Annotated in this window: 51 protein-coding genes, 1 tRNA gene and 6 pseudogenes (1 of these 58 running past the window's edge); 29 read left to right on the top strand and 29 right to left on the bottom strand. The window is 61.2% G+C overall.

The window, feature by feature from the left end; translation table 11 throughout:
- The 5 genes and pseudogenes from B2A78_RS21935 to B2A78_RS21915 form a co-directional block, all read right to left on the bottom strand.
- Positions 1-241 (bottom strand): annotated as a pseudogene (locus B2A78_RS21935) (IS630 family transposase); it reaches 793 nt to the left of the window's first position.
- A 134-nt stretch (positions 242-375) separates the two neighbouring features.
- A complete protein-coding gene (locus B2A78_RS21930; protein ID WP_077732186.1) occupies positions 376-1740 on the bottom strand; it encodes a metallopeptidase TldD-related protein in 1365 nt (454 codons plus the stop codon).
- On the bottom strand, positions 1737-3209 hold the full coding sequence (locus B2A78_RS21925) for a TldD/PmbA family protein (RefSeq protein ID WP_077732185.1): 1473 nt from the start codon (positions 3207-3209) through the stop codon (positions 1737-1739). Before B2A78_RS21925 ends, B2A78_RS21930 begins: the two co-directional genes overlap by 4 nt.
- A gap of 705 nt (positions 3210-3914) precedes the next feature.
- Positions 3915-4817 carry a haloalkane dehalogenase gene (locus B2A78_RS21920; protein ID WP_077732195.1) on the bottom strand — a complete coding sequence of 301 codons (903 nt, stop codon included), beginning with the start codon at positions 4815-4817 and terminating at the stop codon, positions 3915-3917.
- Between the two features lie 38 nt (positions 4818-4855).
- The gene (locus B2A78_RS21915) at positions 4856-5311 is read right to left on the bottom strand and encodes a 2,4'-dihydroxyacetophenone dioxygenase family protein (protein ID WP_143735278.1); all 456 of its coding nucleotides are present in this window, start codon (positions 5309-5311) and stop codon (positions 4856-4858) included.
- 77 nt (positions 5312-5388) lie between these two features.
- Between B2A78_RS21915 and B2A78_RS21910 the strand changes: the two genes are divergently transcribed.
- Together B2A78_RS21910 and B2A78_RS21905 are read left to right on the top strand one after the other, a co-directional pair.
- Complete coding sequence (locus B2A78_RS21910; RefSeq protein ID WP_240502633.1) at positions 5389-6849, top strand: PLP-dependent aminotransferase family protein; 1461 nt, start codon at positions 5389-5391, stop codon at positions 6847-6849.
- 130 nt (positions 6850-6979) lie between these two features.
- Complete coding sequence (locus tag B2A78_RS21905) at positions 6980-7582, top strand: alpha/beta fold hydrolase (RefSeq protein WP_168175520.1); 603 nt, start codon at positions 6980-6982, stop codon at positions 7580-7582.
- Positions 7583-8227: 645 nt separating this feature from the next.
- On the opposite strand, the gene B2A78_RS21895 is transcribed toward B2A78_RS21905, so the two are convergent.
- Complete coding sequence (locus B2A78_RS21895) at positions 8228-8698, bottom strand: hypothetical protein (protein WP_077732181.1); 471 nt, start codon at positions 8696-8698, stop codon at positions 8228-8230.
- A 395-nt stretch (positions 8699-9093) separates the two neighbouring features.
- Here B2A78_RS21895 and B2A78_RS21890 point away from each other — a divergent pair, with 395 nt between their 5' ends.
- Positions 9094-9942, top strand: a complete 849-nt coding sequence (locus B2A78_RS21890) for a class I SAM-dependent methyltransferase (protein ID WP_077732180.1) — start codon at positions 9094-9096, stop codon at positions 9940-9942.
- A 169-nt stretch (positions 9943-10111) separates the two neighbouring features.
- On the opposite strand, the gene B2A78_RS21885 is transcribed toward B2A78_RS21890, so the two are convergent.
- The 3 genes from B2A78_RS21885 to B2A78_RS21875 all read right to left on the bottom strand — a co-directional run bounded on the left by B2A78_RS21885 (position 10112) and on the right by B2A78_RS21875 (position 11891).
- Positions 10112-10747, bottom strand: a complete 636-nt coding sequence (locus B2A78_RS21885; RefSeq protein WP_077732179.1) for a ParA family protein — start codon at positions 10745-10747, stop codon at positions 10112-10114.
- 88 nt (positions 10748-10835) lie between these two features.
- A tRNA-Leu gene (locus B2A78_RS21880) sits at positions 10836-10909 on the bottom strand.
- Positions 10910-10964: 55 nt separating this feature from the next.
- On the bottom strand, positions 10965-11891 hold the full coding sequence (locus B2A78_RS21875) for a site-specific integrase (RefSeq protein ID WP_077732178.1): 927 nt from the start codon (positions 11889-11891) through the stop codon (positions 10965-10967).
- A gap of 327 nt (positions 11892-12218) precedes the next feature.
- Between B2A78_RS21875 and B2A78_RS21870 the strand changes: the two genes are divergently transcribed.
- The 13 genes and pseudogenes from B2A78_RS21870 to B2A78_RS25860 all read left to right on the top strand — a co-directional run bounded on the left by B2A78_RS21870 (position 12219) and on the right by B2A78_RS25860 (position 22772).
- The gene (locus tag B2A78_RS21870) at positions 12219-12506 is read left to right on the top strand and encodes an RAQPRD family integrative conjugative element protein (protein ID WP_077732177.1); all 288 of its coding nucleotides are present in this window, start codon (positions 12219-12221) and stop codon (positions 12504-12506) included.
- 42 nt (positions 12507-12548) lie between these two features.
- Positions 12549-12914 (top strand): TIGR03745 family integrating conjugative element membrane protein, encoded by a 366-nt coding sequence (locus B2A78_RS21865; protein WP_077732176.1) that lies wholly within the window; start codon positions 12549-12551, stop codon positions 12912-12914.
- A complete protein-coding gene (locus B2A78_RS21860; RefSeq protein WP_077732175.1) occupies positions 12914-13318 on the top strand; it encodes a TIGR03750 family conjugal transfer protein in 405 nt (134 codons plus the stop codon). The genes B2A78_RS21865 and B2A78_RS21860 overlap by 1 nt, the downstream gene beginning before the upstream one ends.
- Positions 13319-13325: 7 nt before the next feature.
- Complete coding sequence (locus B2A78_RS21855) at positions 13326-13994, top strand: PFL_4703 family integrating conjugative element protein (protein ID WP_240502632.1); 669 nt, start codon at positions 13326-13328, stop codon at positions 13992-13994.
- On the top strand, positions 13991-14947 hold the full coding sequence (locus tag B2A78_RS21850) for a TIGR03749 family integrating conjugative element protein (RefSeq protein ID WP_077732174.1): 957 nt from the start codon (positions 13991-13993) through the stop codon (positions 14945-14947). The genes B2A78_RS21855 and B2A78_RS21850 overlap by 4 nt, the downstream gene beginning before the upstream one ends.
- The gene (locus B2A78_RS21845; RefSeq protein ID WP_205780868.1) at positions 14934-15989 is read left to right on the top strand and encodes a TIGR03752 family integrating conjugative element protein; all 1056 of its coding nucleotides are present in this window, start codon (positions 14934-14936) and stop codon (positions 15987-15989) included. Before B2A78_RS21850 ends, B2A78_RS21845 begins: the two co-directional genes overlap by 14 nt.
- Positions 15990-16000: 11 nt before the next feature.
- Positions 16001-16372: a hypothetical protein gene (locus B2A78_RS26440; RefSeq protein ID WP_205780867.1), complete on the top strand. Its 372-nt coding sequence runs from the start codon at positions 16001-16003 to the stop codon at positions 16370-16372.
- Complete coding sequence (locus B2A78_RS21840; RefSeq protein ID WP_077732173.1) at positions 16320-16730, top strand: TIGR03751 family conjugal transfer lipoprotein; 411 nt, start codon at positions 16320-16322, stop codon at positions 16728-16730. Before B2A78_RS26440 ends, B2A78_RS21840 begins: the two co-directional genes overlap by 53 nt.
- Positions 16730-19183, top strand: a pseudogene (locus B2A78_RS21835) (conjugative transfer ATPase). The gene B2A78_RS21840 and the pseudogene B2A78_RS21835 overlap by 1 nt, the downstream one beginning before the upstream one ends.
- Entirely contained in the window at positions 19180-19527 is a 348-nt protein-coding gene (locus B2A78_RS26430; protein WP_205780864.1) for a hypothetical protein, read from the top strand. The pseudogene B2A78_RS21835 and the gene B2A78_RS26430 overlap by 4 nt, the downstream one beginning before the upstream one ends.
- Positions 19528-19970: 443 nt before the next feature.
- Positions 19971-21020, top strand: a complete 1050-nt coding sequence (locus B2A78_RS21825) for a TIGR03756 family integrating conjugative element protein (protein WP_077732171.1) — start codon at positions 19971-19973, stop codon at positions 21018-21020.
- A 13-nt stretch (positions 21021-21033) separates the two neighbouring features.
- A complete protein-coding gene (locus tag B2A78_RS21820; RefSeq protein WP_077732170.1) occupies positions 21034-22398 on the top strand; it encodes an integrating conjugative element protein in 1365 nt (454 codons plus the stop codon).
- Entirely contained in the window at positions 22395-22772 is a 378-nt protein-coding gene (locus tag B2A78_RS25860) for a hypothetical protein (RefSeq protein WP_143735276.1), read from the top strand. The genes B2A78_RS21820 and B2A78_RS25860 overlap by 4 nt, the downstream gene beginning before the upstream one ends.
- A gap of 236 nt (positions 22773-23008) precedes the next feature.
- Here B2A78_RS25860 and B2A78_RS21810 read toward each other — a convergent pair whose 3' ends face one another.
- The 3 genes from B2A78_RS21810 to B2A78_RS26205 form a co-directional block, all read right to left on the bottom strand.
- Positions 23009-23536 carry an RES family NAD+ phosphorylase gene (locus tag B2A78_RS21810; protein ID WP_077732168.1) on the bottom strand — a complete coding sequence of 176 codons (528 nt, stop codon included), beginning with the start codon at positions 23534-23536 and terminating at the stop codon, positions 23009-23011.
- An 8-nt stretch (positions 23537-23544) separates the two neighbouring features.
- Positions 23545-23889 carry a helix-turn-helix transcriptional regulator gene (locus B2A78_RS21805; protein ID WP_086132883.1) on the bottom strand — a complete coding sequence of 115 codons (345 nt, stop codon included), beginning with the start codon at positions 23887-23889 and terminating at the stop codon, positions 23545-23547.
- Positions 23890-23972: 83 nt separating this feature from the next.
- Positions 23973-24146 carry a hypothetical protein gene (locus tag B2A78_RS26205; protein WP_168175519.1) on the bottom strand — a complete coding sequence of 58 codons (174 nt, stop codon included), beginning with the start codon at positions 24144-24146 and terminating at the stop codon, positions 23973-23975.
- A gap of 264 nt (positions 24147-24410) precedes the next feature.
- Between B2A78_RS26205 and B2A78_RS21800 the strand changes: the two genes are divergently transcribed.
- From B2A78_RS21800 to B2A78_RS21785, 4 genes are read left to right on the top strand one after another with little or no spacing between them, the layout of a single operon-like run.
- Complete coding sequence (locus tag B2A78_RS21800) at positions 24411-24656, top strand: hypothetical protein (protein WP_077732166.1); 246 nt, start codon at positions 24411-24413, stop codon at positions 24654-24656.
- Positions 24657-24716: 60 nt separating this feature from the next.
- Positions 24717-25316 carry an Ivy family c-type lysozyme inhibitor gene (locus B2A78_RS21795; RefSeq protein WP_077732165.1) on the top strand — a complete coding sequence of 200 codons (600 nt, stop codon included), beginning with the start codon at positions 24717-24719 and terminating at the stop codon, positions 25314-25316.
- Positions 25313-26206 (top strand): DUF3262 family protein, encoded by an 894-nt coding sequence (locus B2A78_RS21790; protein WP_077732164.1) that lies wholly within the window; start codon positions 25313-25315, stop codon positions 26204-26206. The genes B2A78_RS21795 and B2A78_RS21790 overlap by 4 nt, the downstream gene beginning before the upstream one ends.
- Positions 26207-26217: 11 nt before the next feature.
- Entirely contained in the window at positions 26218-27771 is a 1554-nt protein-coding gene (locus B2A78_RS21785; RefSeq protein WP_077732163.1) for a conjugal transfer protein TraG N-terminal domain-containing protein, read from the top strand.
- Positions 27772-27876: 105 nt separating this feature from the next.
- On the opposite strand, the gene B2A78_RS21780 is transcribed toward B2A78_RS21785, so the two are convergent.
- The 5 genes and pseudogenes from B2A78_RS21780 to B2A78_RS21760 form a co-directional block, all read right to left on the bottom strand.
- Positions 27877-28272: a hypothetical protein gene (locus B2A78_RS21780; protein ID WP_077732162.1), complete on the bottom strand. Its 396-nt coding sequence runs from the start codon at positions 28270-28272 to the stop codon at positions 27877-27879.
- 90 nt (positions 28273-28362) lie between these two features.
- Positions 28363-28566: a hypothetical protein gene (locus B2A78_RS21775; RefSeq protein ID WP_077732161.1), complete on the bottom strand. Its 204-nt coding sequence runs from the start codon at positions 28564-28566 to the stop codon at positions 28363-28365.
- Between the two features lie 31 nt (positions 28567-28597).
- A pseudogene (locus B2A78_RS26770) lies at positions 28598-28738 on the bottom strand (transposase); the annotation flags it as partial.
- Between the two features lie 18 nt (positions 28739-28756).
- Positions 28757-29038 (bottom strand): annotated as a pseudogene (locus tag B2A78_RS26765) (transposase); the annotation flags it as partial.
- A gap of 533 nt (positions 29039-29571) precedes the next feature.
- Entirely contained in the window at positions 29572-31488 is a 1917-nt protein-coding gene (locus B2A78_RS21760) for a sigma 54-interacting transcriptional regulator (protein ID WP_077732159.1), read from the bottom strand.
- Positions 31489-31916: 428 nt separating this feature from the next.
- Here B2A78_RS21760 and B2A78_RS21755 point away from each other — a divergent pair, with 428 nt between their 5' ends.
- From B2A78_RS21755 to B2A78_RS21725, 8 genes and pseudogenes are all read left to right on the top strand, one after another.
- Positions 31917-33116 (top strand): beta-propeller fold lactonase family protein, encoded by a 1200-nt coding sequence (locus B2A78_RS21755; RefSeq protein ID WP_240502631.1) that lies wholly within the window; start codon positions 31917-31919, stop codon positions 33114-33116.
- Between the two features lie 112 nt (positions 33117-33228).
- Positions 33229-33774, top strand: a complete 546-nt coding sequence (locus tag B2A78_RS21750; protein ID WP_077732158.1) for a cytochrome P460 family protein — start codon at positions 33229-33231, stop codon at positions 33772-33774.
- A 36-nt stretch (positions 33775-33810) separates the two neighbouring features.
- A pseudogene (locus B2A78_RS26760) lies at positions 33811-33977 on the top strand (mononuclear molybdenum enzyme YedY); the annotation flags it as partial.
- The gene (locus B2A78_RS26420) at positions 33977-34141 is read left to right on the top strand and encodes a hypothetical protein (protein ID WP_205780863.1); all 165 of its coding nucleotides are present in this window, start codon (positions 33977-33979) and stop codon (positions 34139-34141) included. The pseudogene B2A78_RS26760 and the gene B2A78_RS26420, both read left to right, overlap by 1 nt.
- On the top strand, positions 34138-34485 hold the full coding sequence (locus B2A78_RS26415) for a ferric reductase-like transmembrane domain-containing protein (protein WP_077732157.1): 348 nt from the start codon (positions 34138-34140) through the stop codon (positions 34483-34485). Before B2A78_RS26420 ends, B2A78_RS26415 begins: the two co-directional genes overlap by 4 nt.
- A 597-nt stretch (positions 34486-35082) precedes the next feature.
- Positions 35083-35850: a spondin domain-containing protein gene (locus B2A78_RS21735; protein ID WP_168175518.1), complete on the top strand. Its 768-nt coding sequence runs from the start codon at positions 35083-35085 to the stop codon at positions 35848-35850.
- Between the two features lie 67 nt (positions 35851-35917).
- Complete coding sequence (locus B2A78_RS21730) at positions 35918-37558, top strand: CRTAC1 family protein (RefSeq protein ID WP_143735272.1); 1641 nt, start codon at positions 35918-35920, stop codon at positions 37556-37558.
- Between the two features lie 32 nt (positions 37559-37590).
- Entirely contained in the window at positions 37591-37917 is a 327-nt protein-coding gene (locus B2A78_RS21725) for a hypothetical protein (RefSeq protein ID WP_077732154.1), read from the top strand.
- A gap of 161 nt (positions 37918-38078) precedes the next feature.
- Here the strand turns inward: B2A78_RS21725 and B2A78_RS21720 are convergent, their stop codons facing one another.
- The 10 genes from B2A78_RS21720 to B2A78_RS21675 form a co-directional block, all read right to left on the bottom strand.
- Positions 38079-38828: a transposase gene (locus B2A78_RS21720; protein ID WP_240502630.1), complete on the bottom strand. Its 750-nt coding sequence runs from the start codon at positions 38826-38828 to the stop codon at positions 38079-38081.
- A gap of 122 nt (positions 38829-38950) precedes the next feature.
- Positions 38951-40651: a c-type cytochrome gene (locus B2A78_RS21715; RefSeq protein WP_168175517.1), complete on the bottom strand. Its 1701-nt coding sequence runs from the start codon at positions 40649-40651 to the stop codon at positions 38951-38953.
- Positions 40651-41262, bottom strand: coding sequence for an SCO family protein (locus tag B2A78_RS21710; RefSeq protein ID WP_077732152.1), 612 nt, complete (start codon positions 41260-41262; stop codon positions 40651-40653). The genes B2A78_RS21715 and B2A78_RS21710 overlap by 1 nt, the downstream gene beginning before the upstream one ends.
- 13 nt (positions 41263-41275) lie before the next feature.
- The gene (locus tag B2A78_RS21705; protein ID WP_077732151.1) at positions 41276-43507 is read right to left on the bottom strand and encodes an Ig-like domain-containing protein; all 2232 of its coding nucleotides are present in this window, start codon (positions 43505-43507) and stop codon (positions 41276-41278) included.
- 5 nt (positions 43508-43512) lie between these two features.
- Positions 43513-44016, bottom strand: coding sequence for a hypothetical protein (locus B2A78_RS21700; protein ID WP_077732150.1), 504 nt, complete (start codon positions 44014-44016; stop codon positions 43513-43515).
- 24 nt (positions 44017-44040) lie between these two features.
- Positions 44041-45924 (bottom strand): Ig-like domain-containing protein, encoded by a 1884-nt coding sequence (locus tag B2A78_RS21695; RefSeq protein ID WP_077732149.1) that lies wholly within the window; start codon positions 45922-45924, stop codon positions 44041-44043.
- A 16-nt stretch (positions 45925-45940) separates the two neighbouring features.
- Complete coding sequence (locus B2A78_RS21690) at positions 45941-47254, bottom strand: multicopper oxidase domain-containing protein (RefSeq protein WP_077732148.1); 1314 nt, start codon at positions 47252-47254, stop codon at positions 45941-45943.
- Positions 47255-47270: 16 nt separating this feature from the next.
- Positions 47271-48494, bottom strand: coding sequence for a multicopper oxidase domain-containing protein (locus tag B2A78_RS21685; protein WP_168175516.1), 1224 nt, complete (start codon positions 48492-48494; stop codon positions 47271-47273).
- Between the two features lie 66 nt (positions 48495-48560).
- Positions 48561-53558 (bottom strand): hypothetical protein, encoded by a 4998-nt coding sequence (locus tag B2A78_RS21680; RefSeq protein ID WP_077732146.1) that lies wholly within the window; start codon positions 53556-53558, stop codon positions 48561-48563.
- A 367-nt stretch (positions 53559-53925) separates the two neighbouring features.
- Entirely contained in the window at positions 53926-54312 is a 387-nt protein-coding gene (locus B2A78_RS21675; protein ID WP_168175515.1) for a response regulator, read from the bottom strand.
- Positions 54313-54513: 201 nt separating this feature from the next.
- On the opposite strand from B2A78_RS21675, the gene B2A78_RS21670 reads away from it, so the two are divergent.
- Positions 54514-55173, top strand: coding sequence for a response regulator transcription factor (locus tag B2A78_RS21670; RefSeq protein ID WP_077732144.1), 660 nt, complete (start codon positions 54514-54516; stop codon positions 55171-55173).
- 67 nt (positions 55174-55240) lie between these two features.
- Here B2A78_RS21670 and B2A78_RS21665 read toward each other — a convergent pair whose 3' ends face one another.
- Together B2A78_RS21665 and B2A78_RS21660 are read right to left on the bottom strand one after the other, a co-directional pair.
- Positions 55241-56458, bottom strand: coding sequence for a PAS domain-containing sensor histidine kinase (locus tag B2A78_RS21665; protein WP_168175514.1), 1218 nt, complete (start codon positions 56456-56458; stop codon positions 55241-55243).
- 315 nt (positions 56459-56773) lie between these two features.
- Positions 56774-57671: pseudogene (locus B2A78_RS21660) on the bottom strand (IS66 family transposase); the annotation flags it as partial.

Below are 57671 nucleotides of genomic sequence, written 5' to 3'. Positions count from 1 at the left end.
GCATTTCGTCCGGGGTCACCTTCGGGGGTCGACCGGGAATCGATTTGGCCAGCAAGGCATTTTGTCCACCGCTGGCAAAGTCCGACAGCCAGCGAAATACCGTTCGGATATTGACGCCAAAGGCGGCGGCAACACTGGCCACGGTCTCGCCTTTGCCGACCGCTTTAACCGCCTGCTGGCGCATGACTTGGAGCGAGAGATTGTCGATCGATCGCCCGTCAGAGTCTCTTTTGCATCTCATGGCCGTAGCCTAACACGAATATGGCATTCTTTATTTTACGGTTAGTATAAGCCGTACATGGCCGTCCCCTTTAGCCGAAAACCAATCGCCGGGGGCTCCCTGAGAATGCCTGGAACGGGCCCTGTGCCGATTATTTAAAGCGTGAAGCGAAAGGTGCCGACGAGCGCGCCGGGTATCTTGCTGCCGCCGAGTGCACGACAGTGATAGGTATCGATGGCGGGATGGATCGGGCTTTCCCGGGTCAGCGCCTCGAGCGCCGAGCCAAACAATCGATACAAACTGTCGTCAAACCGCAGATCATTGATGGGTGCCGCGATTTCGCCGTTCTCGACCCAGAAACAGGCGTAGCGGGTCATGCCGGTCACCCGGGCGGCCTGGACATCGCTCCAGTTGAGGTAATGCAGATTGCCCACGTAAAGACCGGTACCCAGGCAGTTCAGGACCTCGGTCTCAGGCAGGTTGCCGGCCATCAGTTCCGGCGCGCGCAAATGCTCTCCGAACCAGCCGCTCGGATCGGCCGCATTGGACGGCACGCCATATTGTTTTGCGGAACGGGAACTCACCAGCAGGTTTTTCAACTGCCCCTTCTCGATGAGCATCAACTCCACCGGCGGAAGCTCGCCCAGGCTGTTGAAGCGCGGCGTGAGCGCCAAGCAGAAGTTTTCTTTCAAGGTGAACTGTTCGGACAGACCGACCTCATCCTGGATCAGTCGCTTGAGAGGACAGTTACCATCCCGGTACGCCCGGTAACTGAGCGCGCCCCATGAGAACATGGCGATCAGTTCGGCGACGGCGGCCGGCGCGAAGTACACCCGATACTCGCCAGGCGCAATCGGGCGGGCAGGGCGTTTCAAGAAGGCAAGCCGGGCCTTGTCGGCAGCCAGGACGGCCTGGAACCGGTCCTCATCCCATGCCGGCCCCCAGAAACGACCTTTGACGGCCTTGTTATCTCCGGACGCGTTGGTCGTGAACAGGGAATAATCCACCCATAGGGATGCGGTCGAAAACCAGTGGTTCAACCCCGCCGAATTGCGGACCGCGCGGACCTGCGGGCCCGCGGCCAAGAGTCCGGTAAAGTCCGTCCCTTGGGTGACGCGGGCGATGGCCTTGACCGCAGCGGCGGCGTCCGGCTCTGTCCCGGAATGTTCGTGTTCGCTGGTTCCATGGTCTTGCAGGGGCACCGCGAAAGGGTCTTCCGGGAGTGTTCGAGCTTCCCGCCGTGCCCGCTCCAACCAGGAACGCAGAAGCGCCCGATCGTGATCGAGGTGGCCGCTGAGGTCAAACGTGAAAGTCACCTGACGGCCAGCCCACTGAAAAGTGAGTGCCAGGTTTCTCTGCAAGACGGCCGTGGCTTGCCGCACGTTGGAATCGTTGAACCGCACATAGGTTTGATCTTCGGCGCTGAGTTGGAGGCTGAGCGCTTCTCCGGCCTTCAAGTCGGAAAAGGCCGTATCCGCGAGATCGTCGAACAGCCGCCGGGTTTCCGGAAGAAAGCTCACGAGCCACCTCCGAACACGTCGATGCCCGCAAACAGACAGGGCGGGGCGGCATGGCCGACGCGGATGAGCTGATTGGGTTCGCCTTTCCCGCAATACGGCGTTCCGAAGAGCTCCCGCTCGTCGCGACAACCGACCTGCTTCAGTGCATTCCAAAAAGGCACCGTCATCCCCCGGTAATTGGGATTTTTGAGGACGTCGCTCAACCGGCCTTGTTCGATCCTGCGTGCATATTCGCAGCCAAACTGGAATTTGTTGCGGTAGTCGTCGATGGACCAGGATCGATTGGATTGCATGTAAACGCCTCGCTCCACGGAGGCGATCATCTCGGCCAGGGAACTGGTGCCCGGTTCCAGGTTGATGTTCGCCATGCGGTCGATCGGCGCCCGATTCCAGCCGGCCGAACGGAAATTGGCGACGCCGGCAATGCCGAGTCGAGACTGACTTTCCAAACTGCCGAGCCCCCGCAGCAACACGCCGTCCCGGATCAGATATTCCCGTGTCGCGGGGTTGCCGCAGTCATCGAAGGCGTAAGAGGCAAACTCACCCGCGACGGTGGGGTCGAAGGTGACGTTCAGCAGGGGCGAGCCATAGCGCAGCCGGCCGAAATCGTCCGGCTTCACGAAGCTCCAGCCGGCATAGTTGCGCTCGTCGCCGAGGATGCGGTCGAGTTCCAGCGGATGGCCGATCGATTCGTGGATCTGCAGCAGCATCTGGTCCGGCGCCAGGATCAGGTCCAGGGTCTCATCGGGACAATTTTCGGCGTCCAGCAATTCGAGCGCCTCGCGGCCCGCCCGCTCGCACTCGGCGTGGAGGGCCGAAAAATCGAAGAATTCCAACCCCGCCTGACGGCAGCGGGCGGCCGGGCCGTTCAATGAACGCTGCTGGGTCTCGGTACCGTCCTGAGCGGTGGCCGCGCAATGACTGGAAACCAGCCACCACTGCTGTTCGATATCCGCGCCGCTGGATGAGACGTAGTGCACCGTGCTTTCCACCAAGGTGGCTTCGGCGGCCGTGCTGACGATCTTGTCGGAGACTTTGAGAGACCGGCTGGCGCGGATCAGTTGATCGGTCAATTCGGCGAGCGTCAGACGGTCAAAACCCAATCGCCGGGTGCTGACAAAGCGTCCGTGAGCCGGAGGCCGGTGCCCTTCGGTGAATGGGAACAAGGCATGGGGCGCGCAGATCCGGGCCAGATACGCGGCCCGCCGGGCGGCCTGGACCAAGCCCTGTTGCGAGAGATCGCTGGTGCCGGCATAGGCGATATGGCCGTCCACCCGTGCTTCCGCCATGACGCCCCGCTCCAGGGTGATGGCGTTGTCTTCCGGGAGGTGGTTGCGGACGGTACGCCGATAGGTCTGCTCCTGGACGAAACGCAGGCCAATCCAATCAGCCTCGGCCTGGACCCAGGCGAGTGCCCGGTGAATATCGAACGCGGGGAGTTCGGGATAAAAGTTGACCGGGAGGCTCATGCTTCGCTGATCGAGTAGACAATATCAAGGGTATTGTGGGACCGGGAGGTCAATGGCTGTCCGGCGGGTGCAAGCGTCCCCACCCGGTGCCTCCAGAATCCCGGTAGTCCCTGGTGTCCTGATCGTCGACGGGTTTCTTGCTGTAATCGCTGAACTTATACGCCTGACACCTGTTCTGCCCGCCCTGCTCAAAGGGAGCCTGATGCGCTGAAAGCCCAATGAGCATAGAGCGTTTTCCATCCCGGTGTACGGATTCGTTCCCGGAGGGGAGAACGTAGGTCGGCAATCCCTTCCCAATCGCAAACGGTCGCTTTAGTCGCGACCCTTCCGACAAAGCCCTTCGCCGAGCCGATACGTCGGCAAGGGATTGCCGACCTACATATCCGAATCCCTTACACCGATCCGGAAAACGCTCTAAGCTCGGGAGACTGTCGACGAGGCATCTTATCATGACCGGTCAACCTGAACGAATGCCTCGGCACATCCCAGTGAGCAAGAGACGCCTCCAGCGAGATTTAACGGGGCACAAGCAATCGATCATGCAGTCAAATCAACGGCGCCATATTTCGGGCCCCATCCTCTGCGTTCTGGCCGATTACCAGGTCCGCCGCTGGGATGCCTATCACATAGCCTTGGTCATGCTGGGCACCTTGTTCCTGGTGGAGCAGAAGATGGAAGGCCGCCCACACTGGCCGATGCTCTCCGTCATACGCGCGGGGCCGGCAAAGCGCGGAGCCGTGCGACGAACCGCGCCAGCGCCGCGCCGATTTCGTGGGGTGAATCTTCCTGCAGGTAATGGATGCCCGGCACGGTGATTTCGGTCTGGTTCGGCCACTGCCGGCAGAATCGGCGTGCGCGCGCTCCCAGCAATGCGCCCGGTTCCGCGTTGATGAACAGCTTGGGAATATCGCTGGCCGCGAGCCAGGCCCCGTAGGTTTCGACCACTTCGGCGACGTCCCGCGGCTCGCCATCGATAGGCAACTCGCGGGCCCATGCCAACGTCGGCCGCCGGGATTCCGGCGTGCGGAAAGGGGCACGGTAGGCCTCCATTTCTTCCTTGGTCAAACTCCGCAGGACGCTTTTCGGCAACACGGTCTCGACGAAGAAGTTTTCCTCCGCGATCATCCTGACGCCCTCGTCCGAGCGGAGGGCGCGGAAGATCCGCTCCCGCGGCGGAGGGAAATCGGCCCACAGCCTCGGTTGCACGAGGGCTTCCATGTAGGCGATCCCCTGCACGCGGTCCGGGTGGCGGCGGGCCCAATGGAAGCCCAGGGCTGAGCCCCAGTCGTGGACCACCAGCATCACCCGAGCACCGATGCCCACCGCCTCGAACCAGGCATCCAGATAGTTGGCGTGATCGAAGAACCGATAGCTCGACGCAGCCGAACGGCCCGACTGGCCCATGCCCACCAGATCCGGAGCGAGGCAGCGGCCGAGGTTCTGGACGTGAGGGATGATGTTGCGCCAGAGGTAGGACCAGGTCGGGTTGCCATGCAGGAAGACGATGGGGTCGCCTTTGCCGACATCGACGTAGCTCATCTCGGTATCCAGGACCGATACGCGCTTCCGGGGATGATGATCGACCGCGGAAATCTCGGATGGGAACATGATCGGCACTCCTGTTCTCGAGAACGTTACCACCGCGATCAACGACATAGATCGAGCGGGACGAAGCCCTGCTCGGAGCAGGCGCGGTGGTATTCCTCGGCATTGGTGGCGGCCGTTTCCCGGCGCAGGACGGAGCCGTCCAAGTCGAGGTACTCGACCGCGCCGCGCACGAAAAACAGACTCACGAAGGGGGCATCGCCCTCGGCAGTCCAGGTGTCGACATGACCGGCCGGCTCGTACTCGTAATCGCCGGGACCCAGCAGTCGTCCCTCCGGATCGAGGCGCCGGCATCCGCTGAGGAGGTAGCCGTGAACCTCGCCCTGATGCCGATGCAGGGGGATGCGTGCTCCCGGCTCCAGGCGCAGCAGCGTGACCCATTCGCCGCGCTCGGGAAACAGGGCCAGCAGCTTCTTGGAAATACCGTGGCCCACTGAAATCCACGGCAGCTGATGGTTGCCCGCGGCTGCCGGGATGAACGGTTCGGTTGCTAACATAAGATGCTCCTTTGCCAAATAGTGACTGACGGTACGGACACAATAAGGCGGCGAGTAATAGCGGAAAAGGACCACAAATGACAAAAATCATGGAGCCACTTTTCGAATTACCCATCACCCTGCCGCGCAAGGGTTCCCGAGAACTGCTGCGCTCCGTGTATTGCCAGCTGCGGGAGGCGATCCTCGACGGACGGCTCCAGTCCGGTACGCGACTGCCTTCGACCCGGGCATTTGCCGCAGCGATCGGTGTGTCGCGCAATACCGCGGTAGCGGCGTACGAGCTATTGTTGAGCGAGGGCTATCTGACCGTTCGGTCGGGTTCCGGTACCTATGTGGCCGACATCTCGCCGCGCCCGGCTCATCATCTGTCCAGCGAACCCGGGGCGGACGGCCGTTTGAACGAAGCCTGGCGCCGGGCTCAGCCGGTGCTGCCTGCGGGCGTCGAATCCTGCCATTTCGACTTCAGGCTCGGGCTGCCCGACAAATCGGCGTTTTCCTTTCCGGTCTGGCGGCGCCTGTCCGCCAGGGCACTGAGAGCCTGGTCGAAGACGCCGGCAGTCTACGACCACCCGCAGGGCTGGCCGGCGCTGCGCGCGGCGATCGCCAAACACGTCTCCTTCGCCCGGGCGGTTTCCTGTTCGCCGGAACAAATCGTGGTCACGGCGGGCGCCCAGCAGGCATTTGACCTGCTGGCCCGCATCCTGGTCACGCCGGGCCGAACCGTGGTCGCGGTCGAAGAACCGGGCTATCCGCCGCTGCGGGATGCCTTTACCGCCGCTGGTGCCAGAATCGCCGCCATCCCGGTTGATGAGGAAGGGCTGAGGATCGATTGCCTGCCGGCCGATGCCGGGGTGATCTGCGTCACACCCTCCCACCAGTTTCCCCTGGGCATCACCTTGTCCGCGAAGCGCCGAGTTGCCCTGCTCGAATTCGCGCAGGAAAGGGGCGCCGTAGTGGTGGAAGACGATTACGACGGCGAGTTTCGCCTGGGTGGCCGGCCATTGGATGCATTGCAGACGCTCGACCGAAGCGGCTCGGTTTGCTATGTCGGGACCTTCTCCAAGAGCCTGTTCCCGGAGCTGCGCCTCGGGTTCGTGGTGGCTCCGCCCTGGGCGCGGGATGTACTCGTCGCCGCCAAGGCGTGCGCGGACTGGCATTGTCCGACGCCGTCTCAGGACACCCTGGCGGCCTTCATCGACGAGGGCCATCTGGCTCGCCATGTGCGCAAGATGGGCAAGATCTACGCAGAGCGGCGCGCGGTGCTGCTTCATGCCTTGTCGCAGCACGGCGGCGATCGGTTGCAGCCAATAGGGGATGCGGTGGGCCTGCACCTGGCGGTGAAGCTGAGCCGGGAGATTCCGGCCACCGAATTGGTCAGGGAAGCGGCGGCGGATGGCATCCGCCTTTATGCCCTCGAGCGATACTCGGTCGAAAAGCCGGCACCTAACGGCGTGGTTTTAGGCTACGGAATGATCCGGTCGGACCGGATCGGTGCCGCAATTGAGCGACTGGCGCGGATCATGAGCCGCTTCGAATGACTGCTTTTGGCCATCTCGTTTTCGAAGCGGGGAAACCACCGACCGAAATGGTCTTGCTAGGTCCCGCCAGCCGCTCGTCACAAGTTTTCGCATATAGGCACTCGACGCCATCCATGACGAGGGCCGTAGTGTGCCAACGCGCCCGGTGCGCGGCGTCGACGATCTTCGGCTGTGGCTTGATGCCGTACTCGACGGGCTAGGCTTGACCAATGGCATCCCAATGGCGGGGCAATCGTACGGCTGCTACGCTTCAGCCGAGTACGCACTGCATGCACCTCAACGGGTGAGTAAGCTCGTTTGGATCGCACCCGTCATGATTGGCGCGCCCATCCCGCAGGAGTTCGTTGCACGCCTGATGTCCGTTGCAGATGGGCGGCGGGAGTCCCTTGAGGAGTATTGTCGCTGGATCATGCCAAGCATCGCGGTCAAGTATCCCGAGGAGTTTGATCGGAGAATTGACGAAATACTACTCGTGCGGGAGAGCTACGGCACGATGTTCCCTCCAGTGCGGGCGGCAGTGATGTCCGACGAGGATTTACAGCGAATTGAGGTACCGACGCTCGATATCCTTGGCGAGTGCGACGGAGCAACGGCCGACCCTCACGAAGCAATCGAGCGCGTCGAGTCGCTCATGCCGCATGTCGAGACGATACTCGTTCCCAGAGCGGGGCATGACATCGTGGCTGCGGAGACCGAACTCGTGACTGAGCGGCTGCTCAAGTTCCTCCAGTAGCAGTTGGCTAATCTCCAGCGGACAGGTGAGTTCGGATGGTACCTAACTATTCATTCATGCCGACGCCGCTTCGCGGCGCGGCTTAATTCAGGGCGGTTATGCCGTAAGACGACCTCGTGCTAAGCGATCGGGCGAATAGCGGCTCCTAATCCTGTATGCTTTTCGATTCTGAACAAAGCCGCCATTGGCGAAAGGCCGGTATTGGTCAGCGTGAATGGCCGATTAGACCGAAAACCACCCACTCGAAAACAAACTTCCGGAGCTCGTTCTTGGCCGTCATTCAATATTGAAACAGCAAAGCGTCGAGGTAAAGGATCGGAAAAACACCGGCGAGTCCGAGACGGACCAGGCTGCCGCCGAACGTTCGGGTTCTGGACGGACTTCGGTGCTCGCGGATTCACGGGCAGCCCCAAACGAGGCGCTGCCCGTGACGTTTTTGCCGAGTGGCGGCGAGGCGTCATCCGGTTTATCCAGTCGGATCATCGACCGGTGCCGCCACTTTACAGCGCGCGACTACGGGCCTGAATCTCGATTGTCTCGCCGAACCGCGGATGGCCTCGGGTCGAGACTCAGCGGCTCGAACGCGGCCTCCGACAACAACCGCTCGATGCCGGAACGCCTATCGCCGCTCGGACGCAAGCCAGCCTAAAAATAAACCATCGAAGCCGTGCAGGCGACATCGATGTATTTGGAAGGATTGACCACCCCCTCAAAGGGCGTGGGGATGAACGGCGTGTTCACCGTGGTCAGGATAAGCTGGCTCTTGAAGGTGACCGGCGACTCTCCCAACGAGACGGATGGAATCACCACGGACGCATGTTTAATGTGGAGGTCCGGTATGTGTTCCAACACCACCTCCCAAAGATCGCCAATCAGGGTTGACTCGGTGACGATGTCCGATTCCTGAAAGCGATAGCTTTTTTCGCCCAATTGCAGATTGAGGGTCGTTTGCGTTGGGAGAATGCCAACTTCTGCCTGGCTGCCCACCACCAGGGTAAGGCTGACGTGCCGGCCGGTGCACTCGTAGAAGTTGGGCGTTTGCGCGGCGTCTGCGACGGTCTGCAGCCCCAGTCCGAGCCCAATGGCTCCCAATAGGGACTTGTTCAGGTGCTTCATGCGAATATCCTCCTAAGTTGATGAGAGATGGCGGTTTGAATCGCCGACCGTAAATGTCACCGGCCAAACCGTAAGATCTGCCTCAAATCGAGGCGGTTGCTATGATGAGGCGATAAGCCCATTCAGTCTGTTAATTAATTCACACGCTGGATACGGCCAGCGCTCTTCAAGATTTCGGTCCGTCGACGGTTCACGGCGATGACCGCCAATTGTCGGCCTCAGCAGTCATTCAGTCTGAAAAATACCAGCCCCCACGAACGACTGCTTTAGGCCGTCTGTGTCCAGAAAACCACCCTGTCGTAGGACATGTAGTACTATCAGTATTCGCTTATCTACTGAGATGGGCGATTGAACTCGCTTTTTGTCCTTTCGTTGTATTTTCTAGAGAGTGATCTATGGCAGGTTATGAAGGTGATGTCGTCACCCCTTACGATCAGGATCTCGGACCCGTGCTTTTCGAGCACTATGGAGCCGACACCGCACGACGCGTAGCGGAAAGATCAGTCCGTGACGTGCTCGAAATCGCCGCGGGCACGGGAATCGTGACCCGGCACTTGTGTAATGAGCTTGCCAAGGACGTGCGATTGACCGCGATCGATATCAGCGATTCCATGATGGAGGCCGCCCGCAAAAAGTTTCTCCCTCACGAGCAGGTCGCGTTCCAAGTCGCGGATGCCACGGCGCTGCCGTTCGACGATGAGGCGTTCGATGCGGTGGTCTGCCAGTTTGGGGTCATGTTCTTCGATAAAGAGGCGGGGTTTCGCGAGGCATACCGGACATTGAGGCGCGGAGGGCGGTACTTGCTCCGCGTCTGGGACTCGGAGCATTACAATCCATTCGCCAGCTTGAGCTTTGAGGTGCTGAAACAATTCTTTCCGTCGGATACACCTCGTTTCCTCTTCGATCCCGTTGCCTGCCATCAAATCGATCCGATCAAAGAAAAGCTGATTCGCGCCGGCTTTGATCGAATCGTCATCTCGGTCGAGCGAAAGGAACACGATATTCTGGACGTGGCGGCGTTCGCGCGGGCACTTGTGTTCACTCCGGTTATCACAGAAATACGAGATCGCGGCGGTGTCGATCCCGAGGAGATCTCCGAGGCGTTGACGGAGGCGCTGATAAAAGAATATGGCTCAAATCCCACGCGCTATCCGATGCAAGCCATACTGTTCGAAGCGGAAAAGCCGATTGCATCGCCATTTTTGCGAAACCTTTTGGGACATCCAAGTCACCAAAAGGAGTAAAAAAATTGGCGACGAGTATTGCCTTCGGCGGCCCGCGTTCGACCGGTCCCGACCCAATAGTGGGATCGGGACCTGGATCCACAATGACTTGACACGGTGTCGGTTGCCTTATGTTTGATCTCCACCTGCGCTAGCCGCGCAGACTCCGATCAAACATCCGACCCTACGGCTACGCGGAGGCAGGGATCAGCGGTTCGAGCCCGAGGGCGGCGGCGAAACGCCGGGCATCGCGCGAGCGGTCCAGGCGGTAAAGGACACCGCGCAAGGGACCGATGGGGGCGCCGAGGAACGCCATGGGCCGTAGCCGTTCCAGCATGGTGACGGTGCCGCGGACGAACTCGCGGGCCGAGAGGATTTCCGGCGGAATAGGGGAGAGGAGGATATCGGCGGCGGCGACCGCGGCGTCCTGGAGAGGACCGACCGCGCCCTGGGTGTCGATCAGGATGATATCGTACTGGGCAAACGGCGGACGGCCGAGGAGGTGCTTGAGACGCACCCGCCCATCGACGGCATCGCGGATCCAGTCGCGGAGCTTGCCGTCCGGATCGTCGGAATAGACGAGATCGAGGCGGTCGAGGGTGGTCTGGCTGACCACGTCCTCGCAGGCCGCCTCGACCATCAGCCGGGTGAGACCGCCCGGAGCGCGGTATCGGAGCGGAAAAAAGCTGGAGAGGGTCGGTTGGGGATCGGCGTCGACGAGGAGGGCGGTCTGGCCGAGATCGGCGAGATAGGCGCCGAGATTGGCGGTCAGCGTGGTCTTGCCGACGCCGCCCTTGGTGCTGGTGATGGTGATACAGATGGCCATGGCGCCCTTCTCCGGCATGTTACCCGGGGATGGAGTCCCGGGGACGATGATGAACCGAAGAAACAGAGCGCTCGCGCCTGTAAGGCGTTGGAGCCGGTGATAGGATTTGAACCTACGACCCGCACATTACGAATGTGTCAATGGTCCCTTTTGACTTCCGGCTAGTATCAAAACCTTGACCAGATCTGTTTAGTACTTGCAAGATGTGGCAAATCCCCTAATCCAGGCGCAGCCTGGTCAGCACGGATCGCAGTTGCCCCATTTCCGGCTCGACATACTCCAAGGTCGTTCGCAGGCGGGTATGACCCAGGAGATATTGAAACGACTTAAGGTCCGGTTGCTGGCCTTGGGCGAGTTTCGTCGCCATCGTATGGCGCAGACGTCGCGATGTAATGCGTGCGCCCAAGGTCTCGGATAGGCGCCGAAAAAAACCGCTTACCTGATCTGTCGTTAATTCCTGGCCTTTGTACTCCCGGTTGAAGAGTTGAATGCGAAATACCTGGTGGTGAAGCGTTACTGCGTTTGGATTGACTCTGAGCGTTCGGTTGCGAAGATACAGTAAATCGTCCACACAGTCTGGCGGGATCGGGATGATCCACTCGCGTTTCGTCTTGCTGCCTTCGACTGCCAACAGCATGGTCTTGTGTGTGAAGTCGATGTGGTTCCAACGTAGGGCAGTCAATTGCCGGGCACGCATGCCGGTAAAGAAAAGAAGGCGAACAACGATAACCCAAAACCAGCCCGGTTTGATCGGCTCGTCGGGTTCTTGCAGCAAACGGATGGCTCGGCGCGTTACCTCATCGGGCACTGTCTTTTTGCGCTTCTTCCAGGCTCCAAGCTGTTTGACGTATTGAAACGGGTTATGCTCGATCCATCCCGAGCGAACCGCAAAGGAGAATGCGATTCTGAGGTATGTAAGATAACTGTTCCACGTCACCACAGTGACCCGCTGAAGGACAGTGTCCCGCCACGCGATGACGAGATTCTTGTCAATCTTGCTTAATTCATCGACGCCTGTATCCCGCTTGAATACGCGGGCGGTGATGCGGTAGTTGCGGATCGATCCCGGGCTCAAGACGACTTCCCGGCAATAGGCTTCCACCAAAGCGGACAATGTAGTAGGCGCTTCAGTCTCCTCGCGCATGGAGTTCCTCCCATTTACGGCAATTCGCTAGCCTTGGTGCGGCATTTGCCCAATGGCTGCGTACATTTAGGTTGAGTAGATGGTCGCGGACCCGTTGGCGCCGTGGACGCAGTCTGGGTCGGACGGACGGCTTTGCAGCCCAAGTCTTCGATGTTGCGGGAATGAGGTTAATCCCGCCAATTCATTTCATTTTAATCGGGTTCGACGGGAGGTTCGACTGATGGTCAAGCCATCCGTAAAACCCTTTTTAGAGCATACAAGGGTTTTTGTTCGCACTTTGCGTGCCGCCTTGGGCACACTCGCCGCCGAGCAACTCGGAGACCCTCTATGCGTAATGCGCTGCTGGCGCTTTTCTGTTGTTTCACGACTGCCGCCCGTGCCGATGACGACGGCGAGCGGGCCGCGCTCGCCCGCCTGATCCATGAGTTGGACGCCCTGGCGCCCCTGATCGCCGAAGCCGAAACCCAAGCCAATCCGGAGTCGCGGGTCAGATTCCATTATGGCTGGCTTCGCCAGGACATCGAGCACGTCAAACTCGGCATCCGTGAACACATCGAAGCACCATGCACGACGCCGAGAGAGTTTCCACCGCTCAAGGGCGATTACCGGCGCTGAGCCGGTGAATCATGTCACGGTGATCGCTATCGGAAAAAGCTCATGACGCATGTGAAACGCACCCTCAAACACACCGTTCGGCGAGCACGATCGGTCATGCTTGCCTCCTTGATCCTGGCGGACACCGCCTTCGCCGCGCTGCCGACGCCCGTGCCGCCGACGACTTCACCGGCCGCGGGCGACTGGCTCAACCTCATCAAGGGCTACATCAAGGATGGCGGGATCGTCATCGGATTGTTCCTGGCGGTGGCCGGCTTTCTCTGGCTCTCCTGGCATGTTCTCGCCGATCTCAATCAGGTTCGGCAGGGCCGAAAAGAGTGGGGCGAACTGGGCCTCGGAGCGGTGGCCGGCGCCGCCATTTTCCTGTTCGTGTCTTATCTGCTGGGTGAAGCCGCGGGTGTCATCTGATGGCCGGCTCATCTGAGACACCCGATATTCTCGGGGATCGGCTCAACGAGGAGCCGGTCATCTTCCGGGGGTATGCCGATTCGGAGTTGGGTACGGCCATCAAGCTGGCGGCGGCCTTGCTGTTTCCGCCGAGCGTGGTCATCGGCCTGATCCTGGGGCGTCTCGCGATGGCCCTCGGGGTCGCCATGATCGGCGCGATCGCCTTCGTCTATTTCGGGGCGGGGCTCTATCAGCGGCTGAAACGTGGCCGCCCGCACTTCTATCTTCAACAGCGGGTGCATCTTTTCCTGGCGGACCTCGGTTTCGTCCGCTGTCAGTTCAATTTCCGGGGAGAGTCCGCCCGGTTTCGGTTTCCGGACGGCTCGTACCAAATGAGCCTTGGCCGCGACGCCCTCCGCGATTGAAACGGACATGGGACTGCGTTACCGCGCCGAAAACGAGAACCTTAGGTCCCATATCAACACGCTGCGCGCAGTGATCGCAGGGCTGTTCGTCGTCATCCTTGTCCTTTGGCACGGCTGGGAGGACGCGAAGAAGGACGCGCGCCTCTTCCTTCCGCCGGACCTCCGATCGGGTGGCATGATCCATCGGGACGATCCGAGGCCGGAGCATATCTACGGCTTCGCCCGATACATCTTTCAGCTGCTCAATTACTGGCCGCGAAACGGCGAGGAGGACTATGGCCTCGTGCTCTTCAAAGCTCAGAACTATCTGACACCCGCCTGCCAGGACGAACTGAGGAGCGATCTCGAGGCCCGCGCCAAACGTGGCGAACTGACGGACCGAAAACGCGCCATCCACGACGTGCCGGGCCATACTTACGAGGAATCCAGCGTCGAGGTCAAGGGGAATGGCGTCTGGATCGCGCGGATCGACTTCCGGATCGAGGAGCATGTTCGTGGGATGCCGGTGAAGACGGTCGACATCCGCTACCCCATCCGGGTGGTGGCATACGACGTCAGCCCCGAGGTCAACCCGTTTGGCCTGGCCCTTGATTGTTTCGCGAGTCCGCCCGAACGAATCGAGGGCAGCGAGACGTCACGGCCGGCCTTACCCCCGATATTCAAACTCGGCTCATGAATCCGCATCTCGTCGTTCTGTCCACCCTTCTGCTGTTGACCGTCGCGACCCGTGCGGAGGAGCCGGTCGGCGCGTCTGCCGACACGGAGGGGGAGAGCGGTGTCCACGCGCTCTCCGCATCGGCTTCGGTGCCGGAAACCGCGTTCACCAACCCGGGTTCCGACATCCCGCCGGGCCTCGGGCTCGACGTCGAGCCCGAGGCAGCACCCGGCGCGCTTCCGGTCGAGCGGCTGGCCTGGCACAAACTGCCGCTCCAGATCACCCTCCCGGTCGGGCAGGAGCGCCTGGTGTCGTTTCCGGTCGCGGTGCGGGCGGGGCTGCCGCCGACACTGACCCCCGATGTCCTTAGGACCCAGATCCTCAATGACGGGACCATCTATTGGACGGCGCTCAAGCCGTTCGGACCGCAACGAGTGCGGATCGAGGCCTTGGGCACGGGCAACACCTACCTCCTGGATCTCTCGGCCTCGGACCGGATAGCCGATACCCGCCCCATCGAAGTGTCGATTCCGGAAGGGAAGCCCTCCGCCGCGCCGGTGGATGCGGCAGCGACGGACGTTGCCGAAAACCGGTCCGCCGGGACGGACTACGTCACCCTGACCCGGATGGCGGCGCAGCATCTCTACGCCCCAGAGCGCCTGCTGAAGGTGCCGAAGGGCGTCCACCGCACGCCGGTCGGCCGTGAATCGCGCATCGACCTGATCCGGGGCGGCCGGGTCGAGGCGACACCGCTCATCGCCTGGCGCTCGGGCGGCACGTACATCACCGCGGTCAAGCTCCGAAACCGAACGTTCGAGGACGTGATCCTCGATCCGAGGACGCTCCGGGGCGCCTGGCTCGCCTGCACCTTCCAACACGCGAGGCTCTACCGCAAAGGCGACGAACGGGACGTGACGGCCGCCTATCTCGTGTCCAGCCGGCCGTTCGAGGACGCGCTCGATGGGCGGCAATAAGCTCCTGCCGATTCTCGGCACGTTCGCGCTGGCGCTTGCGCTCTTCGCGGGACTCCGCTCGTGCAGCAAAAAGGCGGCGACAGCCGAGTCCGAGCTTCCGGTCGCCGAGGTCCCGAAGGCGCCCGCGCCGGATGCCGATTCTCCGGCGGACACCATCCGCGCGCTAACCGCCCAGGTCGCCTCGGCCAAGTCCGAGATGGCGCAGCTTCGGCGCGAAAACGCGGAACTCCTGAAACAGCGCAACGACATCGCGACCCAGGTCACGAACGAGGTCACGGCGGCGGTTCGCCGGGACCAGGCCGCACAGCGCAACGATGAGTACACCCGCCTGCCATCCCGCCTCGACGATCTCTCTAACCGGCTCGGACTGGTCGCGCCGCCGGGCTCGTCCGATCCGTCGGACGGTGCGGCGGTCGACCTCGATCCGGCCACCCTGAACGCCGCGGTGGTGTGGGTCGATCCGCTCGGGTCCAGCCTGGTCAAACGGGCTGGCGACGCCGTATCCCGGACCGCCACCGCGACCGCCGAGGCGGCCCGTTCGGGCGGAAGCCTGCTGCACGGCGTCGGCGAAACCCCCCTCCTGGACCATGCCGGGCTCGGCGGGGGTGCCGCCCATCCCGCCGCTGCGCCGGAACCGGCCTACACGGTGCCGCGGAACGCCACCCTGATCGGCTCCACCGGCATGACCGCGCTGATCGGGCGGATTCCGATCAAAGGCCAGGTGGAGGACCCGTATCCCTTCAAGGTGATCGTGGGCTCCGACAACCTCGCCGCCAACGGGCTCGAGATTCCGGGCGTCGACGGCATGATCTTTTCCGGGACCGCGATCGGCGACTGGGCGCTCTCGTGTGTCCGGGGCACCGTGCATTCGATCACGTTCGTGTTCGACGACGGCACGATCCGCACCCTGAGTTCCGATGATCAGAGTCTGCAGCGGAAAGAGCAGCAGAGCGCTCAGGCCCAGGGCGCGCCGCCCCCGCCACCGGCAGCGCCACCGAGCCTCTCGGCTGGATCTCGGACCGGCGCGGCATCCCCTGCGTAACCGGGGCGCGCGTGACCAACGCCGCGCAATATCTGGGCGGGCGCATTCTGGCGAAGGGCGTCGAGGCGGCGGGTCGGGCCTACGCCCGCTCTAAGACCACGATCGGGGTAACGCCGCTCGGCGGCTACACCAGCACGGTCACGGGCAGCCCGGAGCAGTACGCCGCCGGTGAGGTAGTCTCGGAAGGCGCCAACGAGGTGGCCCGCTGGATCGCCGAGCGGCAGAGCCAATCCTTCGATGCCGTGTTCGTCGACACCGGCGTCGAACTCGCGGTCCACGTGGACCGGGAGCTCCCCATCGATTACGAACCCAAGGGCAGGAAACTCGACTATGCGCACGCTACCCCAGCCGTTCACGCGGGCCGTGACCACGATCTCGATTAGCCTCCTGGTCGGCTGCGCCACCGGCAGCAAGGACACCCTTCTGCCGCAGGGGGGACCCACCATGCGGGAGGTTTACGATGCCCATTTCGAAAAAACCCGGCAGCGCCGAACGGAAGGCGCCCGACGGGAGCGGGGTGCGCGCGGTCCCGGCGATGCCGCCCTGAACCTGGACGGCTGGACCCGCGGGGCCCACACCGAGATCCAGCACCTGTTCCCGCGCCTGCCGAATCCGGACCTTGTCCTGTACGTGTTCCCGCACCTCTCGCCCCAGGGCCATCCGGTGCCGGGCTATGCCACCAGTTTTCCGATGTACGAGACGGTAGAATACGCCCTGCCTGGCGAAGCGGAGGGGTGGTGATGACGCTGTTTTCGTTTTTATCCAAACCCCGAGCCATCGAACCCGCGCCACGCGGGCCGTTCGACCGGACCACGCCGCCCACCGAGGCGGACGTCAGGCGGCGCTACGAGCGGCCGAGCAGTTTCACCAACCATCTGCCCTGGCTCGACTACGATCCCGAACACCAGGTCTTTTTGCTCGACGACGGCCGCAACGTCGGCGCCTTGTTCGAGATCCGGCCCGCCGGCGTCGAGGCGCGCCCGGAGGCGTGGCTGGCCGAGTTCCGCGACAAGATCCAGCAGGTGCTCACGGGCTCGGTCGCGGAGCAACAAGACCCTTGGGTCTTCCAGCTCTTCGTCCATGACGAGTACCGGCTCGATGGCCTGGCCGACCAGGTGGAGGCCTACGCGCGGATCGAAATTCGCGACTTGGCCTATACCCGCCACTGGCTGGCCGTGCTGCGCGACCACTGCGCCAACATCGCGCGGCCCGGCGGACTATTCCATGACGATCAGGTCACGGGTGGGCCGTGGCAAGGGAATTGACGGAAGGTCCACGCGTGCTTGTTCAGGCGGCGCAGCGCCACCCAATCTCTCAAGGGACCGGATGATCTCGGTCCGATCCGGGAGCTGAACGAGGCCGCGGTCCGGCTCACCGCCGGACTTGAATCGACGGGGGTGGGCGTCCGCCGGCTCGGCGGGCGGGACCTTTACGAGTGGATGCTGCGCTGGTTCAATCCGCGCCCGGCGGTAACGGCGGGCGACGTGGAGGCCTTGCTCGCGCTTGCGCCCTATCCCGGCGACGATCACGAGGACCGGCCCTACGGCTACGATTTCGGCGAAGCCTTGGTTCTGGGACTTCCGCGTTATCATCCCGAGAAAGGCCTCTGGTGGTTCGACGGCCTGCCGCACCGCGCCATCACCATTCAACAGCTGACCGATCCGCCGACGATCGGTCAGTTCTTCGCGGAACGGCGCATCGGCCGGCATCTGTACGCGGTGTTTGACCGGCTGCCGCCAGGCGTTGTGATGGCGATCACGGTCGAGTTCCAGGCTCAGGACGATGTCCGCGAACGCCTGGTTCGGGTGGAACGCGCCGCGATCGGCGACTACGCCGAGGCCCAGCTCGCCGGCGAGGACGCCAAGGCCGCGCAATTCCAGATCGCGCAGGGGAACAAGCTGTTCCCGACCCAGATCACGTTTTACCTTCGCGGCGAAGACGAGGAGGATCTCCGCCGAAAGCAGAACCAGCTGCATTCCCTGCTCCTCACCAATCATCTCCGGCCCATCGACGAGCGCCAGGACCTCTGCGCCCTGGACACGTACCTCCGGTGCCTCCCCATGGGCTACGACCACCGCTTCGACCGGAAACGCGCTCGCCGATCGCGCTTCATGTTCGCGCGCCATCTGTCGAACCTGGTGCCGCTCTACGGCCGCTCGACCGGTACCGGCCACCCCGGCATTCTGGTCTACAACCGGGGCGGCGAGCCCCTGACGTTCGACCCCATCGTCGACCGGAAATCGAACGCCCACGCCCTGATCCTGGGGCCGACCGGCGCCGGCAAGTCCTCGCTCCTGGTGTATCTCCTGCTGCACATCATGGCGGTGCACCGGCCGAGGCTGTTCATCATCGACGGGGCGAGTTCGTTCCGGCTGTTCGGGCAGTATCTCGAAGCCCAGGGGCTCTCGGTGAACTACGTCCAGGTACGGCCGAAAAGCGACGTGAGCCTGCCGCCCTTCGCCGAGAACGGAAAGCTGCTCGATCCCAAGCACCGGCGACGCCTAGACCTGGATTTGGCCGGCCCCGAAGACCTGGACGACGCCGACGACACGGCGAGCAAGGATCGCGACTTTCTGGGCGAGGCCGAAATCGCGGCGCGCCTCATGATTACCGGCGGCGACGCCAAGGAAGAAGCGCGCCTGACGCGCGCCGACCGGCTCCTGATCCGGGAGGCCATCGTCGAGGCGGCGCGGCAAGCGGTTGCCGCGCAACGCCAGCCGCTCACCGAGGACGTCGCGCACGGTCTCCGCCATCTGCCGGGCCTTGCCGAACTTGATCCGCCGCGGCGTGCCCGGGTACTCGAAATGGCCGATGCCTTGAGCCTCTTCTGTACCGAGGGAAGCCTCGAAGCCAAGCTGTTCAATCGGCCGGGGCAGCTCTGGCCGGAAGCCGACGTCACCGTGTTCGAGATGGGCGTCCTCGCGCAGGAAGGCTACGAGGATAAGCTGACGGTTGCCTACATCTCGCTGATGAATCACATCCATGCCCTGGTCGAGCAGCATCAGTACGAGGGCCGGCCGACGCTGGTGCTCACCGACGAGGCGCACATCGTCACCACCAATCCGCTGTTGGCGCCTTACGTGGTCAAGATCTCGAAGATGTGGCGGCGCTATGGCGCCTGGCTGTGGCTCGCCACCCAAAACCTCCAGGACTTTCCCGATGCGGCCCGGCGGATGCTCAACATGATGGAATGATGGAATGGTGGCTGTGCCTCTCCATGCCGCCCGAGGAGGCCGAGCAGATCGCGAGGTTCCGGGAGCTCAGCGCCGAGGAACGGGCGCTGCTGCTCGCCGCGACCAAGGAGCCCGGCAAGTACACCGAGGGCGTAGTCCTGAGCCGGGCGCTGAAGGCCTTGTTCCGGAACGTTCCGCCGCCCATCGCGCTGGCCCTCGCCATGACCGAGAAGGACGAGAAGGCCGAACGGGCGGCGCTCATGACACAACAGGGCTGCACCGAGCCGGAAGCGGCGCTGAAGGTCGCCGAACGCATCGCTCGGAAGCGCAGTAGCGTATTCACGAAGGAGGCCTCGCCATCATGACGCATCGCCAATCCCTGTGGGCCTCGATGGTCGTGCTGTGCCTCTCCGCACCCCCGGTTCCGGCCGATATCGGGCCGGCCGCCGTGGAAATTTTCACCGATCCGGCGTTTCCAGCCTCCGGCGCTCACGCGCTTCGGCCCCAAGGGGTTCCCATCGACATTTTCGATCTTTCCGCCCCACGCCGGATCGAGGCGGTCCTCTCGGCAGGACTCCCCGCGAACGAGGCGGCGGCCTTGGCGGATCGCCCGGCAGCGGCTCGAAGGGCAGGGCAGTGGGCTTGCGGCGCCGTTGCAGGCGGCCTACGAAGGCCATGCCCGAGCACTGAGCTACGGCCTCACGCGTTATCCCGCGATCGTGTTCGACCGGGGTAGGGCGGTCGTCTATGGCACCGCCGATCTCGGCGAGGCGCTGCGGTACTACCGGACCTGGAAGGAAGGTACGCCATGATCAAGCGTTTGACGCTGAGCTTTCTCGTTCTGGCGCTGACGGCTGACCTTCGGGCCGAACCCATCAACACCGGCACGATTCTATCCAGCGCCTTGAACTTTTCCTGCATCAAGTTCCAGGTGATCGGGGTATGCCTCTGGCTGGTGTGCACGCCCTTCGGCTGCGAGATCGAAACCTCGGCCAAGTACGGCCACTACAATCCCGATCTGGTGGTCAGCGCCCACAACGGTATCGCCAACAATCCCTGGACCGAGATGAAGGCCCTTCTGGCTGGGATTCAAACCACCGGCGCGGGCGCGGTGCTTTCGGCCATGGGCGGCCAATTGCCGAACCTTCTGGGCGGCGGCACGACGACCGAATGCGGCATCGCCGGCCGGCCGGCTCGCGAGCACCCGGCGCACAAGAACCTGATCTTCAAGGACTCCGACGCCATCGGCCATCCGGCCGCGGGCTTTTTCCTGTGCCCCTCGGCGTCGACGCCGTTTCAGCCCTATCTCGTCTCGGCCCTGGATGCCTTGTCCTGGCGTTGGGCGATTCCCGAATTCATTTATCCCCAGTCGCTCATTCCCGGGCTGCGGGAGATCGGCGACTGGCCCTTGAATACCTGGGGTGCGGTTTATCCCAGAGGCGGCTTCGTGACCCAGGCCGAAGACCCCAAGGCGGCCGCGGTCGTGGCGCAGCGCGCCGGAGACGTGGTGACGCGGACGGGTCAGCCGCATGTCTACATCGCGCTCGAGAGCGACAAGCGGAAAGAAAAGAAAAAGTACATGGTGTGGTATCCGCCGTCCCTGAAAGAGGGAGACGCCAAGACCGGCACCTGGCAGATGCTGACGCCCAAACGCGCCGGAAGCTGCGAAGTGTTCGGCAGCAACGACCTCATGAGTTTTTCGGGCTGGGCGGGCAGCAAGGTCGCAGCCGATGGAAATTATGCCTTCACGCTGTGGCGTCCCTACAAGTGCTGCAAGGTGAAAGGCAGCTTCATCGGCAGCATCGACATCATGTCCTATCCGTCCGACAGCTCGACCACGCCAACCCGAACCCCGTAGGAGACGACGATCCATGGTTCGCGCACTCCGCCGTCCTCTCATTCTGTTCGTCGCCCTGTCACTCACCGCGCAATCATCCGCCGTGCCGCTGTCACCCGCCCGATCGAGCCGCTGGTACTACGAGATCGGCGGGGCCGAGGCGATCACTGTCGCGGCGAACCCCTACGCCCACTCGATTACCCTCGGCGGTTCGCTCGATCTTCGACGGGCGTTTTCGTGTGGAAACTTCGATCCGGTACTCGGTGTCTCCAACATCCTGAACAATGTCAGCCAAGGGGTCGAGAACATGATCGGCTCCATGGTCAACGCCGCGACCAACGCGATCGCTTCCTTGCCCGCCCTGATCCTGCAACGGGCCAATCCGGGGCTCTACGACTTGTTCCAGAACGCTCTGCTCCAGGCCGAGGCGACGATCTCCCTCGCCACCAAGAGCTGCGAGCAAATGGAGGCCGAGATCGCCCGCGGCCGGAATCCCTTCGAAGAGTGGATCACCCTGGCCAAGGGTTACGACTGGAAGGTGCAAATGGGAACCGGCGGTCTGAATTCGTCCTCGGTGGACGTCAAAACCGCGAAGGATACGGTGGAGACGAATGCCGGCAAGAACGGCGTTCCCTGGATCGGCGGTCAGCGCGCGGGCGGGGCGGGGCAGGCGCCGATCCGGGTCACCGCCGACACGGTGCGGGCCGGCTACAACATCAAGCTGGGCCGCCCGGTGACCGACACCAGCGCGGTGGTGAGCGCCTCGCCGCCGCCGCTTGCCAAGGTCTGGCCGAGTCCGGACGAGGCGGTCGCCTACGCCCGGTATGTCCTCGGCGACGTGGCCGTCCGGACCGACAGGGACACGGCCCGAACCGCGACCCCCGGCCACGGCCTTGCCCCCAAGATCGAGCAGGAGACCCGGGAACTCCTCGAAGACCTGATGAAGATCGTCGCGGGCACGACGGCGCCGGAGGCGGATACGCTGGCCAGGCTCTCGCCGCCGGGAACACTGCTGACGCGCGAGGTCATCGACGGCATACGCCGTCTATCGACGCCTCAGGAACAGGGGATGGCGGTTCACAAACTGGCGAACGAAGCCGCCGTCGCCCGAAATCTCGAAAAGGCGCTTCTCTTGCGGCGCCTGATTTTGTCCGGGCGGATGGAGCCGAACATCTACGCCTCCCCGGCGCATGCCGATATTGAACGCATGCTCGCGGCCCTGGATAAGGACATCGACGCCATGTTGTTCGAGACGCGGATCCGCCGGGAGCTGTTCGCGCAGACTTCCGCGACCTTGATCGAGCTTCGCGAAGGGCGGGGCGAATCGGGTAGCGATACGCTGGCGCCCGCCGCCCATGACCGGAAGCCGATCGAGCCGGGCGGCGCGGTACTCAAATGAGTGCGCGGCGCTTACTGTCCACGCTCGGGTTGGGTCTCGCGCTGCTGGCCGCCCTGATGATGCTGGTCGGCCTGGTCCTGGGGTTTTGGGCGTATCAAGCGGGCCTGCCGGCGGTCGAGCGCGCGCTCGATGCGGCGAAGCCGTATCTCGCCGCCTGGCGATTGCTGGTGTTTCTGATCCTGATCGGCGGTTGGCCTCGGTGGATCGATGTCGCGGCGCGGCGGCGACGCTGGCCGGAAACGAAACGGCGGACGGCAATGGCGCTCCGCTGGCGAGCCGCAGCCTGGCTCCTCGTTATCGAGGCGCTGTTTGTTCAGAACGTCGGCGGGGAGTTTGCCCGCAACTGGCTCTTGCCGGCAGAGGAGGGGCCTTGAGGGATGGTGCCAGGCGCCGCTGACCCGTGTCGTATTCCAGGTCCAGCACATAGGCCGAGCGGGCATTGGCATCGGCCTTGAAAATCGGCGCGAACCGCAGTCCGCGCCATTGCTGCACGTTGTCGTGCTCGTGCCCACCCAGGACCAGATCGATTTCAATCGACAATAAAACCGGGCGCCTGCTCTTCAACGGAAGTCTGGTTTTGTCTGTTGTGCGTCCAGGCAGCAGGCCGACATTACTCGATCGAAAAAGAACCATCCGGCGTCACGGACGAAATGAAGCCCGGATTTGCGGAAAGTTTTTCCAGGAAGACCACCAGTACCCAGTTTTCCGGGCGATCGAGAAAGGCCAGTGAAGGAACGAAAATGGCTTCGGCCGGCGTGAGTTTTCTGACAAACTCAGCCGTGGCCCGAGCTACGGACTTGTCGATAAAACACTGTGGGGCGTCGGTGATCGATAAGACGGCGAGCACTTCGGGATGGGTCAGATCCAACGTCGCGTGGAAGGCGAGATCGAAGCGGTAAACCTGGCGGCGCTTGACCTGCCGCGCTAACGCAGGCGAACGGTCTTCGGTGATATGGCGGGCCATTTCCGCCAGTGCCACATGTTTATGGCGAGCCAAATATAGCGTCGGCTCCCCTTGGATATTCCAGCGATTATCGCGAGCGAGTCCCGCTCGGCTGAAGTCCAGCGGATCCAGCGGTCCTTGCGGCAGGTGGCGATAGGCGGTGCCTTGCCAGGCTTTGAGATGCGATTGGATCAAGGGGCGGGTTAATAGCCGAGTCCTTCGACGTCTGCGGCGAGTGCCGCGATGACGGTGTCGTATTCCCGCAAGCTCATCAGGTCAAGGGCGGTTCGCCCTTGGAATTCCGGCAGCGGGGTCGCGAGGAAGGTCTCGACGCCTTCAGGCGTGTAAACCAGGCTGGCGAGTTCGCTGATCTCCCGGATCTTGGCGAGATCCTTGATCGCGTCCGGGTTCCGCACGCCATCCTGCTTTTCCCAGCGCTCTAAGGTCTTGGCGCTCACCCGCAATATCCGGCCCATCGCCTCACGGGAGAGATGCAGGGACTGGCGGATCTTTTGCGGATTGATCTTGATGTCTCGTACGGCGTTCATCAGCGTCGCGATACGGGGTAGTAGGATGAGTAGCCACTACTCTAGGCAATGTCTAGACATTTGTCCAGATAAAAAATTAGACCTCATGCAACCGGCATTTCGCCTGACAGGACGGAAAACAGCCCAAGGCACTGCCAGGCGATCATGCTGTCTTGGTGGATCTTGGCGAGGTTGCACGTCGATTCCGGGATACCCGCCAGCCCCTCGGGACAGTAGCTCGCCGGCGACTGCGAGAAGCTGCGGGGTTTTAAGCCCATGTCGAGCTACTGCGATGCTCGGGGAGCCTCTCTGCGCTCTATACCATGTCGCCCTGGAAGTATTGCCAACTTACGGGGGAGCTTCAAGTCCGAGATCACGCGTCTCCAAGCTAAAGCCATCAAAAAACCCTTTCAAAACCAAACAAGGGTTTTCGTTTGATTTCCGTCTATTGACTTGGGCAGACTCGCCGCCAGGCGCGTTGACTTCTAGCTGATTCGTAACGTCCTCCGCGCGCTTTTCTGTTCTTTTTGTGAGGAGCGACCGTGGCTTTACTGTTTGCGCTCTTATTCATCTTTGCCCTGAGCCAATTGGGCAGCATCTCCCGACGCAGCAAGCGTCTGCTCGAACTGTGCGAGAACCTCAGGCGTTCGAACGAAGAGCTCTGCCGGCAACTCCAGACCTTAGGCGATCGCGTGGCGAGGATCGAAGGCACGATGGGCCTCGGGCACACTGCTTCCTTAACCGCGGACGAATCGGACGTCGCGCCGGACGTTCAGTCAGATGTGTGAGTGGTCTCACTGCCTCGACGTTCGATTCCGATAGCCGACTCAATTTCAAGGAGAAGCACTATGGTTTGCCCCAAATGCGGCGCATCGAATCCGAACACGGAACGCTACTGCGAACAATGCGGGAATCCGCTGATCGAGGCCATGGCGAGTGCGGGCCGGCGACGGCCGCTGGTGATATTGGCGGTGCTGGGGCTGCTGACGGCTGGAGGGGTTTATGCGGACGAGCGGGTTAACCTTCAACCGAGCGATCGAGAGTTGGAACGCGTGGAATCCTGCTCCGATGGCGGAACCCTTCGGATCGCGGGCGATCCGGCTTACAGCGGCCATCCGTGGCATCTGGTCGCGACCGTTCCGGAAATCCGCGAGCGGCACTTCGCCGTGACCCGCGCCGAAGAAAAGTGGGTTCAGGACATGAGTGGTCCGGCTTACTACGTCCGCCGATATGAGCGAAATGGACAGCGCGTACTCGTATGGGACCTTTGTAAGTCCCACGAGTGCAACGAATACGCGTTGTACGCGGCCTTCGATCTTGGTTCGAAGACGTATGTCATTGAACTCAACGAGAAGGGAAGAGGCCGTCGACTCGGGACATCCATTTCGGTTGCCGAGGCGGCCATCGCCTGCGCCAAGGCAGAGGATGCCAAAAGGAAATCGCAATGAATGCGCGGGCATGGCTATTCGTCGTGCTAGCCGCGGTGTCAGCGTGGGCAATCGCCGATATGTATCAAGCTTTCCTCGCGTCCCTCGCGCAACGCGAATCGAGTGGAGATCCGACGAAAACAAATGAATCGGGGCACCTCGGCCTGTATCAGATGAGCGAAGCCGCTCTCATCGAAGCCGGCTATTACCGGCCCGACGGCACCACCACAAACGACTGGAGCGGCCAATGGACGGGCAAGGACGGTATCTACAGCAAAAACGACTACTTGAACAGTTCCACGGCGCAGAACAACGCGGTCCAGGCTTATCATCACAAGCTTTGGAGCTATATCGAGGCTGAAGGCCTCGACCAGATGATCTCCCAGACGGCGAACGGTGCCCCGGTAACTCCTTCGGGTCTTCTCGTCGGCGCCCATCTCATCGGCGCCCATGGCCTTGCGAAGTGCCTCTCGTCCGGAACGGGCTGCGCCGACGGCAACGGCACCAAGGCGATGAGCTACATGACGATGCTCGGCGGCTATGACGTAGCCTCGATCACCGGCATCGTGGGGACCGGGTCCGGCGGTTCAGTCGGCTCTGGCAACGGCGGTGCCGGCGGGGGAGGCGGGGTTGGTTCAGGAAGCGGACATGCCGGTAATCCGCTCGCGGGTTACACGCCGCCGTCGAGCAACGAAGCCTTCTACCGCGGCGCCGGGATTGCGATGTCACAAATGCGACAGGTAATCCTCGAAACGCTATCCGTCATCTTGCTGCGCTGGCTCGCCTGGATCGCGCTTGCCCAATACTCGAACTGGCGGAACGGCGTCATCACCGTCATGCAGATGCAAAACAGCATCGTCCGCGCGGCGGCATTGGTATCCCTGATGCTGGTTGTCTTCCTTGCAGTATAGGAGGAGGGCTTATGAGCGTTGGGTCGTATCTTGAATTGTATCTCGCTGCACTTGGCTGGCATTTCTACGAGACGCTTTGGAGTTCGCTGCTCAATATCGGGCTGCTTTATATCCCTTTCATTGCAATGGCGGTCAGGGCCTGGATCGAAAGCTACGAAGCCGCCGGGGCCGAGGGCGCGGAACGGAACATCCGTGCCGCCGAAGTCTCGATCGCGACGATGTTTACGGTGGTCATGCTCGCGGGTTCGCCCTTCATTCCGCTTCAACCCTCGGGGCTCGTCTATACTCGGCCGTGCTCAAACGATGCGCCGAAGGGCGGCGCCTCCAACACGACCTACGACAGCGTGTTTACCGCTCTTGGCATCTCCGGGATTACCGGTCACGTGCCGGTGTGGTGGTATGGCGTCATGGCGGCCGCGGGCGGAGTGGTTAACGCCGCGGTCGCCGCGATTCCCTGCCAGAAGGACTTCCGGCTGTACCAATACAAGCTTGAAAACAGCCGGATCAAAGACCCGCAACTTCGGCGGGAGCTTCAACTTTTCACGCACGACTGCTGGTATCCCGCCCGGATGAGGCTCTTCGATAGCAAGCAGCCGCTGCCGAGCGGATACGACCCGTCGGACATCGACTGGCCGGGTTCGCAATTCTTCTTGGACACAAGTGGCTACTACGGAGTGAACAACATTAACCTTGCGACAAGGGCGAGCGAGGAAATACCGGGCTTTCCCTTCGATCCGCAACGGGATACGGAGTACGACACCGAGCATTATCCGGCGCCGCAGTGGGGCCGGCCCGAGTGCAAGGACTGCTGGGAGGCACAGACTTACGGGATCAGAGACCGGTTGATCCAAGAGATCGAAGTGGAGGCGTGGGCGCAAACCCAGGGGTGGGTGACCCAACTCATGAATGCGTTCGGCTGGGACGCCAGAAAGACCGAAGACGCTGCCCTTCGGTCAATGTGGACCATCGAGGACGGCAGGTTGAGCATGCCGGTGACAGCGGGTCTTGGGGATGCCGCCGGCGGACGATTGGCTAGAGCAGGCGCGACCGTTGGAGGGTGGTGGGAATCGGTCTTCTTTCAGTCGAAGATGTACGCCATTCGCGAAGCGGCGCCTGTCGGCCAGGCGGTTCTTCTGATGCTGATCTTTGCGCTGATGCCGTTCGTCCTGTTATTCGGCGAGTTTTCCGTCGGCACGCTCCTGACTTTGACGATTACTCTCTTTGCCGTGCGGTTCCTGACATTCCTGTGGGCGGCGGCCGTCTGGCTCGATAATACGCTCCAACAAGCACTCAACCCCACCGGCTGGTTCGACTTTGCTGCCGATAAGATGGACTACACCGTGAGCGAAGTGGTGATCGATCTCGTTACCGGCACGATGTTCACGATCGTGCCGGTCTTATGGGTAGGCATGTTGGGTTGGGCTGGATATCACGCGGGCGTTGGACTCAATTCCTTCCTAGAGGGAACAAACTCTAGTGCGGCCGCCACCGGCAGCGGCTTTGGAAACGCGCTCAGCCTTGTGAAGAACCGGTTTCGCGAGCTAAAACCCCCTAACAAGAAGTGATCGTTCACCCCAAGTACTTCTAAGTTCAAAGTAAACCGGGACTGGAATCAGCGTGATTTCAGGCCCATTTTTTGGCAGAAATTCGGCCAGCCACGACCGAGTTATTCAACTTTTTCCTTGCCGCAGGTCCCAATCGTAAATACCACCAGGTTGGCAGCCGTTGTCGCACTTGCCTGTAGCGTAGTTATAAATCCCGCCCATGCTATATTCAGACTCATCCCGTTTGTCAAAAGAAACATCTTCTTCAGCATCGTCCAGTGAGCCAAAAACCAGTTGCAGCAGCATCCAGCCACACGCGACGGCCACCGCGCGGACAAACACCGTTGGAGCAAACGTGAGGCGCATTGCCCGAACGGGAATGGTCCAGCGGCCCCACAGCTCTCGCGTGATGACCACATCGGTCGTTACCGTCCGCCAGAATTCGGCCGGACGCTGCCGCGTCAGGCCGTAGGCAGCCACAGTGATCCAAAAAAGGCCAATGGTGAGTAGGATGGTGTTCATCGGCATTCCTCCATGCCGGGGATCAGCGGACGTATAGACATAAAAATCGCACGGCAGTGCCGATGGCGCAAGTTCCAGCGTGAGAGACACCTACAAGCCGTCGATCTCGCTCAATTCATCAAGATGTTGGCCGATAATCGGCCGGCCAATCAGATCAATGGCGTGCTTGGCATTTCGTCCGCCGCATTCAAGCGCGGGCTCCGTGTCATCTGTGAGGTTGGCTGCTGCCGGATCGATTGCTCGCTCGGGCGGAATCATTACCGGGTAATGGATTGGGGTATCTTCAACGGTCATCGGCGTAGATCTCCTTCAGGCAGGCATTCTAGGCTTCCAATTCCTCCATCCGAGTTATCAAGGATGTGTCCATATCTCCATATTTCGCGCGCCACTTGTAGAACGTCGCCGAACTGACCCCCAACTCCCGGCACAACTCCGGCACCGCTAGCCGGCCTTCTACACGCTTCAACGCTTTCGATCCGGCCTGGGCCTGGCGCAGAAGTTCTCGGAGATCGTGGACGACCGCTTCGAAACAGCCCGCCGCAAGCCAACGCTGGGTCTGCTGATAGACGGCTTCCCAGGGCGGCAGGTCATGCGGTAACAGCCGCCAGGGCGCACCGGCCCGCACCAACCAGCGCAGACCATTGAAGATCTCACGCAGATCGTGCTGGCGTTGGGGCGCGTCCGCCTTCATCAAGATTAAATAAGGCACGACGAACATCCATTCGTCGTCCGACACATCGCTAGGATAAGGTTTACGAGTCATCATGCTCGTAATAACCACTTCTCCAGCAAAAAGTTCATAACACGCTCTAACCCTAAGCCACCGGCTTTCAGCCGGTGATTATTCGAGGCGAGTGGTCAGGAGCTCCTGGATGAAAGGGGATACTCGTTCCAACACCACATTTTCGCTAACGAATCTGCGAAGCAGGCTAAGTCCTTGCTCATCGGCGAACTGGAGTCCGGAAAGGTCAAGGTGCACATGCTCATATGCCGCGCGAGATTCACTCACCGCTGCTTCCAGCGCTGGGTTCCACGGCCCGATTAGCCTACCTTCCACGATCAGGCGAACACGGGTCCTGGAGTCTGCTTGGGCGGTGATTCGAAGCATGAACGCTGCATTTTGTGAGTGATCACGAGGAGAGTAGCGAATGTCGTGCCATTTCTTCGCCAAGACGCCGTCCGGCTAGGAACACTTTGGTTAGATGGCCGTGGCACCGGCGATGCAACCGCAAAGCCGCGATTCGTGCGGCGCAATGGGCTTGGTAAATCGTCCTCAACTATTCGAGGAGCCCGCGATAGTTAACGGCGCTCCTGGGTCAAACCGAGCTTTTTCATGCGGTACCGAAGGGTGCTGGGATGTAGGTCAAGAATGTGGGCGGCGCCATTGGGGCCCTCGATTACCCACCCAACCTTTTCAAGCACTGCCAGAATATGTTGCCGTTCGACCGCTTCCAGAGTGGCGCCGCTGGTCACGGCAAACCCTGCGTCAGGGGCAGGGTCGGTAGATCCCGGCAGCATTTCCGCGTCGATTTCTAGGAGTGGCCCATCCGCCAGAATAATGGCGCGCTCGATCACATTCTCCAGTTCGCGAATATTGCCCGGCCAGCGATAAGACTGCAGTCTTTGCAGGGATTTGCTACTGATACCCTCGATTTTCTTACCTATCCGGGGTGCAAACTTCTCGATCAAGAAACGCAGCAGCAGTGGAATGTCCTCTGTTCGCTCTCGAAGGGGCGGCGTGAATACGGGAAACACATTCAGTCGATAATACAGATCGTCGCGGAATGTCTTGTCGGCGACCGCCTTCAGCAGATCGCGGTTGGTTGCGGCGATCACCCTGACATCGACCTTGATCGGCGCTTTCCCGCCTACCCGGTCGAACTCCTGCTCCTGAAGGACTCGCAGCAATTTGACCTGGACTTCCAGCGGGATTTCGCCGATTTCATCCAGAAAAATGGTGCCGCCGTCGGCGAGTTCGAATCGCCCGATGCGCCTGGCGATGGCGCCGGTGAAGGCGCCCTTTTCGTGGCCGAACAACTCGCTCTCCACGAGGCCCGTCGGCAAGGCCGCGCAATTGACTTTGACTAAGGGCTTGTCGCGCCGATGGCTGGCGGAATGAATCGCGCGGGCGATCAGTTCCTTCCCCGTACCCGATTCGCCCTGGATCAGCACCGACGCGTCCGTAGGCGCCACGCGGCGGACGTTGGACAACACCGACTGAATCGCCGCGCTTCTCCCGACGATCTCCTCGAAGTTGTGGTCCGATTTGATTTCCTCCTGCAGATACAGGTTCTGCGCCTTCAGCTGGGCCTGTTCCCGCTCCATCAATACGCGATCGGTGATGTCCAGGAACATGGTACGGGTAAACTGTCCACTGGGGTCCGGCCGCGACCACCACTGAATCCAGATTGGCTGATTGTTGTCCCGACGGCGGAGTTCGAGCACCACGCCGCTGGTATCCGTTCCCCGGCCGATCGACGCGAAGGCCTCTTTCACCCGGCGCTGGGCTTCCGGGGTATTAGGCACGAACGACATACCCAGGGTGCCGGGTACTTGCTCGGGCGTGATGCCGAGTATGCGCATGGCGGTTCGGTTCGCCCGGATGAATCTGGACTGCAAATCTTCGTGGACATAGGCGATCGGCGCTTCATCGAACAGATCGCGGAAACGTTCCTCGCTCTGGCGAAGCTGCTTCAGCAGCCTTATGCGGTCCAGCTCCGCCGCGGCTCTGGCCGCGAAGATCTGGAACGTGAATAACAGCCGTGGTTCCGGCAGCATGGGCCGGTGATCGAAGATCGCCAGATGGCCAAGAATGCCGCCGTCAGCGTCCCGGAGCGGCACACCGAGGTAGCTCTCGACTCCCTCCTCCTTCGGAAACCGTTGCGAGACCCCTGCGGGGTAATGGCATAGCCCACCGCGAAGCACGTCCTCGCAAGGCGTGCCTGCCAGCTCCCATTCTTGGGTTTCGATCCATCGGCCGTTCTTCCAGAATGCCAACGAGCGGACCCGAGTCTCGGAATCGGCGAATTCCGCGACGAAGGCATTGGTGACTCCGGTGGCGAGGCAGAGGTTCCGCACCAGCGCGCGGAAGAACGCCTCCCCCGTGGCATGAGCGGTCCCTTCCACGATGGCGCGCAACGCCGCCAGTTCCAACGCATCGGTCGGTCCTGGCGGTTCTGAGGGGGAGAGTGTCGTAGGCGTGGAATTCTTCGGCATCTCGGTAGATTCCGGAAGTAAGGCCCCTGTCATTTCCCAAGGGAGGTACGACCCCAGCTCGATGCGCAGCACCTAAGCCGAGCGACCCAATCTACCTCGCGTAGTACCCGGCTTCAAGGGCCAGTCGATGCCGAAGGCCCAATCATCGCCCGACGGCATCCGGAGCATGCGGATCGCATGTCGATTGGCGAATGAAGACCGCGGTAGCCACCATATCTTGCGACCCCCACCAGATGTTGCGGCTTTCTCTGGAGATCTGCGGCGGTCCTGACCGGTAGCCCTTCTTATCCAGTGCTTTGATTTCTGCGGCTTACACGGGTTAACAGAGGTCGGCACGATTCTTGTGAAGGAAAAAGGGCGATATCCGTTCATCATCCCGATGACGGGAAAGCGCTCGATTCAACCCATTGCAAGAGGAGGGTAGCGACATGTCATTCACAAGATCTATTCGGGCCTGTGGGCTGGGGAGGGCGGTGAAACCCTTCTTATCATCCGACCTGGCCACTGCGTTATTGATGCCACAGCTTACGCTCATCATGCTCTGTTTCACATCGTTCATCCCGGCCATCGGCTTGGCCGATTCGGACGAGCGCCCCGACCATGAACGGAACGATGCCCAGGAAACAGTGTATACCCTGTCTAACGACGCTATCCAGAATGAAGTGCTCGCCTTTCGGCGCTACGGCAACGGCCACATGGAACCGGCAGGTCGTTTTACCACGGGCGGAACGGGAACCGGTTCCGGCCTGGGCAATCAGGGTGCGCTCGCACTGAGTCACAACGAGCACTATTTGTTTGCTGTAAACGCGGGCAGCAACGACGTTTCGGTGTTCCGGGTGAAACGCGACGGTCTAGTGCTCGTCGACCGCGTTGCCGAGGAAGGATCGACCCCAATCAGCATAACCGTTAACCGCAATCGGGTATATGTGGTCAACGCCGGGGACGATTCCATCTACGGTTTCCGGTTCGATCCCCGCGCCGGGAAGCTGCATCCCTTGCCCGGGTCCCATTGGAATCTCAGCGGGGAGGGCACAGCGCCGGCTCAAATCAGTTTCGGCCAGGAGGGCGACGCCTTGGTTGTCACGGAAAAAGTGACCAACAAAATCACCACATTCTCCCTGAGCGAAGACGGCACACCGGCGAACCGCCATGTTATCGATTCAGCCGGAACCACGCCGTTCGGTTTCGCCTTCGGCAAGCGCGAGCAATTCTTTGTCTCCGAGGCCCAGGGTGGTGCTGTCGGCGGGGCAACGGTCTCCTCTTATCAATTGCTGGAGGATGGAAGGGTGCAAGTGATCGATGGAGAAGTTGCGGTCGGTCAAACCGCCGCTTGCTGGCTGGCCATTACACCCAATGGGCGTGTCGCATTCACTGCGGACACGCCTGCCAATGCCATTTCCGCGTTCGCCTTCGACTCTGCGGGGCGCTTGTCGCTGCTGCAAACGAGAGCGGCCGAAGAAAACCGGCCGACCGACCTCGCTGTTTCTACGGATGGCACGGTGTTGTACACCCTCAGCGGCGGCGATCACAGCATTGGCATTTACCGCATCCGCAGGGGCGGTGCGCTCGAGAAACTGGAAAGCCTCGACTCCCTGCCCGCCGGCGTCACCGGACTAGTCGTTCGCTGAAGTGGTTGCTTTTGGTCAGCAAGCAAGCGCTGGGGCTTTCAACCCAGTGCTTGCCGACAGTTGATGACAACAGATTCGAACGAATGCAAGCCGCTCACTAGAGAGTCACGCCATGAAACACCTGTTTACGATCCCGCTTGCCCTGATGGTCGCCGTTCCGGCAATGGCAGACATGTCCGGAGAGACTTACAGTCGCTGGGTCGACGACAAAGGCGAAACCCGTCTGCCGGAAAATTACCGCACGACCTGGACCCACCTTGGATCCTGGGTGGTCGCCGACGAGAAGGCGCCAGGCAAGGGTTTTCATGATGTCTACACGCAACCAGAAGCCGCCGCCTACTATCGCCAGCACGGTCGCTTCCCGGATGGAGCCGTGTTGGTCAAGGAAATCCGCACACTGCAAACCGGGTTCAAGACCACCGGTCCGGCGCAATGGGCCGGGGAAAACGCAGTCTGGTTTGTCATGATCAAGGACGACAAGCGTCGTTTTAAGAACCACCCGCATTGGGCAGAGGGCTGGGGCTGGGCGATGTACGAAGCGAGCAACCCGGCGCTAAATACGTCAAAGAGCTTCACCGAGACCTGTCAGAGCTGTCATATTCCTGCCAGGGCGACGGACTGGGTGTTCGTCGAAGGTTATCCCACCCTGAAGCCTTGAGCTGATTCGTGGAAATCGGGTCATACACACTGCCGGAAGTACGGCTTCTATGCCAACGTGAATCCCGGAGTGGATCATCCGCGCTGGAGCCGGAGGCGCGAGTGGCGCCTCTTCGAGCTCTTCAAGCGCGAGACGCTGATGTTCAACGCTTGCTCTGAAGTGGCGTCCCTTACACCGGCATGGACCTCAGGATCGACTTCTGATGTCTGCGACGTTCAAGCTCTGGCTTTGGCGGCTCGCCGCATGGACGCTCGCATTCGCCATCCAGTGGACGATCGCCAGTAGGCGCGGGCCCATTTCCGCCGAATTCCTCGAGCACTACACGGGCGACTGGACCCTGCGGCTGCTGCTCGTGACGCTGGGATGACGCCGCTGCGCAGGCTCACGGGGTTGACCGAGCCGATTCGCGTACACCGCGCGCTGGGCCTGTGGGCGTACGCCTACCTGTGCCTGGATTTTCCCATCTACCTCGTCTTCGATCTTGAGTTCTCGCTTCGGCAACTCGGAGATGACTTGATCAAGCGCGCCCCCATCACGCTCGGCTTCGCCGCGTGGCTGATGCTGCTGCCGCTCGCGATCACCTCGATAATGGCTGGCAACGCCGCCTCAAGCACGATTGGAAGCCCTTGCACAAGCCGATCTATCCCGCGGCGCTTCTGGACGCGATCCACTATTTGTGGCTGGTCGAGGCCGATACGCAAACACCGGTGATCTATTTTTTTGGATTCCGCTGGTTTTGCCGGCGGTCCGTCTGCCAAAGGCCAGTGTCTTGCGGGCTGCTGATCCAAAGGCGCGTCCGCATGATGGCCGGACAAGGGATGGGTAGAAGCTGCCGGTGGGATAATTGCCTACCCACAGCGTCCTTGGGTACCACACGAGTGGTGAAATCTCATGCCTGGATTGCACGCGACTTTCGTCTTTTTCACCTCCGCGAACATCACGTTCTCCTTAACCCTTGGATCTCAGTCCTGGAGGCGTGTCTGCACAAAAGACCACAGGGTTGTAGCCGTGAAGTGGACGACCAGAGTGGCCAATCACGCGGGTTGGTACCCATCACCAAGGCTACGCTGGATATGCCCGATCAGGCCCACGAATAGTTGAGGTTTCCCTGCAAATGGCAGTGGGGACGATGGCCGAGAATTATGGCCGTATCTCCGTGTAGTGCATATGTCATGGATTTTATTGGTTGTTTTTACCCTTATCCAATACTGGCACGTTGATTGTTTTAACAGTTTCACGATCCGCCGGAGTTTGGTTCCGGAAGCGATCGCAGCAACCACAACACATCACTGCACTAGGAGACACACCATGAAATCGACCATGCGCTTCCCTAATTCAGTTCCGGCCCAATCCCGTCATCTGGCCCCCCGCCAGCACATCGGAACCCCTGTGTCCTCGCGGATTTCCGCCATTCGCGGCCAGCGCTGGATCAGCGGCACGGCCCTCGCGGCGGCAGTTCTATCCTGTAGCGCTGCCCTTGCGGAACCCGCGCCCGCGCGCTACCAGGTCGCTTTCGAGCGGACTTGGAGTTCCAAGACGCATCCAAAGGATTTCCCGTTGCTCGCGCACTTTTCTCCGGTCATCGGCGTAACTCACAACGCCGATTACTCGCCGTTCAAGGCCGGCGGCACAGCATCGCCGGGTGTTGAGCATCTGTGCGAGGAAGGAAAGCACCAGCCGCTTGATGACGAAATCCGCTCGGCCATTGCGGCCGGTGCCGCCGGGGTATTGATCGAAACGCCGGATCCGATACGGGACGTCCCGGGCAAGGCCGTTGCGAATTTTGAGATCAACCCAAGTCATCCAATGGTGTCGATCGGCGCGATGATCGCGCCCAGCCCGGACTGGTGCGGCTTTGCCGCCGACGTCATGCTGATGGAGAACGGCCAATGGGTCGGCAAAAAGTCCGTCACGCTTTACGCCTGGGACACGGGCACGGACTCGGGCACCAGCTATCGGGCTTTCGATAGCGACGCCGAGCCACGCGGAACTGTCCAGCCGAGCGACGCAGCGTATTTCTTGAAAAAGGACGGCAAGCGTAATCCGGTCGGCCAGGTCACCTTTGTCCGTCAGTAGTGCGGTTAACAATTTTCCACACCTGCCCGCCACGTTCACTGCGGCGGGCTACCTGGAGGATACTACCGTGAAAAATTCACTCAGAATCGCGGCCTGTGTGCTTGCCGGCCTGGCCTTTCCGGGCTGCGTGTGGATCTACCCCAGCGAACCGCTGCGCGCCCTGCCCAAGGGCGTGGCGCTGCCTCGCTACGAGGAGATCGCTGTCGACTTCTCGCATCGCTGGAACCGCGAGACATCCCACCACCTCACGGGAGCCGCCGTGCTGGATTTGGACGGCGACGGCCGCGAGGAGATTTTCGTGGGCGGCGGCGCCGGCCAACCGGACGCGCTGCTTGCGCTGCAAGATGGGCGGCTGGTGGACCGCATCGCCGGCACGGGAATTTCGTCTCCGGACCCGAAACCTGCGACCTACGGGTCCTGCGCAATTGATCTCGACGGCGATGGAGACGTGGACTTGATCGTGGCACGCGATGATGGTGTCACACTCTATGTAAACCAGAACCAAAAATTCCAGCCGCAACCCCTGCCGGTCGCATTACCCGTCAATTCAGTCCCGCTGGCGATCGCCGTGTCCGATATCGATCATGACGGTGACGGTGACCTCTACATCAGTGATTTCGTCGACCGCCCTCACTTCGTCTCGGCCACGTTCAACGTGCCCGAGCACGCCAAGACGAACCGCCTGCTGCGCAACGACGGCAATCTCCGATTCACGGACATCACGACACCAGTCACCGCCTCGAAGCAGAACACCTTCACCTCGATTTTCGTCGATCTGGATGGCGACGGTTATCAAGACTTGGTCCTCGCGCAAAACACCGGCCAGGTCGAAATCCTGCGCAACCTCCGCGATGGCCGCTTCGAGGCCGTGCCGCTCGCGTCGGGTTATGGCTTCTGGATGGGCGTCGCGGCGGGCGACATGGACGGCGACGGCGACCAGGATCTCGTGTTCTCCAACGTCGGCGATTCGTTCCCTGCTTTTGCTGCCAAAGGCGACCGCCATGATGACCAGGCTTACGCTGGCGGCTGGTTGTTGCTGCGCAACGAGGGCGGGTTCCGCTTCAGCAATGTCACGAAGGCGGCGGGACTCGGAGGACTTGGTTTTGCCTGGGGACCGGTATTCGAGGACGTCAATTTCGACGGGACGCTGGACCTCCTCGTATCCCAAAACTACGTCAAGTGGCCAGTCCACCACCTGTTCAAGTTTCCCGGGAAAGTGCTCCTCGGTGTCGGCACGACGCCGGATTTCTACCCTGCGCCGGTAGCCGAGAACCCCGCGTTCAGCAACTCGCCCGTCATCGCCGATTTCGACGGTGATGGCCGTCCGGACCTGTTCTGGCTCAACAATGACAGCCCGAGCCGGGCCTACTTGAACCGCAGCGACGACAACCGGGTCACGGTGATCCTGCCGGATACCGTTCGTTCGCTTGGCGCCCGCGCGTCGTTGGAAGGCTCGGGGGCCAAATACACCCGCGAGGTCGCTTCTGCTTCGGGGCTGGGCACCGATCAGACCTCAGCTCTTGTTTTTGGCCTGGGTCGAGGCACGCATGCCGAGCGGCTTGTGATCGCATGGGCAGACGGGAGCCAGACGGTCTTCGATCATCCGCCCGTGAACCGGCCGTTCCGGATTGACGGTCCCGTCACAGGCGCTACCTTGGACTCCGAAACCCACTCCGCCGCCAAATCGGCCAAGGGGCATCCGCACTGAAACGAAATCTACTCTCGATCGGTAGCCTGACGTTGCTGCTGTTCCTGCTGGATCGGCGTTTTCGCATTCTGTACCCTGAAGTCAATCTGGTGCGCGCCAGCTTGGTCGGCCTGACTGGATTTGCGTTTCTCGCTCCGCTCTGGCTGCTGCGCCGCCGCCCGTTCGATCCCTTGACCGGCGCATTATCGATTTTTGCATCGGCCTTCCTGAGCGTGCTGCTTATCCAATCCGGGCTCCTCGTTTCAAGGTCCAATATCTCCGGATTCATCCATGTCTTGATCCTCGCGGGGGCTTTTCTGATTTTGGACCGGATCAGCCGACGATTGCGGATTATCCATCGCAGTGACGGGGGCACGTGAGAAAGGTCGGACAATGACACTCGCTTAAATGCGAATTAAGGGCTGTCCGGCCACTGGTTCAACAGGAACGTGGCAGCCGCGAGGCGGCCGAAGACGTGAACGAGGAGTCCCCGCGAGGAGCGGACTTTGCTGGCCGCCTCGATACCGGTTTTCGCCTGAATTCAGTTAAACAGCGCTTCAATGGGTTGGCGAACCCGCGACACGGCCGTGGAATACAACCGGTCGGCGGCATCGAGATGCGCCTGTCCCGGCGTCTTTCGCACCGGCGTGAAGACCGTGAACGGGAGCGAGGTCTGGCGCGACAGGTATTCGTAAGCCTTATCGGCAAACAGATTTCGATAGCCCAGGCTCGGGGCAATCTGTTCGAGCACCGGGCCGTCGTTCAGGTTCGCCGCCGTCAGAGCGATATAGCGGGGCCGGGGGAAGGTGCCCGGCCGCTCATCGCCGATCACGTGGCTTTTCACCCCGTGGTAGTAGAGCTTCTTGGTCGCACAATAGCCACTCGCCGCCAGGTCCTTGGCAACCTTGGCGGTATACCGCCGGGCCTGCTGGGCCAGCACCACCTTGAAGGAATCGGCGACCCCGATCGGGGTGGCGGGCGCGCCAGCTGGACTCCAGCGTTCCAACAGCGCGGGAAACACGTCGGCGAGCCGATTCAGGCGCTGGACGAAGCCGCCGTAGCTGGGCAGATGCGGAAACCAATCGCGCCAATAGCGGTCGGCATGAGTGTAGAGAGTTTTGATTTCGCGCTGCTTCTGCAGGATGCCAAACAGATAGAGGGTGATGACCTCTTCATCCGTAAAGCGCAGATCGGCATACGGTGCGAAGCGTTGGATATGGATCCAGAGCTCGCGGCGATAGAGCTCGCATACCGTCAGATACACCGTAATGAGTTGGGTTTGCCAGTCCATGGTCGTGTCTCCAAGGGGTGTTGCAGAACCCTCCTCAAGAGACACCAATGGGCTGGCATCTTCTCTCCGTTAGCTCTTAATTCGCGTTTAAGTGAGCCTGCGTTCGACTACAGAACCTCGGATCAAGGAACGATCCAGCGGCTGACGGGTACCAGTGTCTCGTTCCTTTCCACATCAGGCTCGACCAGATAAGCGCCGTTCGATGCGAAGCGCCGGCCGGTGCCGAGGCTCAAATGCGGGTAAACCGACGTGGCTATGGTCGTATCCACTTCATGTTCGATCTTTTCCACGAAATAGTCACGTGAAAAATGATCGACCATATGCATCAACGCGGCTCCCGCCTTGGTCACGGCAAAATAAGTGTTCGCCTGAACGCGTTCGTCGATGGGCTCGAGCTTCCTACGCTTCAGCCACGCCTTGAGTCGCAACAACCGCCGATCAAGCGCCTCCGGTAATTCGAACGGATAAACGAAGCGAATTTTGGTTCTCGAATCGGCCGCAAGGAAGGAGGACGCTTTGTTCGACAGGGTTGAAGAAAGATAGATCCGGTCGGGGGCCAGTACAGACGCGGCCAGGCTCTCCAGGCCTCTCAAATCCGAATCTCGGAGCCAGAGGACGAGCAGAGCAGGGTGCTCGCGTTTCAGAAAAGTGCGCCAAAAATCCGCGGTCGGTTTGGCGGCTGGGTCGAGACCGACATCCCGGACCCTAGCGTTTCCGTTAGCTTTCATCGCCTTCCGAAAGGCGTCGGCGGGGATTCTGCCGGTTTTGTCGTTGCGGAAAATCTGGACGATAGGACCGGGCAGGGATCTCTCGGATGCTTCGCTGAGATGCCTGGCCAGTACGTCCGCCTCGAGGGTCACGCCGCGAGAAAAGTAGAAAGCGTAATAGCCGTTTTCGGAGAAGACGGGAAAGTCCACGTTCGGGAACAGGCAGGGAACTTCGTGCCGCTCGCAAAAATCATGGACCGGCTGCCAAGCCCCCGCCCCGATCCCGCTGAGCAGCGCAAAGACCGGCTGTGTGCGGTAATAGGCCACGAGTTGAGCGCGCCAGGTTTCCGGACGCCCCGTCAACGTCCACAGGTGTAGCCGCCACTTTCGGTAGGCCTTGTATTCACGCTCCATATCCCATGGGGCACGCTCGGCCCGCAGGGTCTCGCGTCGTGTTTCGGCATTCTTGTTCCGAAAGAAAGCCTCCAAGACATCTAGCATTGCCTTTTGTTTCGTCGGCTCCGCATCCTGGGTCGCTACCGTCGCAAAATGAATCGTTTGATCGTTGACTCCGGGAGATGGGGCCGTCGACAGCGTTTTCAAATAAGCGATCAGAGCGTCGGACTCGGTCCGGGTCAACGTATAACGCGGCATGGGCGGGTTGAGTCGGCGTCCCGTCATGTCGATGCCGGTTCGGAGGGCTGTGGCGAGCGTTTCGTCCGTGTACGCGGGGCGGCTCAGTGCGCTTTGAGACCCGGAGCCATGCATCTTCGGGTGAGGGGGGTACGCAGGGTTATAAAGCGAAGGTCCGGTGATCGGCCGCGCGACGGCTTGTCCCTCGCCGGAGCCGAACCCGCTGCGTCCATGGCAATTGACGCACGCGGCGCGGCTCCCCGTCAGCGTCACATCGTCCTGAACCAAGGCACGCAGGGGACGCCCGGAAGGAAGAACTCCTTCGCGATAGATTCGCTTGCCCCATTCGACCATCCCCAAGTTTATCCCAATGGTCTGCGTTGGTGTGGCAGCCGCAGATGCGACACATGAATGGACCGCAAGAAGCGTCAGCAAGCTTCCTTTCATGGCGTCGATCAGGCGGCGTTGCCGTAGCGTGAACATCACTTGGCCGCGACGTTGTCCGGAGCGAGGGTCAAGAAGTGATGGAGCAGGGTGTCGGCGCTCACCAACCCTTCGAAACGGAGCCATCGCGGGTCGTGGGGAAAACGCATGAACGTCAACGCAGGGTGATAGGTTTTGCCGCCCCGGTAGGCGTCGAAAGCCTTCTGAACGGCGAGAACGCTGGCCGCATCGCCGGTAAGAAAACGCCAATCCGGACCCGCGCCAAACTCTTGGGCATACTGCCTAAGCGCTTCCAGCGTATCGTGCTCCGGATCGATGGAGATCGAAATCAGGCGGAATTTTGCTCGCTGGCGGGTCAGCTGCGCCTGAAGCTTGGACAGGCGCGCCGTGGATATCGGGCAGACCGTCGTGCAGGTGGTGAAGACGAAATCGAGGACGACCGGCCTATCGATATCGAGCTGGGAAGATAAGGAAACGCGCCGGCCGCCCTGATCGACCAGCGTGATTTCCGGAATCACGTACGATAAGCCGGTCTGAAAGGAAATGGAAGCAGCCCTATCGTAAGAGCCCGCATCGCAGGGAGCAAACGCCGTCCCCGCCGTGAGAAGGAGGCAAACCGAAACGAGGCGGCGACAATCTGTTCCGTTCATGTCCTTTGCCTCCTCACCGGGTGACGTTCACCGTAACGGTAGCCGCATTGGATTCGGCGCCCCGGTTGTCGTTGACCGTGTACCTGAAAACCTCCGTGCCCGTGAAGCGCAGCCTCGGCCTGTAGGTGATCGTGCCATCGCCATTGGCGACGGCAGATCCGCCCTTATCGGGTTTCGCGGAGATCGTTACCGTCGCGGGATCGAGGCTGCCGTCCGGATCGGAATCGTTGGCCAGTACGGCAATGAGCTTGCCGGTGTTTCTGCGCGTGGTTGCCGAGTCGTTCGCCGCCACCGGGGGTTTATTGGCGGCCACGGTGATGGATACCGTCGCCGGCGTGCTCGACGATGTGCCGTCATTGGCTCGATAGGTAAAGCCGTCGGTGCCGGTGAAGCCGACGGCCGGCGTATAACTGAAGCTGCCATTGGCATTCAGGTTCAGGCTTCCATGGGCAACGCCGCCGGCCAGAACAGCGTTGAGCGAGTCGCCGTCGGGGTCGCTATCGTTGCCGAGCACGCCGGGCGCGGCGATCGAGAGGGTCCCGCCCTCGACCGTGCTGTAGGCATCGTTTGACGCGACGGGCGGATCATTAACGTCGGCCACGTTGATCGTAAAGGTCTGAGTCGTGGATAGCCCGCCGAAATCGGCGACCTTCACGGTCACGTTGTTGGCGCCCACTTGATCGGCGTTCGGAATCCAGGAGATAAGCCCCGTCCCGCCATCGATGCTCATGCCCGTCGGCGCGCTGTCGAGCGAAAAAATCAACGTGTCGCCATCGGGGTCGCTGGCCGTTACGGTATAGGTGTATCGTTGCCCTTGGGTGGCCGTCGTCACCGGGGTCGAGGTAATTGCAGGCGCGTGGCCGCCGCCGGGCGGATGATCGAGCAGGTAATCATGCGCGGCCTTGGCATCAATCAGCCCGTAGCCGTAGCTGTTGTCGGCGCCGGACTCGCCCAGGTCTTGGGCGGATTGCCGCAGGGTCGATTCCAGGACCGCTATGCCCGTATTCGGAAACGCTTCGAGCAGCAAGGCCATCGTGCCCGCGGCATGAGCAGCGGCGTAGGACGTGCCGGAGACGGTGGCGTAAATAGGCAGCCCGCCGAACGACAAATCGCTGGTGTTGACGTCGACACCGGGAGCGCTCAATTGAGGATAGATGCCGCCATCGCAGGCCGAAGCCCCACGGCTGCTGAAATTCGCCACGACCGATGTGTCGTCCACCGCACCGCTCGAAAAGGCTTCGGGATTATTGGCCGGACTCACGCTGCTCGAAGAGATCGGACCTTCGTTCCCGGCCGAGAACACGAGGCCGATACCCGCCTCCCTGAAGACCTGGATGTCGTTCGCGAATTCGAGGACACACCGGTCCGTGGTGCCTTGCAAGCCCCACGAGGCAGCGACGACGTCGGGCGCGTCGGACGTATCCGGGTTGCCGTCCGGATCGAGCAGCCACTGAAAGCTCAGGTGGATATCGCTGAATTGCGCCTGTCCGGCATCGTCGAACAGTTTGGCCGCGATCCATTCGGCCCCTGGAGCGACGCCTATGGCCGTGCCGCCGGCGCTCCCTCCGACCATGATGCCCATGGTCTGGGTGCCGTGTCCGTGGCCATCGTAGGGGGTGGCGTGCTCGCCGTGCGGGTCGTACCAACTGTTCGCGCCGCCCCGCCAGCGACTGCCGAGGTCTGGGTGATTCGCATCCACTCCGGTATCCATGTTGGCGACCACGATCCCACGTCCGGTGTGCTGCATCGCCCATAGTTCCGGAACATGGATGACGTTTAGGTTCCATTCGGGAGCGGCCTGAGTGCCGGCGCTTGCCGTCGGCGCTTCCAGCGTCTGGTCGAGACTCATGCGCTCGACCTCCGGCCGCCTGGCCACTTCTAGAACCGCTCTTCCTTTGGCGGCAAACGACATCCCGTTGATCAACCAAAGCTGCCGGACGCGCTGAGCCCCCTGGCTTTGCAAAAAGGCTTTCAGCGATTTCTGGCTTTGATTCGCCTTGGCCTTGAGCGCTTTGGTGATTTTACTTCTGCGGAGCCGTTTGTCCTTGTCCTTGAAGTCGCCTAACTCGACTCGGTCGGACAGTGTAACGATCACGGCGATGGACTCATTCGGCTTTGCCGTTCGCAAGACCGCATCGAGCCGGGGATCGATGGCGCCGGCGTGCGTGACCGGGCCGGCAAAGGTCGCGAGCAGTAGAATCGAGACGGTGCGATTGACTGGTCTGCGGAGATTTGAAACACGCATCGCGATCACTCCACGACCAGATTTTCTGCTCTGAAGTCACCAATCACCACCGTGACTTTATCGCCGGCTTCGATTTGTCTGCCGGGATTCGCGAACAAGGCGAAGTAGGTTCGGTTCTCCAGGGGAGCTGCGCTGGTCTGGCGCAGAAAGCCGACGGTCGGCGCGGTGGGCACCAAAAGCCGGCTGCCGGTCTTCTGATCCACCACGTAGGGGTTAAGCGTCCGGTCAGCCATCGGAGCGGCCTTTCCGGCATCGATGATACGGTAGCGGAAATCGAGCATATTGCCCGCCGCCGAAAGTCTGATGCCCAAGAGCCGGATGCCCCACCGTTTCTCCAGCTCAGTCGGAATCTCTGCAACCGGTTTGAGCCCCCGACCGGCGACCTCCGGCGCGGAATCGCCCGGCCATCGGGCAGCGATGACGGCGGCACAACTCATGACGACCAGCATTCCCGAAGCGAGATAGCCGATCCGATAGCGACGCACAGAAACACGCCCCTGTGTTTTCATGACACTCCTCCCATGAATCATTTCCTACCGCGTGACATTCACCCGAACCGTCGCGACGTTGGACGTTGTGTCCAGGTTGTCCCTGACCGTGTAGGTAAACGCGTCGGTACCCCTGAAATTGAGTCTCGGCGTGTAGGTCACCGTGCCATTGGCGTTGGGTGTTGCCGTGCCGCGCCGGTTGGGCTGGGTCACGATGGTGACCGTGCTCGGGTTGATACTGCCGTCCGGGTCGGTATCGTTGGCGATGACATTGATAAGCACCGTCGTATTCGTTCTGGTGGTCGCCGTATCGTCGCGCGCCAACGGCGCCTGATTGGGATTGACCGTGATCGAGACGGTCGCCGGGGCGCTCGTGCTGTTGGCGGCCCCGCTGCTGTCCCGCGCCTGATAAGCGAACGTCGCCGTACCCGTGAAAGCGGCGGTCGGGGTGTAGGTAAAACCGCCGTTCGTGTTGCCGGTGACCGTGCCGTTCGACGCCGTGCCGAAATTCACCGCCGTGAGCGTATCGCCCGCATCCGGATCGCTGTCGTTAGCCAGCACCCCGGGGGCCGCGATATTCAGCGTTCCACCCTGAATCATGCTGTACGCGTCGTTCCGCGCCAGCGGCGGATCGTTCACGGGGGTCACGCTGATGCTCACCATCGCTACATTGCTGCTTATGCTCCCGCTGATGGCTTTATAGCTGAAGCTGTCGATGCCCGAGGTATCGGCGGTCGGCGTATAGGTGAACGAGCCGTCGGCCGAGAGGCTCAAAGTGCCCTTGCTGGTGGTGCTCACCAGCGCGGCGGCGAGCGGCGATGGCCCGGTATCGTTGCCCAGTACGCCCGGGGCGGCGATCGAAAGAGGCGTATCCTCATTCGTCGTATAGGGGCCGTCGTTAGCGGCAACCGGCGCGCCCGGCGCAGCCGCGCCCACCGTCAGGTAAGCCAGCATGCCGCCGCCGGGCTGCATGCCGTTGGTCAGAGTCAGCCTGCGGTCGTAGATCGCATATTGGCCGTCCTGGCCCGGGGTCGGAGTAAGCATGGCGTCCAGCGTCTTGGCGGCGGGCAGCATCGCCGAGTACTGAGTCTTGACATAAGGGTAAGGATGGCCGTCCTCGGCCACCAGTTGCATGTCGAGTCCCTGGAGTACGGGAACATGCGTCTGCAAGCCGGCGTTCAGGAATCGGATCAGAGTCCTTTCTCCCGCTGCCCCGGCTGAAAACGGCGGCGGGCTGTTCGCGTCGTACGGCTCGCCATTGATCAGGAAGTATTTTGGTTTGTAATCGATCGTGCTGGGATAGGCGGGACCGCCATAGGTGCCGCCGGCAACGGCGGCATGCAGCGCCGGGTCGATTTCGCTGTAGAGCAGCATGATTTCGTTGTCGTAGTCGACGTTGGGATAAGCCCGTCCGCCCGCATCGTCTTTTTTCAGCCCCCCGTACAGCCCCATCTGCACCTGCACCTGTGGGTGGGTGCCGCTGTGATAGAGATAAGTCCCCGGCCTGAGATTGGTCCAGCGATAGGTCTTGGTTTCGCCGGCCGAAGTCTGGTCCGTGAACGAACGGACGCGCGGCCTGCCGTTGGCGTCGTTGACCTTGACCGGCGTCATGCTCGCGATTTGCCCCGGTATGACGATCGAGACCGGCTCGGGCAATCCATTGTTCTTTAAGTGAACGGTGAGGGTGCCATCGCCCGGCGGGACCGTCAGCGTCGGTCCCGGCACGGTCGCGGGGTTGCCCGAATCGAATGTTTCGTTGTCGAGCGCGAATCCCCACATGGGTATCGTCGCACCATCCGGCATCATCACGTCGACCGTGTCCGCTCGCAGCCAGTATTCCGCGCCGAACGCCGAACTCCAGGCGATCGCCAGCACCGATAACGGCGGGAGACGCATACCGGATACCAGTTTCCATTTTTTGCTGCTCATGATTTCGTTCCCTCGATCAAGGAATCGGCACGCCGGGTGGCTCGATGATCACCATGGTCATCATCCCCCCCGGGAATATGTCGTCATTGGTAAGCTCCCGCTCGGTATGGGAGTGCCACATGTGGAAATAGCCGGCATTGAGGTTCTTGCCGCCCGCACCGGGAGGCAATATTCCGAACTGTCCCAGATATGGGCTGCCGCTCCAGAATTCGCCAATCGTCACGGCGAGTTGGGGATCCGGCAACGCGACCGGAAGCGGCTTGCCGTGGTCGGGCGCGTATTCGTTCGGCTGCAGGGGATCGCCCGGCTGGTGCCCGTAAATGTCCCAGCCGAGCCGTTTTCCGGTCCATTCGAAGATCGCGTCGTAGGTTTCCCCGGGCGCCGTCGTAATGGTGTAGTCCGAAACCGCGAGATCGGGCCCCGTCCCGGACGCGCTTTCCAGCAGCCTGCCGTCGCGGGCGATCAACCATGAGTTGTTGCCGTGATGATGGAACGGATGGAGGTCGCGGCCGCCATTGATGATGCGAAGCAAGAGTTTTTCGCCGGGATGCATCCTGGGCAAGCAGTTATAAGGCTGCGTCGGTAGCCAGGGCGTTTCGTTGCCCGCTTTCAGCATCGTGTCGGGATTATTGCGTCCGTTAATGAACCAATGCACCGGGTGGTAAGCCGCGGTGTCGATCTCGGACCGACGGCCGGCCTCGACCAGCCTGTGAATGGTCGGATCCATCTCGCTCAGCAGGAACAGGTATTCCTGATCGAAAGCGCTGTCCGGGTGTCCGTAGGCCTGGTTGTTCGAATTGGGCCGAACGATGAGCGCGCCCATCAGCCCCATCTCGACCTCCAGGTCCATCCTGGTGCCGGCGTGATAGAGATAGGTTCCAGGGCGGGATGCGGTGAAGGTGTAGGTCACGACCGCTTCGTTTTCCGGTGTGGCCGGGTTGTCCGCGATATCGGCCTCACGGGTCAACAATCCCTCCTTTCCGCCGCCGGCCGTGACGCCCTCCTGTCCCGGAAACACGATGGACACCGGCAGGGGCGCGTCGGCGCCATGCGGCGGCAGCGCGTTGTGCAGCGTCACGGTGACGACGTCGCCCTGGTTAACGATCAGAGTCGGTCCCGGATATTGCATGGTCCCGTTCCCGTTGGCGTAGCCCCAGGCGAGGATGGTATTGCCGTCGGCGGTGCTGATGTAGTCTTCCTTGGCGGTGAGGTCGAAGGTCGGCCCGGTAATGCCGTCGATCTGGGCGATCGCCGGATGCCCGAAGATGCCGAGCAATAGCGCCACGGAGGCCACGGAGAGTCTTTCGAGTATGCAAGCTGACTGGTTCATGGTCCTGCTCCTGCTCCTAATTGATCACGATCTCGGTCATCATCCCGCCGTAATCCTCGGTGTTGTTGCTCAAATAATTGAGATTGGTGGTGTAGAGGAAGTAGGTTCCGGGTGCGATTCCGCGAGTATCGATCAGAACGTCAACGGCCTCGCCCCCGCCCAAGGTGATGGAGCTGGTATCGTAGTAGAGCGTCTTGCCGGTCGGACCGCGCAGGATGTGGGCGCCGGTTCCCACCACGGTCATCGGGAGCCCCAGCGCCGCCACGGTGTAGAAATTGGTGACATTGAGATTGGAGATGCGCAGCAGGATGCGTTGTCCGGCGCTCGCCGTGACCAGCGAGGAAACCTTCTGCGACTGATTCCCGTTGTTGGCGCTTTCCCCGGTTTCCGGATCGATGGGCGTCGGCAACTGGGCAGGGTTGACGGTGTCCGGATAGCCGCGCCCGTTGATCATGGGATAGGTGTCCTTCATGTTTGCGAAAGGCAGCGGCTGTATTTGCAGGTGGAGATCGTGGAAGACGGGGTCGAATGAACCGAGTTGCAGCGGAAATTCCACGTCGTACCCGGTCGAGCCGTCGCCGTCGTTGTAGACGAATTTGGTGTAAGTCTTTCCGTCGTAGGTCTTGGAAGTGCCGTCCTGGCTCGGGTGCACGTATAGATTGCCGAGCATCCCCATCTGCATGTGTTCCGCCGCCTCGACGTGACAGTGATAGATGAAGGTGCCGGGTTCCACGATGTTGTAGTAGTAGGTGAGCGATTCGCCCTGGTTGACGGCGATCGAGCCTTCGGGAACGCCGTCGAACACGGACGCGGCATTGGGAAACCCGTGGAAATGGACGGAATGGGGATCGAACAGGTCGGGGCGTATCGCCAGGGCAACGTTGGTGAGCGTGAGGTAAAACTCGTCGCCTTCCCTTAGCGAGATGGTCGGTGCCGGAAAATTTGCCGCCAGCAGCCCGGTATCGATCACTTGGTCGGACGGGACGCCGGTCACGTCGCTGAAGCCGAAAATGTATTGCAGTTTCTCGATGTCGTCGCCCATCCGGATGAAGCCGTCACCGGCCGCGAGATGTTTGCATACGGCGCGAGGATGATTGGGATCGGGATTGTCTATGACCGCGTCGCCGTTGATGTCGCCCGGACACTGGACGTACACGCCCGCGTGGGATGTATGCGTTAGGGCACAGGCGATCGAGGCTGCCAGCAGCCTCACGGGCATGCGAAGATCGGACGTATCCATGATTGCCTCCTCCATGGGGTCTGGGTGTGCCGCCGGGCGTCCGCCCGGCGGGATTGGCGAGCTGAATCAGGGCAGGTGATAGTCCCCGAAGGGTTCGCCCGTGGCCGGATTGAACAGGGTCAGCGGACCGAAGTGCACATCGATGAAGTTGCCGCCTTCGTCGAAGGCCGGTGCCGTGGCCAAGGCCGTCGTGACTTCCGGTTGCTGGATCGTCTGTCCGGGCGAACTGTTGAAGTACGAGGCCAGGAAGCCCGGATTGTTGGTGTTATTGGGAGTGAGGAGACCTCCGGGATAGCTGCATCCCTCCGGCCCGCTGAGCGAGGTCAGCGTGCTGGCCCGCGGATTCAGACAGGCCGTGCTGGCCGTTCCGAGGACCGCCAGATCGTGGAATACCGCCCCGGTGACGCCATCCGCCTCCACCGCCGGTCTCAGGCCGAAGCTGGCCGGGTCGGTGCTATTGTCGATCTCCCAGAAGAACGATCGGTTCCGCCACACGATATTGTTCAGGAGATCCGGATTGGAGAAGACACCGTACTGATTCCTGGTCAGAGCACCGAACGCGGCCGCTAGCGCGGTGCTGTGGGCACGCGAGACGATTCCGGCCGGTTGCGCGTTGGACCGGTTCGGACTGCCCGGACTGAAGGCCTCGCCGGCCGTCGCGGTGCTGTCGTTGTGGGCGATCGTGTTGTGGAAAATTTCGATCCGGGCAGTATCCTGCATCGAAATTCCGCCGCCCGCCAGTCCGGCGATGTTGTCCACGATCCGATTATTTCGGATTTGTATTTGGTACCATCTGCCGGCGTTATTTCTTGCCGCCAGAACATCCGCGCCATTGACGAAAAGGGTCCGGATGCCGCCGCCGTCGCCCGCGCCGGCCATATTGCCCTGGATCAGGTTTTCGTCCACGGTCACGTTACCCGCGCCGGCGCTCAGTTCGCCCGCGGCCAGGGCGGGCAGCCCGCCGATGAAGATGCCGCCGCCGGAAGCGTTCTGTCCCTGATTGAAGGTTTGGTTGAAAACGACGGTGTTCCGGGCGATCAACCCATTATCCACCAGCCTCGAACTGCTGAGTCCCAAATGCGCGATGCCGCCGCCGTCTCCGGTGGAGAAGTTGCCGCACACGAAGTTGTCGGTCACCTCATAGTTTCGCGATCCCGTGGCGACGGTGATTCCACCCGCGCCAAGACCGCCGCTGGCGCCGTTTTCGACCACCTGGTTGTGGTGGATGCGGACGTCATAGTTCTCGTTGTCGGTATAGGTGGTGCCGTTGATTAATTGCGGGTTCCCGATGCGGATTCCGCCGCCGTAGATGCCGTTATTGCCGATGATGCGGTTGTTGCTGATCTCCAGATAGCGGGCATAGCCGTTGACGAATATTCCGCCGCTGTGGTCCGCACCGGTGATGGTGAAGCCGTCGATGCGCGCCCTTTGAGCCGCGGGGCCCGAGGCAAATTCGCTGACGTTGGCCACCACGGTAATGCCCGCGCCTTCCTCGGTGTTGAACAGTATCGGCTCGTTGTCCTGGGGATCCGGCGGACCGGCTTCCTGTCCCGGCAGCAGACTGAACTGGTTCGTGTCGAGAAGCTCGGCGAGCTTGTTTCTCCAGTTTTGCAATTTCTCGGACGGGAACTTGGCCGCGTTGATGATGGTTGACCCGGCTCCCCAGCCCTGGAGGCGAACCTTCTTGTGCATGATCGGCAGTTCGTCGTATTCGCCGGGAGCGACCGTGATCAGCGCGCCGTTCGGGGCCGTGTCGATCGCCGCCTGGATGGACTGTCCGGCGTTCACGACGATCGGGGCCGCCCCGCCGACGGTGACGGTGACGCCGGTCACGGAGAATGCGCCGCCGTTGGCGCGGGTAACGACCAATTCCCCGGTTGTCGTACCTTGCGGGACCCGTACGACGATCTGATCGTCGGTCCAACTGCAAGCCGGCGTACAGTTCGTGAAGGACAGGATCGTGTTGCCGATCCGTACGGAGCCCTGTGCATCGCCGAAACCGTAGTCGCGCACGATGGTTTTCGCGTTGGTGCCGTCATAGGCCGGATTCGGCACTTCGACCAAGCCCATCGAGCGGATGATCAGATACCGTCGGTTATTCCCCGTGTTGCTGATTGGCGTGGGTACGTAAGGGCCGACGTTGGCGGTGCCGGTCACCGAATAGATCATGGGCGTGTGAATGGGCTGCTCGCAATCGAGCGGAAACTTGTCCTGCGAAGCGAACGCGGCGATGGGTAGCACCGGGGTATCCAGATAAGTGGTCTTGCCCGGCATGTACTGGAAGGTGTAGCAGAACTGGCTGTACCTCGGGTTGTAGTAGGGGTCCAATGTGTGTCCGCCGGGATTGTTCGGATCCGGCATGGTTGGCGAGTTCATGCACGCCGTCAGCATGTTCGGCGCCACCCCCGAGGGTATGGGCGGATTGATGGTGAACGTGGAGGGCACCAGGGCGTTGAACCGGCCCCACTGGTCCGCGTGCACGCGGTTGATCTCGCGGCCGGTCCAGTCGCGAATCGAGACCGGAAGGTAGGGTGGGGCATATTTCTCGCCGAACGTTGGCGCGTTCGGGTCGAACTCGTTCGACAGATCATCCAGTATCATGCCGACCATATGCCCCGCAATCGGTACTTCGGTGAACATGAAAAAATCCGCCGCCGCATTCTGGCCCTGAGCGACGCGAACCTGCTTGCGATCACATAGAGGCCGTGTCTGCCCGGCGTAGGCTCCGGGCACGCCCGGAAACAGACTCAGCTCGGCCGGTACCAGGTGCGGGTCGCCGACGCACACCGGCGGCAGAAGCAAGGGGCTGGGCGTGTATTCGTCGCCGAAGTCGACGTTCTTGTCCTCTTCCTTCTGATGCTCGTAGCCGGGCGGAGTGACCGCCGCGACGATATAGGTGCCGGCCGCCAGCTCGGGTTTTCCGGCAGGACCGCCGAAGGCATAGCCGCCATCGAACAGGGCGGGCCGCACCTGGTTGAAGTTGCGGAGACCGTCGTAGCAGTCGGTCGGCTGGCCTGTGGACGAGAGGAAAATATCGCCCTGGCAGCCGGCAGGCAGGTTGTCGTCCCAGCTGTCGGTGGTGGTGAAATCGACCGCGTCGCCCAAATCGAAAGTCCCGTTGGAATTACGGTCGATGTCTTCAGGCCCCTTGGCCGCGTTGCCTTCACTCCAGCCGAACGGATAGTTGTCTACGTCGGCCAGCACGAAGGTTCCGGGCGCGCCGAGGGCGGAACAGTCGGGCTTATCGATGACGCCGTCGTCGTTGCAGTCCCGGTAGAGATTGACCTGCACCCTCGGAATGCCCGGCTCCCAGTTCTCGGCCGCGGCATAACGCGGATCATCCTCGGCACGAGTGGTCGGATAATGGACAATGCCGCTCACGCCGCCGTTTTCTCCGATCGGATAGACTTGTTTGCCCCAGTCGATCACGCTGGTCTGGCCGAGAAAGCCTTGTATGCCTTCCAGCAGCACCGGTCCGGCTTCCGTGCGCGAGAGATTGTGGCCGGTGTTCGGATTCACGAGTTCGTTACCTACTGTGCACCCGGTTTCAAAGGCGTCGGCGGCGGTGCAGAACTGCGGTTGAGGATTGAGCTTGCCCCGCGCTTCGGTACTGGCCGGTATCGCTCCTCCGGCGTCGACCGTGACGGTGGCGCCGGTCGCCTTGAAGCGGGCGAAATCCACTTCCGCGACTAGCCAGTTGAAGAAGGGAAAGATTTCCTCGAAGCCGTACGAACCGTCCGCTTTTGTGGGGAAGGACTGGTAAATGCTGCCGTCGCGGAAGCGGAGGTTAACGGCCTGGTCCGGCATGCCGACTTCGCCGTCGTCGCGATAACCGTTGCCGTTGGCGTCGTAGAACACACTGCCTTCCAGTCGGGAAAACCAGTCGAACACCGGCACTTCCACGAGGTCGCAGCTTCCGTCCGGGGTATTGCAGCTACCGTCGCCGTTCACCGTGACGCCGTGCGAAGCGAAGATGATATCCAGAGCCTCGTCCCAGACCACCAACTGATAATTGCCGGGCGGGACATTGGGAATGGAGAAGCTGCTGTCGGCATTGCAGGGTTGAGCGAAGATGGCTTGGCCTTCGCCGACGGCGAGGTCGTTCAGGCCCACCCAGCAGTTGGGAAAGGGGTGTCCGTTGTAGAACGGGAATTCCGGCGGACGCGAGGTGTGCAGGTTGACCACCCGACCGCTAATGGTGCTGCCGCCGGTGAGCACCGTCGTATCGTTGATCTTGTTGACGAAGCCGATGAAGACATGGTGCCCAGGCGGCCCGAATTCAGTGAAGAAGGGCGGTTCATTCGCCTTGACCCAGGCATCGATCCCTTTTGTGCCCTCGATCGTGCTTGTCTGGTGCCAGTCGGAACCGGTCGGCGGTATGGCAAAGAGGGTGTACTTGGCGGGCACCAGATTCTTGATGAGGGCCACACCGTTGGCATCGGTCTGGATGACGCCGAGCGGGTTTCCGAACGCATCCTGGGTGACCTCGCCTCCGGACTGGCCATAGGTTCCGCCTGCTTCGTAGACCTTGATCGTGAAGCCGGCCAGTCCCTGTTCTTCGGGCAGGTCGGGGGCGTTGTTGATGGGGCGGTTATCGTTGAAGACGAACACCGAAATCTGCGCGGTGGGTATCGGCGACCGATTGACGTAAACGGTTACCGCGGACTGGCCCGGCGCTATCGGAGCGCCCCCTATGGTGTAACCGGGATTGGTGGCAGCGGAATCCGGGAGTACGGAAACGAAGTAGCGCTTGCTAGGGTTCAGAGGAATGTTCGACGCATTGTCCTGGTTGCCTTTGGCCACCAGCGGCATATAACTGGTATGGAAGCCGAGCGCGAGGCTCGTTCCCGGCTCGGCGGGCACGCCCGGTTGAGAAACCTTGGTGGCGTCCTCCTCGATCAGCCAGCGGAAACTGCCTACCGGACTTCCATCGGAACCGACCACGGTGATGTCGACCGCCTGGACATCGAGATGAACGGAAAGCCCGAGCACCAAAGCAAGAAAAAGCACACAGCGCTTTGCGCTTTTGATCGACGCGTCACGACACGAAACTCGAGCGTTCATAATCCTCCTCCTTGTGAGCGCGATGTCTTTTTTTGGGGGCGAGCGCCAGCGCGACGACCCTTCGCTCGGCGTCCTTACCTGGCGTTGGAACTAGCGTACTGAAAGGAGGATGAGTAAGAACTACAGCGGATACTGTATTCGGTAGCTCGTCGATACTGTAGTCTGAATGAGCAGATAGGGTAGAGGCCGGTGCGGGAGATGCGCCAAGAGCCGAATGACAGGCGACTGCGAGGGCTAGGAACCCGAGATTCTCGTAATCCGGAAGTCAGCGGCCGGTCGTACCGGTTCGCAACGCTGAATCGTTCGATGGGGCGAGTCGCAAATCGTTCTTTGTTTGACCGGACTCGGGGCAGCTACGAGTCAGGGACTAGATCGGCGGCGAAGAACTCGAGCCCGGAAGATAAGACTCGACCAGCCTTGAAACCTCCGCGGCGCTTGCCGCATCCTTGGCCAGGAAATAATCCGCGCCGCACGCCGAGGCGGCTTCACGATACTCGACCGCGTCGTAGCTGGTCAGAATGACGATGGCGGGAGAATAAATTGTCTTTATCTTGCGGGTCAGTACGAGACCGTTTTCGCCGGGCAGCTTGAGATCCATGAAAATAAGATCGGGCCGCGCGAGATCGATCGTTCTCATCGCCGATGCGCCATTTTCGGCTTCCGCGATAGCGAAGTGCGCGAACTGGTCGCACAAGAAGGCTTTAAGAGAGCGCCGAAAAGAGGCGTTGTCATCGACAATCAATATTTTGCGCACGGTCGCTGGGTTCCTTGATAAAAGCGGAAAGCATTCATTCCCTTGCGTGACGAAGAGGCATCCGGCCGAATCATCGAACACGCCGCTTACCCGGTTATTTGACCGTACACGCTCGTATTGTTTCAGGCACTAAGGATTTTTGCTTATTTGGTTCGCGCGCCCAGCCGTAGAAGATCAGCAAAAACAAAGTAGCATCGCGCCATGGAAGAAAAAAAACGAATCTGTATCGCCGAGGACCACACGATTTTGCGGGAAGGTTTACGGGTACTGTTGTCGCAAGATCCGGAGTTCGAAGTCGTCTGCGAGGTCCATGATGGCCTGGAACTCATTCGCCGCTGCCGCGACGGCATAGCGGATCTAATCTTGCTCGATCTTTCCATGCCCAGGCTGGGCGGCTTGGAAGCGATCCTGGAAATCAAGAAACGTGTATCGCAGCAGCTGAAAATCCTGGTACTCACTGTGCACGACGTCGAAGAATACATCCTCGCAGCCCTGAGATCCGGGGCAGACGGCTATGTTTTGAAGGATGCCACCCATGCGGAATTACGTATCGCGATTCGCAGCGTGTTAATGGGGAAAATTTATTTAAGTCCGAGTATTTCCGGAAAAATCATAAAAGCCTATCTGCAAATCAAAAGTACGGAAGAACCTCGGTCAACCTGGGGCAGCCTGACCCATCGGGAGCGAGAGCTCCTGAAATTGATCGGTGAAGGCCACAAGAACAAAGAAATCGCGCAATATCTGCATCTCAGCGTGAAAACCGTGGAAACCCACCGCGCGAACTTGATGAAGAAGCTGGATCTCCACAGTGCTGCGGCGCTGACCTCCTATGCGATAGAGAAAGGGCTGGTTCTGCGATAGACAACGACACGCGGGTTGCGCGGGGCGGCTTTCCAATCTGCGCCGCCATGCGGCGGTCACGAGTCTTCTACTCGGCCCAGACCGCGCGAACGATCGTGCCGATGCCGGGCGCGGAATCGATGTAGAAGGCCCCCCCGGAACCCTCGCACCGTTGGCGCATGCTAGCGAGGCCCAGGCCGCGTTGCCGTAATTCTCGTTCCACGGTCTCGCTGACGTCGAATCCCCAGCCGTCGTCGGTGACGATCAACTCGACTGCGGTGTCGATTTTTCTCAGGCGAAGGACGATCCGATCGGCTTTGGCGTGTTTCGCAACGTTGTTCAGTGCTTCCTGAATGATCCGATAGATCGCGGTTTTTAATCCGCCGGGCACATCGCTTTCCTGCAGTTCTATTTGTTTTTCGACCGTGATGCAGGCATAGATGTCCTGAAAAGTGCGGCAGTGCCAGCTCAAGGTCGCAAGAAGCCCCAGATCGTCCAGAATCGCCGGCCTCAAGTCCATCGAGATGCGCCTCACCTCGGAAATGGCCTCCTGGATGACAGGGATAACGGCTCGCAGGGACCTCTGGCCGGATGCGATCTGATTGTCTTCGAGCAGCGCGTTGACGTTGTCCAAACTGAACTTGATGGCGCTGAGGTACTGTCCCACGGTGTCGTGAAGCTCCGAGGCGATCCGCTTGCGCTCTTGCTCCTGAGCGCCGAGAAGCTTTGCGGACAAGAGTCTAAGCTCATGTTTCGACTGCCAAACGACGTCTTTCAGCCGTTTTTTCGGGGTAAGGTCGATGACGTTCCCCAGGATGGCGGGAGATCCGCGATGTGCGATCAAGATCTCGCTCCGTCTGATCCAGATCACCTTGCCATTTTTCCTGATGCCTCTCGCCTCATGCACCGGTGGTATGGCGGCCGGTTTCTGCTGGTACACAACGGCCGCTTTCTGCGAACGCCGATGATCTAACTGAAAAAGTTTCCCGGGTGACATACCGATCAGTTGATCTTTCGGATAGCCGAGGATTTTGGCCAACTTTTCGTTCGCATAGACGACTTCTCCATCCTGAACGATGTAGATGCCGACGAGCAAACAATCGTCGAAGGCATGCTTAACCGCCGCATGCGGCGACGTTTCCGTCGTCTTGCGGGTGTTGGTTATATTCCGTGGATAGTCTTTGGCGCCGAAAATTTGCCGATAGGGGTAGGGGAGGGAGCCGCCAGCGTGCTGAACCAAAAGCCCTTGATGCACGGTCTCGACCATTCGGCGAAACCATTCGACGGCCTTTTTCCTTTCGATCATCCCTGCTCTCCGCTCGAATTCATAAGATATTCTGACAATCAGCGGATTCGGCATTCCGCCAATAGCGCAGTTCCATTAACTCCGGACGACATCCTCTCCGGATCGTTCCAACTGGTGTTCTAGGCGGAATATAAACGAAACTTGGACAATCCGGCTACTCGCATTGGCCGGTCCGATGCCGTTTCCGCCGCGCCCTCCATAGTACCCTTTGCTGTTCCTTGTGCTAGAACGCCTCTTCCCATGGCTTGGATAGGACCATGGCCGAATGAATGATCCCGACCATCGAATAGGTTTGCGGGAAATTGCCCCACATTTCGCCGGCCAGCGGGTCAGGGCATAGCGGATCGCCTCGGCTAGCGCCGACTTTTTCGAGACCTGTGTCAGCGTGGTGTGCAGCCAGGTCTGAAGCGCCGCGAGGAGCGGACCCGCGCGGGCTTGCCGCGCTGCGGCGCGGGCCTCCGGCGGCTGGCCCCGGATCTCGGCTTCGATCGTATAGAGCGCACCGATACGCTGGAGCGCCTCGGCCGCCAAGGGACTCCTGTGGGCCTTGTGGAGCTCGTAGAACTTGCGCCGGACGTGCGCCCAACAGGCCACTTCCTGCACGCGACCGGTGTCGTACAACCCGTTGAACCCGGCATAGCCATCCGCCTGCAGGGCGCCTTCGAAGTCCTTGAGATGCGTCCTGGGATGCTGGCCTTGGCGATCCGGCGCGTAGGCGAACCACACCGCGGGCGGCGTGAGATCACCGGCCGGGCGGTCGTCCCGGACATAGGTCCACAGCCGACCGGTCTTCGTCTGGCCCTGACCGGGCGCGAGCACCGGGACCGGGGTATCGTCGGCGTGGAGCTTCGGACCGGCGAGTACATGCCGGCGGATTGCCGCGACCAAAGGCCGGAGGAGGCCCGCGGCGTCGCCGACCCAATCGGTCAAGGTGGACCGGGACAGGTCCACGCCTTCGCGGGCGTAGATGGCCGACTGGCGGTACAGCGGCAGATGATCGCCGTATTTCGAGACGAGCACATGGGCCAGCAGTCCCGGACCCGCCAAGCCTTGGGCGATGGGCCGGCTCGGCGCCGACGCCTGGACGATGCGGTCGCAGCGGGCGCAGGCACACTTGGGGCGGACGTGGCGGATCACCCGGAAGCGGGCCGGGACGTACTCCAGGATTTCGGCGACCTCCTCGCCCAAGGGCTTCAAGGGACCGCCACAGTCG

Origin of the sequence: Methylocaldum sp. 14B (assembly GCF_002005105.1) — a bacterium.
GTDB lineage: Bacteria > Pseudomonadota > Gammaproteobacteria > Methylococcales > Methylococcaceae > Methylocaldum.
This window is presented reverse-complemented; position numbering and strand designations above follow the sequence as displayed.

Coding starts and splice junctions, on each gene's coding strand:
- B2A78_RS21925 (WP_077732185.1), bottom strand. CDS start 3,209: ATGAGCCTCCCGGTCAACTTTTATCCCGAACTCCCCGCGTTCGATATT.
- B2A78_RS26415 (WP_077732157.1), top strand. CDS start 34,138: ATGACGCCGCTGCGCAGGCTCACGGGGTTGACCGAGCCGATTCGCGTA.
- B2A78_RS21705 (WP_077732151.1), bottom strand. CDS start 43,507: ATGCGTGTTTCAAATCTCCGCAGACCAGTCAATCGCACCGTCTCGATT.
- B2A78_RS21795 (WP_077732165.1), top strand. CDS start 24,717: ATGGTTTGCCCCAAATGCGGCGCATCGAATCCGAACACGGAACGCTAC.
- B2A78_RS21700 (WP_077732150.1), bottom strand. CDS start 44,016: ATGAAAACACAGGGGCGTGTTTCTGTGCGTCGCTATCGGATCGGCTAT.
- B2A78_RS21680 (WP_077732146.1), bottom strand. CDS start 53,558: ATGAACGCTCGAGTTTCGTGTCGTGACGCGTCGATCAAAAGCGCAAAG.
- B2A78_RS21850 (WP_077732174.1), top strand. CDS start 13,991: ATGAATCCGCATCTCGTCGTTCTGTCCACCCTTCTGCTGTTGACCGTC.
- B2A78_RS21760 (WP_077732159.1), bottom strand. CDS start 31,488: ATGCCGAAGAATTCCACGCCTACGACACTCTCCCCCTCAGAACCGCCA.
- B2A78_RS21920 (WP_077732195.1), bottom strand. CDS start 4,817: ATGTTCCCATCCGAGATTTCCGCGGTCGATCATCATCCCCGGAAGCGC.
- B2A78_RS21750 (WP_077732158.1), top strand. CDS start 33,229: ATGAAACACCTGTTTACGATCCCGCTTGCCCTGATGGTCGCCGTTCCG.
- B2A78_RS21695 (WP_077732149.1), bottom strand. CDS start 45,924: ATGAGCAGCAAAAAATGGAAACTGGTATCCGGTATGCGTCTCCCGCCG.
- B2A78_RS21825 (WP_077732171.1), top strand. CDS start 19,971: ATGATCAAGCGTTTGACGCTGAGCTTTCTCGTTCTGGCGCTGACGGCT.
- B2A78_RS21685 (WP_168175516.1), bottom strand. CDS start 48,494: ATGGATACGTCCGATCTTCGCATGCCCGTGAGGCTGCTGGCAGCCTCG.
- B2A78_RS21805 (WP_086132883.1), bottom strand. CDS start 23,889: ATGAACGCCGTACGAGACATCAAGATCAATCCGCAAAAGATCCGCCAG.
- B2A78_RS21885 (WP_077732179.1), bottom strand. CDS start 10,747: ATGGCCATCTGTATCACCATCACCAGCACCAAGGGCGGCGTCGGCAAG.
- B2A78_RS21670 (WP_077732144.1), top strand. CDS start 54,514: ATGGAAGAAAAAAAACGAATCTGTATCGCCGAGGACCACACGATTTTG.
- B2A78_RS21720 (WP_240502630.1), bottom strand. CDS start 38,828: ATGGACTGGCAAACCCAACTCATTACGGTGTATCTGACGGTATGCGAG.
- B2A78_RS26420 (WP_205780863.1), top strand. CDS start 33,977: ATGTCTGCGACGTTCAAGCTCTGGCTTTGGCGGCTCGCCGCATGGACG.
- B2A78_RS21665 (WP_168175514.1), bottom strand. CDS start 56,458: ATGATCGAAAGGAAAAAGGCCGTCGAATGGTTTCGCCGAATGGTCGAG.
- B2A78_RS21855 (WP_240502632.1), top strand. CDS start 13,326: ATGGGACTGCGTTACCGCGCCGAAAACGAGAACCTTAGGTCCCATATC.
- B2A78_RS21890 (WP_077732180.1), top strand. CDS start 9,094: ATGGCAGGTTATGAAGGTGATGTCGTCACCCCTTACGATCAGGATCTC.
- B2A78_RS21875 (WP_077732178.1), bottom strand. CDS start 11,891: ATGCGCGAGGAGACTGAAGCGCCTACTACATTGTCCGCTTTGGTGGAA.
- B2A78_RS26205 (WP_168175519.1), bottom strand. CDS start 24,146: ATGGGCTTAAAACCCCGCAGCTTCTCGCAGTCGCCGGCGAGCTACTGT.
- B2A78_RS21690 (WP_077732148.1), bottom strand. CDS start 47,254: ATGAACCAGTCAGCTTGCATACTCGAAAGACTCTCCGTGGCCTCCGTG.
- B2A78_RS21910 (WP_240502633.1), top strand. CDS start 5,389: ATGACAAAAATCATGGAGCCACTTTTCGAATTACCCATCACCCTGCCG.
- B2A78_RS21860 (WP_077732175.1), top strand. CDS start 12,914: ATGGCCGGCTCATCTGAGACACCCGATATTCTCGGGGATCGGCTCAAC.
- B2A78_RS21895 (WP_077732181.1), bottom strand. CDS start 8,698: ATGAAGCACCTGAACAAGTCCCTATTGGGAGCCATTGGGCTCGGACTG.
- B2A78_RS21870 (WP_077732177.1), top strand. CDS start 12,219: ATGCGTAATGCGCTGCTGGCGCTTTTCTGTTGTTTCACGACTGCCGCC.
- B2A78_RS21820 (WP_077732170.1), top strand. CDS start 21,034: ATGGTTCGCGCACTCCGCCGTCCTCTCATTCTGTTCGTCGCCCTGTCA.
- B2A78_RS25860 (WP_143735276.1), top strand. CDS start 22,395: ATGAGTGCGCGGCGCTTACTGTCCACGCTCGGGTTGGGTCTCGCGCTG.
- B2A78_RS21865 (WP_077732176.1), top strand. CDS start 12,549: ATGACGCATGTGAAACGCACCCTCAAACACACCGTTCGGCGAGCACGA.
- B2A78_RS21845 (WP_205780868.1), top strand. CDS start 14,934: ATGGGCGGCAATAAGCTCCTGCCGATTCTCGGCACGTTCGCGCTGGCG.
- B2A78_RS21715 (WP_168175517.1), bottom strand. CDS start 40,651: ATGTTCACGCTACGGCAACGCCGCCTGATCGACGCCATGAAAGGAAGC.
- B2A78_RS26430 (WP_205780864.1), top strand. CDS start 19,180: ATGATGGAATGGTGGCTGTGCCTCTCCATGCCGCCCGAGGAGGCCGAG.
- B2A78_RS21790 (WP_077732164.1), top strand. CDS start 25,313: ATGAATGCGCGGGCATGGCTATTCGTCGTGCTAGCCGCGGTGTCAGCG.
- B2A78_RS21785 (WP_077732163.1), top strand. CDS start 26,218: ATGAGCGTTGGGTCGTATCTTGAATTGTATCTCGCTGCACTTGGCTGG.
- B2A78_RS21775 (WP_077732161.1), bottom strand. CDS start 28,566: ATGACCGTTGAAGATACCCCAATCCATTACCCGGTAATGATTCCGCCC.
- B2A78_RS21840 (WP_077732173.1), top strand. CDS start 16,320: ATGCGCACGCTACCCCAGCCGTTCACGCGGGCCGTGACCACGATCTCG.
- B2A78_RS21780 (WP_077732162.1), bottom strand. CDS start 28,272: ATGAACACCATCCTACTCACCATTGGCCTTTTTTGGATCACTGTGGCT.
- B2A78_RS21915 (WP_143735278.1), bottom strand. CDS start 5,311: ATGTTAGCAACCGAACCGTTCATCCCGGCAGCCGCGGGCAACCATCAG.
- B2A78_RS21710 (WP_077732152.1), bottom strand. CDS start 41,262: ATGAACGGAACAGATTGTCGCCGCCTCGTTTCGGTTTGCCTCCTTCTC.
- B2A78_RS21755 (WP_240502631.1), top strand. CDS start 31,917: ATGTCATTCACAAGATCTATTCGGGCCTGTGGGCTGGGGAGGGCGGTG.
- B2A78_RS21735 (WP_168175518.1), top strand. CDS start 35,083: ATGAAATCGACCATGCGCTTCCCTAATTCAGTTCCGGCCCAATCCCGT.